Here is a 57,671-nt window from a genome sequence, read left to right as displayed (position 1 = left end):
ATATCACTACCTGACTCTTTAAAAAGAGCAGGGCACCTTGTAGCATACAGGAAAGGGAATGTTGGAAAAAAAATATTTTTAATAGGTCACCTTGATACTGTTTTTGAACCAGACATGCCTGCTAACCCTTATAGAGTTTTAAATGACTCTACCGCTACGGGACAAGGTGTAAATGACATGAAAGGTGGTGATATGGTGATACTTGCAGCACTGAAAGCTTTAAACACTTCAAAGCTTTTAAAGAATACAACTATTACTGCTTATTTTACTGGTGATGAGGAAAAATCAGGATCACCAATATCTGTCAGCCGTGGAGACTTTATCGAAAGAGCGCGGCAGTCAGAAATAGCCCTTGCTTTTGAAGGAGCAGGTGGACTTACATCAGTGGCGGATGCAAGACGCGGTTCAAGCGGCTGGCAACTGAATGTGTATGGGAAACAAGCGCACTCGTCAGGAGTTTTTAAAGTAGGTTATGGTGCCATTTACGAAGCATCGCGAATTGTAAACGAATTTCGTGAACAGTTAAGCAGTGAAAAATACCTAACCTTCAATCCCGGAATTTTTGTAGGAGGCTCTGAGCTTGCTTATGACTCTGCTGCTATAAAAGCTCAGGTTGCAGGAAAAACAAACATTATTTCTCCATCTGCATTTGTACAGGGCGATTTACGCTTTTTGACAGAAGTGCAAAAAAAAGAAGCCAGGGAAAAAATGAAATTAATAGCTGCCAGCAACAATCTTGCAGGCACACGGGCTGAAATTTCATTTGAAGATGGTATACCATCGATGGAGCCAACAACCGGAAACCGCAATCTTGTACAAATACTGGATAAAGTTTCAAGAGACATGCGTGTTGGGCGTGTAAGAGCAGGAGACCCTGGCGGGAGAGGTGCCGGAGATATATCCTACGTTGCCCAGTTTGTAGATGCACTTGATGGTTTAGGAGCAAGCGGTATAGGCTCTCATGCTCCCGGTGAAACCATTAATCTTAAAGAGTTTCCTGTACTTATACAACGCGCTGCTCTTTTTATTTACCGTCTTACAAGGCAGTAGCAGATGCGACAAGGAATAACACCGAGCTGATAAGCCGAGTTGAAGGTTAGACCAGGATTGATTGGTCATTCTTGCCTTCACCCGCTTCAACTCCGGGACTGAATTTGAACTGAGCGTAGCAACGATGATGCTATGAAAATGAAATGCTGGTACCCAAAAAAACAATAACTATGACAGCGCTCGGGGGAGATGGGAAAACAGCGTTTAGTATGATTATTCAATTATTACTTTTTGCGGGTTTACTTTTACGGTCATTTCTATAAAAGCAGCTGGTCCTGTGTTGCAAATGCGATTACAAATAAGCTGTTCTTTTACTGGCATGAAAGAACCGATGGTTCAGCTTTTGATGAACTTAGGAGAAACTTTGTATAACGAAAGAAGAATAAAATGAGAAGAGTAGTAGTAACCGGCATGGGAGCTATAACGCCTTTAGGCAATTCGGTAGATGAATTTTGGAAAAATATTGTAGCCGGAAAAAGCGGGGCAGCACCTATTACGAAGTTTGATACTTCTAAATTTAAGACCCGTTTTGGCTGCGAGGTTAGAAATTTTGACCCCGGGGAATATATTGATAAAAAAGAATTGAAGAAGTATGACCTGTACACGCACTATGCGATTGCAGCAAGTGACCAGGCAATAAAAGATGCGCAACTGGACTTTACTAAAATTGATGAAATAGCGCGATACGATATAGGTGTAATATGGGCGTCGGGAAACGGGGGCATGGCGACTTTTGAAGACCAGGTTCGCGACTTTCATTTAGGCGACGGAATCCCGAGGTTTAGCCCTTATTTTATCCCTAAAATGATCGTTGATATTGCCGCCGGCGCTATCTCCATTCGTCATAAGTTACATGGACCAAATTATTGTACAGTTTCGGCCTGTGCATCGTCTAACACAGCTATTATAAGTGCCTTTGACACTATACGGCTGGGCAAAGCAACCATTATGGTGGCGGGCGGTTCCGAGGCTTGTATTACATCTGCTTCTGTTGGCGGTTTCAATGCAGCCCAGGCTTTATCGAGGAGAAATGATGACCCCGAAAAGGCGTCGCGCCCTTTTGATAAAGACCGGGACGGTTTTGTGATGGGGGAAGGTGCTGGTGCATTAATTTTAGAAGAATGGGAACATGCGGTAAAAAGAGGAGCGCCTATTTACGCAGAAATGGTTGGGGGTGGTATGGCAGCAGATGCATTTCATTTAACAGGTACGCCTCCTGACGGATTAGGAGCCTTCGTAGGTATGAGCAAAGCTTTGGCAGAAGCCCAAATTACTCCTGATAAAGTCAATTATATAAATGCACACGCTACCTCAACAGGACTGGGCGATATAGGCGAATTAAACGGAATTAAAAGGCTCTTTACTAATGTACCTGTTGCTATTAGCGGCACAAAATCTATGACGGGCCACCTGTTGGGTGCGGCAGGAGCAATTGAGACAATTATAAGTGTTCTGTCGGTAAAGCACAACATTATTCCCGCGACCATTAATACCGAGAACCTGGATGAAGCAATCCCTGAGGGATTAGAAATTATACTGGGCAAGTCAGTCCACAGGACCGTTAACTATGTAATTAATAATACATTTGGTTTTGGAGGTCATGCAGCCAGTTCTGTTTTTAAGAAGTATTCATAATATGGGGGGGAAATCTGATGAAAAAATAAAATTGTGAAGCATTACTGGGGGAGTAATTGCAATTATTTTCACCATTGTAGTGGTAGAGATGGGTGATGCAGCGTTCATGCTAAAAGCAAAAAAATCACCCTTCTTACTCCCCCGGTTTCTTCTCTCCTTTTTTTAGGAATGGAAGATTGCTTTTATCTAACATTTCCATTCCTAGTACAGGCATGTTAGAAGTAAAACTTTTACCGGGAACGAGGCAGGGCATGTTATCAGGTTGCATAGCATAAACTTCATCACCTTTTCCGTTATCTCCAATATAAACACCGGTTAAAGGTATTTGGTAAACACCGTTTTTCGTTTGCTGAGGCATAGCATATTTGTAGTTAGGAACAGGATTTATCTTACTTAAAGTATCACCGAGAAGCAGTTTTAGTTTGGCTTCTTCCCAGGGCTTTCTCTTTGACAAATTATCAGACTGTGCATTTACAGCGGATGAAGAAGCGACCGACATGATAAGCAAGGCGAGCAGTTTCATAAACTTATGTTTACATAATAAATATACTAACTAAAGTACAATTTTTAAGGGGAAGCGCTGCTTCTGTAATTGAAAATATAGGAAAACTGGCAGCTACTTATCTTTGACGCACAATTTATAAATATGCAAATAACAGGAAGCCTGAAGGACGCGGATAAGGCTTTATTTTACCTCGTAAATAAAAAATTATCTTTTACAGGGCTTGACGATGTGATGCTGTTATTGCGAAATCAATATACCTGGATCCCTCTGTATTTATTCTTTTTGCTGTTTTTCTATTTTAATTGCAGAAAATACCTGCTGCCTATTGTTGCATTATCACTTGTCACTTTTGCTATCACCGATTTTACAAGTGCCAGTCTTATCAAACCTTTCATCCAAAGGCTTCGCCCCTGCCACGATCCTACTTTAGTATTTAGCATTAACAGCCTTGCAGGTTGTGGTGGCATATTTGGTATGCCTTCTTCACATGCTTCAAATCATTTTGGCCTGGCTACTTTTTGGTTTATGGTAATTAAAAATACGGTTAACCAAAAATGGTTCTGGCTATGGGCCTGGGCCTTTATCATATGCTACGCCCAGGTGTATGTAGGTGTACACTTCCCAGGGGATGTAATTGTCGGAGCTTTATTGGGAATAGCAACAGGCTACCTTACCTCCCACTTGTTTCGCAAGCGAATGGCACAAATAAATTCAATTAAAGCTGATATTTAAATTCGGGTCATTCAAAATGAAATCATTTGAGAAATACTTCCCTTATTTTTTATGCACCGGAATTTTAATCAATGCCAATGGATTACTGATTGATATTTTAGAACCAGACGGAGCGTTGTATGCTACCATTTCAAAACACATTGCTTTAACGGGTGATTGGATTAATCTGTTTGGTGACGGTCACGACTGGCTAGATAAACCGCACTTCCCTTTTTGGATGGGTGCAATCAGTTTTAAAATATTTGGTATTACGGCCTTTGCCTACAAGTTACCCGCGTTTGTTTTTTGGCTTGCCGGAATTTGGTATACCTATAAACTTGCTGCCCTGTTTTATGACAGCTCCATTGCAAAAATCGCCGTCATCATTTATGTCTTTTCACTACATGGCCTTCTAAATAATTTCGATGTTCGGGCCGAGCCATACTTAACTACGCTAATTATTGCCGCGGTTTATTATATGTCTAAAGCACGTCTTTCAGGCAAGTGGAGGTATATTATATTAGCTGCACTTACGGCCGCTTGCGCCATAATGACTAAAGGCATTTTCGTGTTGATTACCGTTGGCGGCGGTTTCGTTATTTATTGGATCATTACAAAGCAATGGAAACAATTCTTTAACTATCAGTGGTGGATCATGGTAGTGTTAATCCTGTTATTTATTACACCCGAGTTATATAGCCTGTACATACAATTTGATCTGCATCCTGAGAAAGTAGTGTTCGGAAGAACAAATGTTTCAGGGCTTCGTTTCTTTTTTTGGGATAGCCAGTTTGGTAGATTTTTTAACACTGGTCCAATTAAGGGGCACGGCGATCCTTCTTTTTTTCTACATACTACTTTGTGGGCCTTTTTGCCCTGGTCAATTATCTTATACATCGCCGTTTACCGCATAATTAAAAAACGAAACGAACACCAAGACTTAACGGCCAGGTGGATTATCTACGGAAGTACTCTTATTACCTTTATTCTTTTTTCCTTCTCAGGTTTTCAGCTTCCCCATTACATAGTTATCCTGTTTCCTCACTTTTCAATTATCACCGCTGCTTACCTCGTTTCAATAAGCAAAGAAGTTACTTTTAAAAGATTAACTGTTTTACAAACTGTGCTGCTGCTAGTTGCAGTTGTAGCTGTAAGCCTTCTTTCATATTACTCCAACATCGGAAACACTACACTGGTACCAGTAATCTCTATTTCGGTCGTACAGTTGGTCGTACTGTTTTTTAGAGAACCGGGACTAAATAAGTTGATGGCAACCTGTAGCGCAATTAGCCTTGTTCTATTCCTGTTCCTTTTTAATTTCTTTTACCCGCGCCTTCTCCAATACCAGGCGGGTATGATGGCGGGTAAGTATTTAACAAGCAACAACATAAACGCAAGAGTTGCAACTCTTAACGCCTCGTCGTATTCCTTCGAGTTTTACGCCCCTGGCTTTGTAGCATATGTAAACAGCATAAAGGATGTAAATAATTTCATAGGTAGCGACAGTGCTGCTGCCTTTTATACCCCTGTAAAAAGTTTACCTGAATTGACCGAAAAAGGCTATCAATATAAATTGTTACACGAGTTCAAATATTTTCATATAAGCATGCTTACCGGGGGGTTTCTAAATCCGAAAACCAGGGAAAGAGAACTGGAAAAAATGGCTTTAATATTAGTTAGGAGGAAAGCGTTGTAATATTTTTGGTACAAGCATTTGTTCTTTGATGACTCATCGTTGCGACGCATTTCGTTCGACTTTTACACACAAGTCCTGCTATAAGAACTAAAAAGACCCTTTACCATTTATACAACTCTTAAAACCAATATGACCAAAGAACACAATTTGCAAAGATTCATTAATGCGCAAAAAACAGACTATCAAACTGCGTTATCAGAAATTAAGAACGGCAGCAAACGAAGCCATTGGATGTGGTACATCTTCCCCCAGATACAAGGATTAGGTTTTAGCGAGACCTCAATGTTTTATGCTTTAAAGAACTTGGCTGAAGCACGGGAATTTTTAACGCATCCGGTTTTAGGGAACAGGCTAATAGAAATTTGTAACGAATTACTAAAACTTGAGTCAAATGATGCACACAGCATATTTGGAAGTCCGGATGATTTGAAGCTAAAATCTTCAATGACATTATTTGCCTCATTAGAAACAAATCACGTCTTCGAACAAGTTTTGGATAAATTCTTCGATGGAACAAAGGACGATAAAACTTTAGACATTATCGTAACACAGAAATAGTCTAACTATTGCTACGGTTAAAAAGCTATAGAAATTAAAACGCAAGCCCGAATCGTTATAGACCGAAGCAACTCTTTAGCCTGTAAAATAAATACACATGAAAAAAGCTACATTAGTAAATCAACAGATGAAAGAAATGCGACGCAACAATGCTGCGAAATGACCGACAGTTGGTACCATAAAAAAGACCGGTATTATAACCGGCCTATAAGAACTGAATATTATTTTTAAAATTTATTTGGCAGGAACACTGCTGTTTTTCTGCACTTTTCCGGGAACCAATCTCCCCCCCTCTTCTGCACCTCTGTCGCCGCTCTCATGGTATTCAGCATCACCATTTACATTCCAAAGGTCGAAAAGCTCCTGTCCTGCTTCGATATTTTTTGCAGCAAGCATCGCTGTCATCATGCTATGATCCTGGTTGTTATATTTATGCATTCCGTTTCTACCAACAAGATATAAACCGGGATAATTCTTTAGCTCGTCTTTTATCACATCTACATTGTCTTTATAAACTGCATCATATACCGGATAAGCTTTAGGCTGACGAACTACATAACCATCCACCACATCAACAGCTTTGCCTAGTCCAATTTGCTCCAATTCTTTTTTTCCGAGATTGATCAGAGTTTCGTTAGAACTTGTCCATAATCCATCCCCTTCAAAGCAAAAGTACTCGAGACCATAACAAGCCATGGAAGGATCAGGAAGCATATATGGGCTCCACGATTTAAAGTTCTGAACTCGACCAACGGTAACGGAAGGATCGTGAATATAAATCCAGTTGTCTGTAAACACATTTTTATCCTTCATAATAAGAACGACGGTTAAGAAGTCCCTGTATTTCAGATCCTGCGAAGCAGCAAGGGTCTTAGGGGCTACTTTAGGATAAATATTAGGAATGAGCTCTCTTATAGGGGCCGAAGAAATAACGTAATCGAAACCCGTTTCAGCAGGCGCATTCTGAAGATTAACATTCCAGCTTCCGTTAGCAAATTCGATGCTCGAAACGCCCGTATTCATTCTTACTTCGCCACCAAAACCTTTAATTTTTTCGGTGCATACTTCCCACATCATTCCCGGACCGTACTTGGGATAACGGAAAGTGTCTATGAGGGTCTTGATAACTTTGTCTTTATTTCCACCGGTATTTTTAGGCTTGAAGATGGCATTCTTTATAGCAGATGAAAGCGACAATCCTTTGATGCGCTGCGCCGCCCAGTCTGCGGAAATTTCTTTACAAGGCGTGCCCCAAACTTTTTCGGTATAGGTTCTAAAGAAGATGTTAAACAGTCTCTTTCCAAATTGATTGGTTACCCAATCTTCAAAGTTCTGGGGATCTTTTATAGGAAATGCTTTGGCCTTAAGGTAGCTGGCTACACATAACGCCGACTCGACAACTCCTAATTTCGTCAGTGCTTCCATTGCAGCTAGGGGGTAAGCAAAGAACTTTTTGTTATAATAAATCCTTGAACTCCTCGGCCTGTCAATTAGGTCATCCCCTAAAATCTCCGTCCAAAAGTCTTCTACTTCTTTCGATTTGGAGAAAAAGCGGTGTCCACCGATGTCGAAATTATAGCCCTTATACGACTCTGTTCGCGATATACCGCCGACGTATTTAGGATCCTTTTCAAATACAACCACTTCCTGGTTTACCTTACTTAAAAGGTAAGCAGCAGTCAACCCAGCTGGGCCAGCACCAATAACTGCTATTCTTTTTGCGTTTGCCATAAAGGCGGCAAATATAGTTGTTTTGGTTAAATTTGCCTGACTTTCATTGGCGTGCTTTTTATAATATGATATATAACAAGCGCGAATGCTTAGATTTGCGGCAACAAAATAAAATGACGGAAGTTTTTATAATTCTTGGATTAATCTTATTGAATGGCGTATTTGCGATGGCTGAAATTGCAGTTGTATCATCGCGCAAAACGAGACTTGAGGTACAGGCAAACAAAGGAGACGACAACGCAAAAAAAGCACTCCGTTTAGCAAATCATCCAGATAATTTTCTCTCTACTGTACAAATAGGTATCACGTTAATGTCAATATTAACGGGTATTTTTTCAGGAGATAATATTAAAAATACGCTTATCGAATTCTTAAAACCGCACACGTGGCTTAATCCCTACCAGGGGTCAATTGCTACCGTGATCGTTGTTTTTTGCATTACCTATTTGTCGCTTATAAGCGAATTAACAGCTAAAAGAATTGGTTTATCCAGGCCGGAAGCCATTGCAAAATGGGTAGCAACGCCAATGCAGTTTATTTCGAAAGTCGCCTATCCTTTTGTCTGGTTTTTAAGCAAAAGCACTGATCTTATTTCCAAGCTGTTCAAAACCACACCGAACGACACTACCGTTACCGAAGAGGAAATAAAAGCGATCATAAATGAAGGAACTGAAACTGGCGCAATTGAAGAAAAGGAGCAGGAAATAATTGAAAGAATCTTTCATCTCGGCGACCGTAACATCACCTCTCTAATGACCCATAGAAGTGATATTGTTTGGATGGATGTGAATTGCAAAGTAGCAGACATTAAACAAAAAATGCGCGAAGTGGTACATACCAGCTACCCGCTCTGCGAAGGCGTAATAGATAATATTAAAGGTATTATTTCTATTAAAGACATTATGTTGGCCGACGACAACATTCTATTGAAAGACCTGATGAAACCAAGTTTATTCGTGCCCGAAAACAACTCGGTATACCAGGTGTTAGAAAGGTTTAAGCAGGTACAGGCAACCTCGTGTTTTATTGTTGATGAATATGGAAGTGTAGAAGGAATGATGACTTTAAATGACATTCTTGAAGCAATTGTAGGCGACATTGGACCTACAGACGCAGATGACTACGAAATAACAGAAAGAGAAGACGGAAGCTTTTTAATAGATGCACAAATTCCTTTTTACGATTTTTTAAGCCGTTTCGAAAAAACGGAATATATGAACGAAGGCGAGCACGACTTCAATACCGTTGCGGGTTTTATTCTTCATCAATTGCGCACTATTCCTGAAACCGGGGAAACGTTGGAATGGAAGGGATTTCGACTCGAGATAATGGATATGGATGGCAATCGTATAGATAAAGTATTGGTTACAATTTCGGAAGAAATGAAAACTGAACTTGAAGAAAACGAATAATAGCCATAATAACGGCTAAACAAACATTACTGCTATTATCCGGTTTTTATAATACCAACACCGGTTTTTCACAGCACCATCGTTGCGTCGCAATCACTTTTACATTTGCCCTGGTATGAACTTCGGTTTCACAGAAATCAGGCATTACTATTCTTTACAATAGTCTTTTGGTAACTTGTCAGTTTGGTGTAAAAAAGCCTCCAACTCCTCCGGCTTTTGTGTTCCTAAAACAATTCTACCTCCTGATTTTAAAGTTAACTGCAACCCTTTATTGCCTGCTATATTATGTACAGTTCCAAACGAGGTTAGCCTTAAACCGTAACCTACAAACCCGTACTTTATCATTTCAACCTTTATTATATTTTCCCATTTATAGTGCGAAGACGCTCTTTGAAACGGAACCCACCTAAACTGCACCCCTTCTTCGGTAATTATTGTGTGTAGCCTGGCCACATAAAATAGCACGAGTAATGCTAGTATAAAGAACGTGATGAACACCAGCACAAGATTGGAAGCAGGCTGGCTACCAAAAGGTTTTTGTAGAATTATTTGTTGAATATCAGCATAAATAAACAACGCAAGAAGGGCCAGTAAAATAAAGTATACGACGTACGCCCCCTTGCCCCGGAAAGATTGATTTTCCTCAAACTTAATATCGGTCCCTAATTCCTGCATTCCCTTTAATATTTACTTTTGAATACGAGATAGCAAATTCTATACTATCTCACCAATCATCACTTCAATTTCCCGGGTTATGGAACGAGTGCAACCAGGTCATCTTACCATTATAGGATGGCAAGCAGCTGATCTATAAAAGCAACCTGTCCCCCGTTAATTTTTATTCTTGCTTCGTCGGCTGAAAACCATCCGGCCCTGTCAACCTCGGGAAATCGCTGCATCTTTCCTGATCGTGGCGGCCACTCCATTTCAAACTCGTTGCTTTTAATAAAAGCAACGTCCAATGCTGCTTCTATTGCCCAGGCAGCAATCACTTTTCCTGATTTTATTTTTACCGGTTGTAACGGTATACATACACCGTTTGGCAATTCATTTCCTGTCTCCTCTGCAAATTCTCTTTTTGCTGCCAGTAATGCATCCTCCCCTTCTGCGTATTCACCCTTTGGTATACTCCATGCACCTGCATTTTTGTTTTTCCAAAAAGGTCCCCCGGGGTGTACCAGCAGAAATGTTAGTTCTCCTTTTGCTGATACGTTATAAGCTAATATTCCTGCACTAAATTTTGACAAGTGAATTTGTTTTAAAATAGCCTGCAATATCCCACTAACTTTTTAAGTTAATGAGTCATTTACAGGCCAGGAGGAATAGCACGTTTCGGCACATTTTGAACTACTTAGTGTATTATTTTTATAAAGCAATAAAAGGAAGCCCTTTAAAGTTCTTTAAGTAATATAAGTGTTTAACTACGCCGTACTTTGTAAGCCTTTTAATTAATATGATTAAAGTTACCTCTTCTTAACATTCGGCAACTACCTGTAATTGCTGGTTAAAACTATTGCTGAACGTATCAAAAATTTTGCTATCTCAACTTATACTGTAATATTGCAACAGTCAAAGCCTATTGCTGCATATATTATAACGAGTAAAAGTGAGTGACACAACGATGCTGAAAAAAGGTTTGCAGCTTGTATCCAACACCTTAAAAAACCAGAATGAGTAAGAATTTATTAATAGTGGAGTCTCCGGCAAAAGCGAAGACAATTGAGAAAATACTGGGGAATGACTTTGAAGTAAAAAGTTGTTACGGTCATATCAGGGATCTTGAAAAAGATGACATGGGTATCGACCTTAACAACAACTACCAGCCTCGATATAAAGTTCCCGAAGAAAAGCAAAAAGTTGTAAAAGAACTAAAGCAACTTGCCAAAAAAGCCAAAGAGGTTTGGCTTGCGTCGGATGAAGACCGCGAGGGAGAAAGCATTAGCTGGCACCTTGCGGAAGAACTTGGCCTTGATCCTAAAATTACGAAGCGAATTGTTTTTCATGAAATTACTGCTCCGGCCATTAGAAAGGCGGTACAGAACCCACGGCTAATAAATATGGACCTTGTAAATGCTCAACAGGCACGCAGGGTTTTGGACAGGTTGGTAGGATTTGAACTTAGCCCTGTATTGTGGCGTAAAATAGGAATGCAACGCAGCCTTAGTGCCGGGCGTGTGCAAAGTGTTGCTGTGAGGCTGGTTGTTGAACGTGAAAGAGAGATCAATAATTTTGCTACAGAGAGCAGCTATAAAATTGAAGCGCTTTTTTCAGCTAATGACATAAATAGCAAACAAGTAACCTTTAAAGCCGAAGGTCCTGTAAGAATTTTACAACAAGAGTCTGCACAACAGTTTTTAGAAAGTTGTAAAGATGCTGAATATAAGGTAACTGACGTAACAGTTAAACCTACTAAACGTTCGCCCGCTGCACCCTTTACCACATCGACCCTGCAACAGGAAGCAAGCCGGAAATTGGGCTATAGCGTAAGTAAAACAATGTTGATTGCACAACGTTTGTATGAAAGTGGTAAGATTACTTACATGCGTACTGACAGCATTAACCTGAGTGAGACTGCGATGAACGCTATTCAGGCGGAAATTAAAAGCAGTTACGGCGACAAATATTACCAGGCAAGGGAATATAAAAATAAAAATGCAAGTGCCCAGGAAGCACACGAGGCTATCCGCCCCACTTACATGGAAAATCATTCTGCCGATGATGAAGAGGGACGCCGTTTATATGAGCTGATCTGGCGACGCACTATTGCTTCACAAATGGCTGATGCAGCTTTTGAAAAGACAATTGCAAAAATTAATATATCAACAAACAGGGACAACCTTACAGCAACCGGTGAGGTGATGAAGTTTGATGGCTTTTTAAAAGTGTATAATGAAGGCAAAGATGATGAGGACGGCGAAGAAGATGGTGAAGGTGTACTTCCACCGCTACGGGCTACACAAGTTCTTGACTTTAGAGAAATGAGGGCAACGCAAAGATTTACACGTCCTGCGCCAAGATATACGGAAGCTTCACTGGTTAAGAAACTGGAAGAGTTAGGTATTGGTCGGCCATCTACATACGCTCCTACCATTACTACTATCATGAAGCGGAACTATGTGGAGAAGCGTGATAAGGAAGGCGTAAAAAGAGAGGTAAATGTATTAAAGCTAAAAAAAGACAACTCGGTACAAAAGGAAGTGATCGTTGAAAATACAGGCGCAGAAAAGTCTAAACTATTTCCGACAGACTTAGGAATGGTTGTTACAGATTTTCTAAAGCAGCACTTTAAAAGCGTAATGGATTACGGCTTTACTGCGCAGATAGAAGAAGAGTTTGATGAAATCGCAGGTGGCAAACTGAAGTGGAGCAATATGATCGACGGCTTTTACAAACCTTTTCACAACAATATAGAAATAACACTTGAAACGGCTGAAAGGGCAAAAGGCGAAAGGATTTTAGGCGCAGAGGCTGAAACAGGCAAAAGAGTTGTTGCAAGGATGGGACGTTTTGGTCCAATGGTACAAATCGGAGAATCAAATATTGAAGAGGAAAAACCTCGCTTTGCGAAACTAAAAGCTGACCAAAGTATCGAAACCATAACAATGGATGAAGCTATGGAGTTATTTAAACTTCCATTGGTGTTGGGTGAATATGAAGGCAAAGAAGTAGCTGTGAACGTTGGAAGGTTTGGACCCTATGTACGCTGGGGTGATGAATTCATATCGTTACCACGAGGTGAAGATCCGTTAACCGTAGATATGGAACGGGCTGTTGAAGTGATTGGAGGCAAGCAGGTTGCAGATGCCCCGATAGCTATGTATGAAGATAAGCCCGTAACAAAAGGCAAAGGCAGGTTTGGGCCTTTTATTAAATGGCAGGACTTATTTATAAATATTCCGAAGGGTTACAACTTTGACGAACTGACCCAAAAAGATTGCGAGCAATTGATAGAGAAAAAATTAGAGAAAGAAGCAAACCGCTATATACAACACTGGCCTGCAGAAAAAATATCAATTGAAAACGGTCGCTGGGGTCCTTTTATCAAGTTTGGTAAAAAGATGCTGAAAATAATTAGCAAAGGAGAAAAAGGAAAATATACAGCAGAAGAACTTTCAACTGTCTCTCTTGAAGACGTTAAGAAAATGATTGAGACACAAGTACCCGGTGCTTTTGCAAAAAAGACAGCGGCGAAAAAAACAGCCGCAAAGAAAACTGCAGCTAAAAAAGTTGCGTCAAAAAAGCCTGTTTCGTAGAAAACTCAAATCATGTAAGTATAAGCTAATCCATAATTAATTGGATTAGCTTATTTTTTTTAAGGAAACACTCCCAGCCCGGTGCCAATACATTAGTGGTTACTCATGGGCAAAAAGGCACAAGTGAGTGACACAACAATGCTTCACAAGGAACGGTTGCTGGCGACATAAAAAGTCTTACAACTGACCAACTTCGGTATTAATGTTTCTGCGGGCAGTCTCTTCCATTGTTCCTATAAAGTCGTCGGTAATGAAAATCTTTTCAGATTCCAACACCTTTTGAAGTGCTTGTTTGCGGCCCGCTTTATAAATATTGTCGGGATACTTTAAATACTCCTGTCTTATTTTTTCACTATAGGCTTTATAAGTCTCAGCCTCTGCACCGAGGATAGCAATATCAAAGTCAAGAAATAGCCCAAGATCATTTTTCAAAGAATAGCCTTGGGGCACTTTGTGATCTCTTGTAGCTATTATAAATGTTTTGATGTTTTCGATTATCCTGCCATTTAGGTTCAATTGCTTTAGGTGACTTTCGGCCAGCGCAGCACTTTGTTCTTCATTATCGGGACGATAGGTATCATAAACAATATCATGATATAAAATAGCAAAACCTGTAACGGCAGGATTTGAGATTCTATCGAGATGCTGATCACATAAGCTATATAAAAACGCTATGTGACTTAAGTTGTGATAGTGCCGGTGTCGCTCCGAATAGCGATAAAGGATTTCTTCCCATAATTGCTCTTTAATCTCTTCTTTGTTTGAAAAAGCAGTTAACTGCTTCCATTTCGTTTTCACGTAATCTAAAATATTCTCCATCTTATACAGTATTTAAAGCAAGCTTGCTTTTACGAATTCCATAACCAAAGTAAACAATCAGGCCAACAGCTAACCAGATCAAAAAACGAAGCCAGTTTGTGTGGCTTTCCTGCGCCATTAAATAAAAACAACTAATTAAGCCAAGAACAGGTATTAACGAAAATGAATTTTTAAATGAAAAGATACTGACCGCAGATGCTACTATCCAGAACAGTAGCATGGGAAATCCTTCTTTTGACAAAATATTTACAAAATGAGCCGGAGCATACAAGGCCACTAATACCACGGCAATTATAAATACTGTAGGAACAATATATTTTCCATTTACAAACGGCACTTTAAATTTTGAAACAGCCTGTGTTTTTCGCTTTTGCAGAACCAATACGCCTGCACAAACCAACACAAACGCAAACAACGTTCCGATACTTGTTAACGCAAGCACTACATCGAGATTTAGGAAAAGTGCGGGTATTGCAACCAGGCAGCCAGTAAGAATAGTAGAAAATGAGGGGGTTTTATAAACGGGATGCAGTCTGGAAAATATTTTGGGTAAGAGGCCATCGCGGCTCATGCTCATCCAAATTCTTGGCTGGCCTAACTGAAAAATGAGCAATACGCTTGCTGTTGCTATAATAGCACTAACGCCAACAATTCCCGAAATCCACTTCAGGCCTCTTGCTTCAAAAATCATAGCTAGCGGATCCCCCACATTTAGTGTGGTGTAATGAACCATCCCTGTTAACACCAGGGCAAGCAGCACATATAAAACGGTGCAGATGATCAGCGAGTAGATCATTCCGCGCGGAAGATCTCTTTGAGGGTTTTTACATTCTTCTGCAGTAGTAGAAATGGCGTCGAAACCAATATAGGCAAAGAAGACTGCTGAAACCCCTTTCAAAACTCCTGATATACCATTGGGTGTAAAAGGTGTCCAATTTTGAGGTTGTACATAATAGGCTCCCAAAACAATGACGAGGAAGATAACTGCAAGCTTAATGATAACCATAATGTTGCTGGCAGACTTAGATTCCTGGATGCCTATGAAAACTATATAAGTAATAAGGGCAACAATCATTAAAGCAGGCAGATCCATTATGACATGCATTCCCAGAAGCTGTGGAGCATGAAACCATGCATTATATCTATTAACAATTCCAGGATCAACACTAGTAAGGGCTTGTCCCGCAGCAAGCATTCCATTCACCTGGTCAAAACCTACATGGGCTGTAGTGTAATCCATGGTAAGCCATGCCGGGATGTGAATACCAGCTTTATCGAGCAAACCGGTGAAATAGTCGCTCCACGAAATGGCGACAGCAATGTTACCAATGGCATATTCCATTAGCAAATCCCAGCCAATGATCCAGGCGAAAATTTCGCCAAAGGCTACATAAGAGTAAGTGTAAGCGCTGCCCGCAACAGGAACGGTTGATGCAAACTCGGCATAGCACAGGGCAGCAAAGCCACAGGCAATGGCAGTAAAAATGTATAGGAAAATAACACCAGGGCCCCCATCGAAACAGGCTTTGCCAATACTGCTGAAAATACCCGCCCCAATTACGGCAGCAATACCCATAAGTGTAAGATCTTTTACACCTAATACTTTATTTAGCGTGCCGTGACCATCATGCAATCCCGCTTCAGCATCTGCCAAAATCTTGTCTATCGATTTTTTCCTAAGCAATGGGTTTGCCATGAATAGAAGTTTTGATTAGGCTTTACAAATTATTAAATCACTAATTGCGTGGCAGGCAATGTTTAAAAATCTCGTTGTATAAGAAAAGAGGTAAGCTCTTTTAAAGGTTTTTTTCGAACAGACACTACGGCGATATCTTCAAGGTGTTGAAAAGCTGCTGTAATGTATTTTTCTTTTAAGCTTCTCGCCCATTCATCCACTCCACAACTTTTATAAATCGATAGTACTTTCTCCACTTTGTCATCCTCATTTTGCTTTAGCAAATTCTGCAGCTCCTCTTTTTGAGTTTCGGTTGCCACGTTCAATGCATGAATTAATAAGAAAGTTTTTTTATTCGCAACGATATCTCCACCCACCTTCTTTCCAAATTTCTCAGGGTCTCCAAATGCATCTAAGTAATCATCTTGTACCTGGAAGGCGATGCCAAGGTTTAAACCAAATTCATACAAATGTTTTGCGTTGCTATCTCCTGCTCCACCTAAAATGGCGCCGAGTTGAAGGCTTGCAGCCATCAGCACCGATGTTTTCAATCCAATCATTTCAATGTAATCATCCAAATCAACTGTCTGTTTTTTTTCAAAATCCATGTCCAGTTGCTGGCCTTCGCAGACCTGCGCCGCAGTCTTATTGAAAAGTGTAAGAATTCTATGAATACAGTTTGACTTCACCTTATTAATGTATTCATAAGCCTGTATCATCATCACGTCTCCACTAAGTAATGCAGTCGGTTCATCATATTTTGTATGCACCGTTTGCATTCCACGCCTTAGCGGCGCCTTATCCATTATATCATCATGTATCAGGGTAAAATTGTGAAAAAGTTCAATAGCATTGGCGACATGATAAGCATCAGGAATAATCTCATCAAACATTTCGTTTCCCATTAGACACATTACAGGTCTTATTCTTTTACCGCCTAACCCCAAAAAATATTCGCAGGGGTCATACAAAGTGGCTGGTGCTATGGGAAAATGCCGAACATTGAAGCAGGTAGTAAATTTTGTAACAAGTTCCCCAAACGAATGCATCATAAGCTTTTCTGTGTGGGCAAATATAGTGGCAAAAAAATAGTCAGGTAATGGCAGCCCCGAAAGTCTTTGTTTTTTCTTATGGCACCAGCAGAAGATCGCTGTGAAGCGTTGGTTGTGTCACACCCTTGTACCGCAACTTTTTATTGCATCTTTTTAAAAGCAATATAACCTAGTTGGTTGCCATATGGTGCGAGGCAACGCTGATAGCGTCCTCCATGAGGGCCAAAAGAGCCGCAAAGCATTTATTAAAGTATATGGAAAAAAGTTCCTCAACGGTTTATAGTACCAGTGTGCGACGCAACGAAAGCTGAGTAATGGTATTCGTCCGACACCCAAAATTTATAACTACTCCGCCTTCCTCTTTTTCTTTTCACCACCTTTGGCTTTGCTTCTGCCGCGTGTCGGTACCGGTTTTACCACAGTTTCCTCGTTTAGTTTTTCGTCCACTTCCGGTTTCAACACCCAGTCAAAATCCAACTGACGCTTTGCTAAATTTGCAGATACCACTTTGATATATACCTTATCACCCATCCTGAATTTCCGTCCGCTTCTACGTCCAACAAGGCTATATTCAGACTCAATCAAACGGAAGTCGTCGTAATCAGAAAGGCCGGTGATCGAAACCAATCCTTCACACTTGTGTTCTACTGTCTCAACCCAAAAACCAAATCCGGATACTCCGCTGATGACACCTAAAAATTCTTCTCCAATATGTTCTTTTAAAAATTCAACCTGTTTGTACTTATTTCCGGCTCGTTCGCAGTCCATTGCGCTACGCTCCATTTCGCTGCAGTGCTTGCACTTCTCTTCCATTTTCTTGTCGAAGACAGGGGCGCCTTCAAGACAGCTTTCCAATACCCTATGCACCATTACATCCGGATAACGACGGATGGGAGAAGTAAAGTGACAGTAATGTTCGAAAGCCAACCCATAGTGACCAATGTTGTCGGCCGAGTAAACAGCCTTAGCCATGGTACGAATACCGAGTGTCTCAAGAACATGCTGCTCAGGCTTGCCTTTCACGTCTTCCAACATCTGGTTAAAACTGGAAGCTATTTTTTCGGGGGTAGAGGTATCGAACTTGTGTCCGTATTTAACAGCAAAAGCGATAAACGGGGTTAACTTCTGCTCGTCGGGCACATCATGAATTCTATATGGAAAAGGCACTTCCTTCTTGTTCACTTTAACCTTCGAAATATACTCGGCTACGGTCTTGTTGGCAAGCAACATAAACTCTTCTATCAACTGGTGTGCTTCCTTACTTTCCTTTACAACAATACCTATTGGCTTACCCTTTTCATCCAATTTAAACCGGACTTCGGTAGATGAAAAATTGATCGCACCGTCCTTAAATCTTGCCGCCCTAAATCCTTGCGCAAGATCGTTGAGCAATAAAACTTCTTCGCTGTAGATACCTTCTTTCTTTTCAATAATCTCCTGCACATCCTCGTAAGAATAACGGTGATCGCTGTGAATAACTGTTCTTCCCAGCCAAAAATCTTTTACGTTGCCTTTTAGATTTATCTGAAAAATCGCAGAAAAGGTCAGCTTATCTTCCTTTGGTCTGAGAGAACACAATTCGTTCGAAATTCTTTCGGGCAACATGGGGTTAACCCGATCTGGCAGATACACTGAAGTAGCTCTTTGATAAGCGTCATCATCGAGGATGGATCCTGGCGTAACGTAGTGGCTTACGTCGGCAATATGTACTCCAATCTCGTACAGGTCGGCCTTTAATTTCTTTATAGAAATGGCATCATCAAAATCGCGGGCATCAACGGGATCAATGGTAAACGTAAGCACATCTCTCATGTCTTTACGTTTTTTAATTTCTGAAGCTGATATTACATCGGGTAATCTCAATGCCTCTTCCATCACGTCGTCTTCAAAAACCAACGGGAAACCGTTTTCTACAAGGATGCCTTTCATGGCAATATCGCTCTCCTGCTCGGCAAGCAATACTTGCACAATCTCCCCTTCAGGCTTTTTATTTATTGTATCCCATTTAGTAATTTTTGCAAGCACTCTATCCTTATCCTTCGCACCATTTAATTTGTCAAGAGGTATATAGAGGTCAGGCATAGGCTTGTCTGAGTCAGGAATAAAAAAGGCAAAATTTGCACTTACCTGTATATGACCCATGAATTCGCTTTGTTTGCGATTCACCACTTCGGTTACACGTCCCTCTCTTTTGCCATTACTTAGATTTTCGCGAACTACTGTCACTCGTACAGTATCGCCATTGAGTGCGGTATTAAAATCATTTGGCCGAACAAAAATATCTCCTCCCTCACTGTCTGTCACTACATAACCTACTCCGCTTCGTGTTATTTCCAGTACTCCTTTGGCAAGCTCCGAATCATGCTTCTTTCCGCGGGAGGACTTATCTTTTTTGCTCATATATATTATTGTCTTGAAACGTTTTTATAAAAGTATTTACAATGTCATCAAATTGTGTGCCCCTGCCAAAAAGAAAACGATGCTGAATAGGCAACACATATATAGGAATTTCCATCAACTCATTTTTAAATTTCATCAACCTTACTGCATCCTTCTCCGTGGTTATAATAATCTTTCGTGCTGCCGTAATTTCTTCAAACTTTTCTTTCACCTCGTTCAGGTCATCAATGGTAAAGATATGATGGTCAGAAAAAGATAGCTGGTAATAAGTTCCTGACTGTTGCACCAGGTAATTTTTCAAAGGCGTCGGATTAGCGATACCGCAAACCAGCAACACTTCATCCTCCAGCGAAAGTCTCTTTATTTCTTTAGTTACAATATGATACAAGTCGGCGTATTGGATCGTCGAAAAAAATACCTGCTGTTTTGGTGTTGGCGCAATTTCTTCTTTAATTTTTTCGGTTTCCTCCAACGAAATACCAGGCGGGCATTTGGTAACAACAATTACGTTAGCTCTCTTGTACGAAGCTTTCTGATCCCTTAAACCGCCAGTCGGCAAAAAAAAATCCCTGGTAAATAGATCGGCACATTCGGTAAGCAGAATATTAAGGCCGGGATTTATCCTCCTGTGCTGAAACGAGTCGTCGAGAATAATTACATTGGTTTCTGGCCGGTCGTGCAGCAATTGTGGTATAGCCACTATTCTTTCTTCACCCACAGCTACAGCTACCCCCGGAAATTTTTGGTGAAACTGCATTGGTTCATCTCCTACTTCAAGAGCCGTTGTTTCAGAATGAGCCAAAGCGTAACCTTTTGTTTTACGCTTATATCCGCGGCTTAACGTGGCTATTTTATATTTATCCTGCAACAACGTAATAAGGTATTCAACCATCGGCGACTTACCTGTTCCTCCTACCGACAAATTGCCAATACCAATAATCGGCAGATTAAATGAAACTGATTTAATAAAGCTTTTATCGAATAAATAGTTTCTGATAACTACCACTAATCCGTAAAGCAACGAGAAGGGAAAAAGTAGAATTCTAACAGATTTGAGCAGGTAGAAATTAAAATTCATAAATTTTAAAAGGAGTGATGCAGTAATTTAAAGGTACATCAAATTGATTTTTGTCCTCTATAGCGTCAACCGGCTCAAAATATGAGAAGCCGACAGAAATAACATCTTCGCGACATTTTTTTAAAAACCTATCATAAAAGCCCTTACCGTAACCTACCCGAAAGCCCTTTTTATCAAATGCAAGTAGCGGCACAAATACCAGGTCAATTTCCTCGGCCGAAATTTCGTCGCCTTCTTCAGGCTCTGGTATACCATATTCGTTTTCTACAAAATCGGTTTCATCATGTACCAGTATTGCCTGCATTTCTTTCGTTTCCAAATTAACTAAGGGAAAGGTAACCTTTAAACCAGGAATTGCAGTTTCAAGGTAGCGGGTATACAAAAGCGTGTTCATTTCGCAATGTTGTACTAAAGGCCAATAACTTAAAAGCACCTCAATACTGTTACCGAAGGCCAGATTTTGCAATTGTATCAACAGCAAGTCGTCCAACTTATTTCTTTCGGTTGCAGTCAATTCAACCCGTTTCTTTTTATAAATCTTTCTTAGTTCCTGTTTCAGCATTTCAACGAATTACGACTGTTTTAATAATTACTCAAACTTTTTGTTATACCAGCTTTAGTGTTCCATAGCTACACCGTTGCGACGCAATCACTTTATCGGCAACTCTTTATTGATCTTTACTTATGTTTTGTTTAGGGCAGAAACCGAACTAATACCCGCTTTAAAAATAGCTGCCCGGAGATGAGAAGATGAACGAAATGCGACGCAACAATGCTACATTAGAAAACAAATGCAGGTATCATAAACATGGCAATAGGTAGTGGCCAGGAGGCTAATAGGTGCCCCCCGGTTAACATTCTAAATGTCGACTGCCTGGTTGGCTGCCTGCTTTTCGCCGGCATTTGTAAAAAACGAAAATATGGTAGACCCGTAATTTCGTTGAAAACTAAAGCCTGCGGACTTTTCATAATCATTTCGCGGAGTATGTTCTAAAACAAAGAACCCCCCCGGTGCAATCAACTTTTTGTCAACAATTATTTTGGGTAATTCATCTATGGTTCCCAACGAATAAGGGGGACCAGCAAAAATAAAGTCGAACTGTTCGTTGCACGTAGACAGATAAGAAAATACATCGAGGCGAAGAACTTTATGGTTTTCAACTTTCAACATCTCAAGGTTCTTCTTTATAAAGTCGTGCATTGCTGCATCTTTCTCAATAATGGTAAGGTCGCCGGCACCTCTCGAAGCCAGTTCGTAACTAATGCTGCCGGTACCGCCAAACAAATCAAGTGTCTTTATACCTTCAAGGTCAATACGGTGCTGCAGAATATTGAACAGGCCTTCTTTCGCTATGTCCGTCGTTGGCCGTGTGTTAGGCATTTTTGCAGGAGGATTAATTTTCCTTCCACGGAATTCACCTGAAATTATTCTCATAGCGCTAGGTTGAAAAAAGGTGTGAAATAATGAACCGGGTGCTCACCCAGGTCTGGTATTGCGTTTGGCCCAACCTCATTTTCTAAAACGATCCTTTTAAAATATGTAATAAGCTCCCTGTACAATTTAAACTCAACATCTATCATTCCTGAAATTTTCAGCGTCAGCCTTTCGCTAAACAACTCAAACTGCCGGGTAATGTTCAATAAGTAATACAATACATCTTCAGGCGTTTCGTACATGAAGGTTTGTATAAGTTGCAGGCCGCCGTTTTTGACGACAACTACGATCATGAAGGTGTTATAAAACTGTATTGTGATCAATTCATCCGTGTGGCCTGAAGTATGACTTGTTGCCCTCCTGATTATATTGGAATAAGCATGACTCAATGTAACCTTTTGAAACCGACGTTGTAAATAACCGTGAACATCCTGCCTGACACGGTACACATTTATAATGCCTGGTTCAACGGGCACATGCTGAAACTGAATTGCTGAAGCAAGATCTTCTCCATATACAACCTCCAGCAGTTCTGCGGCTATGTCCTTATTGAAGTTGAAAATAGGAACGGGGATACAATATTCATTATTTATATAAACCCTGACAGAAGATTGAGTTCGTGAAAGTATTTTAGATTGCCGGGTAATCTCATTAAAAAGGTTGTCGAACTTACTGCCCTCGTCTTGGGTAAAAGTAAAAAATTCGCAAGCTGCGATTACTGTTTTATTCTCTTTTGTGACAATACACGCCAAATGCGATTGCGCAATTTCAAGAATTAGCTGATCACTTTCTTCAACTGCAAACTCTTCGGGGCTATAAATACTAAAACTCTTATTGGGCATTTAAATTAATTGCGAGTGCAATTATACTAAAAAAACATGCCCTTGCCCGCGCTCATCACCTTTTATAAATTATTGCATTTCAGAAAGCAGCTTTTTACCTTCCGCTTTTAAGGCGACATCGTCAGGCGTTCGTGTTGGAAGCTTTACGAGTTGATTGAGTACGGGGATAGCTTTTGCGGGTTGGTTGTCGTATTTATATGCTTTCGCGAGGTCGAGGAAATTTAAAACGTAATAGGGCTCTAAGGTTTTACACTTTTCCATGTATTTATAAGCATTTTCGAGCGACGCATCAGGAATAGCACCAAACAGAACTTTTATGGCTGCTTTTTTTGCCCAGGAAAAAGTTGCCATATCGAAGTTCCATTTGCCTAAAACGTAATTTGCTTTTCCATGGTTTGGAGCAAATGAAAGTGCTTTATCAGCATAGGTTTTTATATCCTTCATATGGCCAACCAGCTTTTTATTTTCAGATTCAACCTCTGCCAGTTTACCTGCAGCAACCGCTCGTACATAATTAGCATCAGCACTGTTAGGATTAATAGCCAGCGCCTTATCAGCATAATCTTTGGCACGCTCGTAAAACTCCTGCTTTGCTTTTTTGTCCACTTGCCTCGAACCAATAGCAGAAGAGATTTCACTACTACGTATAAGGGACTGAAGATTAGCTGGATCAGACGAAAGAACGCTCTTGTATTTATCAAGCGCCTGCTCATCTTTCAATGAACGCTCAAGATTAGAGGCCTCCTTTAGCAGTACAGTCGCGTCCTGTGCAACTACTCTTCCTGAAATAATAATAACGGCAATAACCAGTAACCTCTTCATTCTCTTTGTTTACCTGTTTAATTTAAAAGTAACCCCAACCGATCCCTGAAAATTTTCTATTGGTGGATGCAATTTATAAATGGATATCTCTACCGCTGTCACTATCGAAAATTTTGCAATTATTTCACTAGCCATTTCTGTTGCCAATGTTTCTAAAAGAGGAGTCGGCTTTTGCATTCGTTTTTTTACAAGCCTTAGTAAAGCAGTATAATCAAGCGTATCTTCTATTTTGCTAATTACTATACCTGTTGGGTGGTAAGAAGCCACAAGATTTATCTCAAACTCTCCTCCTATTATATCTTCACCCACGTCTAAACCATGGAAGCCAAATACTTTTACTTTTTGTAATTTGATTTGCATTTCAGCATTCATGGTTATAAAGTTTGGGGAGGCAACCAACTAGTATCTTCTTCTCGCACTAATACTTTGTTCTTTTCCGCCGTAATATCTATCCTCGGTTTAAATTTTTCTAATATTCCAGATGGTTGTTGTATCACCTGGTACTAAAGTAAAAGCAGCAGCAATGGTAAGATTTACAATTAACAGCCCCCATTCAACTTTATCACTTGAATTATAATTCGCCTTTCATCATCAAATACTTTTCGGCGTCTAAAGCCGCCATACATCCGCTACCTGCGGCAGTAACAGCCTGGCGGTAGTGTTTGTCTTGTACATCTCCTGCCGCAAAAACCCCTTCCACATTTGTTTTAGAAGTGCCGGGTATGGTAACCAGGTAGCCGCTGTCATCCATTTCTATCCAACCTTTAAAAATATCACTATTAGGAGTGTGACCAATAGCAACAAAAAACGCACTTACTTGTAAATCGGAAGTTTCATTAGTTTGATGGTTTTTAATTCTTACACCTTGCACCTTAGTTTCACCTAAAATTTCCTCTGTCGAAGAATTCCAGTGTACTTCAATATTTGGGGCCTTCAACACACGTTCCTGCATAATTTTAGAAGCCCTCATTTGGTCTCTTCTTATAAGCATGTGAACTTTACTGCAAAGTTTCGATAAGTATAACGCTTCTTCAGCCGCTGTATCTCCGGCACCCACAATAGCCACTTCTTTTCCCTTGAAGAAAAATCCGTCGCAAACAGCACAAGCACTTACACCATACCCGTTTAGGCGTTGTTCACTTTCAAGACCAAGCCATTTTGCAGAAGCACCTGTACTTATAATTACCGTGTCGGCAAGCATCAGCTTATCCTCGTCAATCCACACTTTATAAGGAGACTCCAAAAAATCTACTTTGGTCGCCAGACCATACCTTACATCTGCTCCCATTCGGGTTGCCTGCTTTTCAAAATTGACCATCATGTCTGGTCCCTGTATACCATCAGGATAACCCGGATAGTTCTCGACCTCGGTGGTAATTGTCAACTGGCCGCCCGGTTGAATTCCCTGGTATAAAACAGGTTTTAAATTCGCACGAGCCGCGTAGATAGCTGCTGTATAACCTGCAGGTCCGGAACCTATTATTAAACATTGAACTTTCTCCATGTTATTTTCCATTCTCTTTCTTTAAAATTTTAATCCTTCTATTGCAGCTAAATAAACAAAAAGCGTTTAAAACGTAACCATCTTATTTAAAAAGGTCACCAAAAATAATTACATAATATAAAACCTTCGCTTTTTGTTACAATTGCACTACTACGTATAACTTTAGTAGCACCGTATTACACAAAAAGTGCCTGATTAAATATGCCTCTCTTTTCTGCCATTAATGGAGCAAATGGAATGGTTGTTTTTTCCTTGTTCTCTGTTAAATAAAAATGTGTTGTTTGCAGAGAAATATTGACACCGATCAGCTGCGGCCCTGATAAAACTGATTTTTCAACAGCCTGTATTTCAATTTATATTGTTGATTATCACCATGTAACGAATAATGTTGGCATGGTAATTTCTCTTTTTTAAAAAATTAAATCTTATGCTAAAAAATCTAGCTTCTTCATTTACCCTACTTTCAGTTTTCGTATTGCTTGTTACTTCATGTGTGCCAAAAAGACAACTTCTGTCGGCTGAAGAAACAATAGATAAGCTTCGTTCGGATAGCACCACGTTTGCTAACCGGGTTAGTTCTCTTCAAAGCAATCTAAGCGATTTGGAGGCGAGAAGAACAACGCTGCAACAACAGTTGGAAGCAACCCGTAAAGAAGCAACAAGCAGGTTGCAGGACGCTTCTTCAAGGCTTAATATGAGCCAGGAACAAATAGCTGATCAACAACGACGGTTAGAACAACTTCAATCCCTGATTGACCAGCAACGAAAAAATACAGAAATGCTTCGTTCGAAAATAAATGATGCACTTGTAGGATTTAATTCAAATGAACTTACCGTATCAACTAAAAATGGTAAGGTGTATGTGAGTCTGCAGGAAAACTTACTATTTCCCTCGGGAAGTGCAGTAGTTAATCCAAAAGGTAAACAGGCATTAGGCAAACTCGCTGATGTACTTAACACGAATACAAACATCAACGTAAATATTGAGGGGCATACAGATTCTATACCAATGAGAGGTAAATTCGAAGACAACTGGGCACTTAGTGTAGGGCGTTCAAGTGCTATAGTAAGAATTCTTACCGACACTTATAAAGTCGATCCTACCCGTATTACGGCTAGTGGTCGCAGTAAGTATGTACCTGTTGATACTAATTCTACCGCAGAAGGAAGAGGGAAAAACCGACGCACTGAAATTATTTTAGAACCTAAGTTGGATGAATTAATGCAGTTAATTCAAAGCGGTAACACTACCGGCCAATAGAGATAATATTTATATAACTACGGCAGCCTTTTTTAAGGCTGCTTTTTTTATGCTCCTTACTTGCAAAGATTAAAACAGCTTCTTTCCTTCCTTCAATTTTTTGCCCCTTAAGAGGGCCTCTATGTAATAATAATCGGCATAACTCAAGGGCACGTCTACTTCACTATTTTGTGCTTTTGAACCCGTGCTATGTAACAAAAGAAAGCCATAGCTTTCGCCTGACTTAGCCCGGTAACTGTTAGTTAGGTTTTCAACAATTTTGTTAGCCGCGTCTTTATACTTTTTACCATTTTTACTATAAGTGCTTAGTTCGTATAAAGCTGAAGCCGTAATAGATGCTGCCGATGCGTCTCTTGGTTCATTCGGAATACCGGGAGCATCAAAATCATAATACGGAACAAGGTCTTTTGGCAGGTTTGGATGGTTTAAAAAATACTCAGCTACTTTTTCCGCCTGCGCTAAATAACTTTTGTCTTTCGTCTCGCGGTAGCACATGGTATAACCGTAAAGGCCCCAGCTTTGTCCGCGCGTCCACGCCGACGCATCGCTATACCCCTGGTGAGTGGTTTTCTGCAAAACTTTTCCGGTAGAGGTATCATAGTCAACAACATGGTACGAACTAAAATCTGCACGATAATGGTTTTTCATTGTCGTGTTTGCATGTACGATGGCAATCTTACGAAATGATTGGTCGCCTGTAAGCTTCGTTGCTTCAAATAACAACTCCAGGTTCATCATATTGTCTATGATCACCGGGTACTTCCATTTTGTCCGGTTGTCCCACGATTTTATTACACCTGCAGTCGCATTGAAACGGGTAGACAAGGTTTTGGCCGCCTGTATTATCACATCTTTATAGTGCTCGTTTTGCGTAAGCCTTAAACCGTTTCCAAAACTGCAATAAATTTTAAAACCCATGTCATGGGTTCCGGCATTTGTTTTCTCCTTTTCAATAGTAGCTGTGTATCTCTCTGCCTCAGCTTTCCATTTATTGTTGCCGGTATATTCATACAGGTACCAAAGCTGCCCGGGAAAAAATGCGCTGGTCCAGTCTTTTGATGGTACTAGTTTCAACTTGCCGTTCTCGAGCGTTCTAGGCGACACAAGGTCGTGGCTTACGCCTTTCGCTTTTGGTATTTCTGTAAGCATTACTTCCGTTTGCTTTTCGGCCTCTGCCATCACTTTTGGTAAATTTATTTTCTGTGCCTCTGAAACCGATAACGAGGTTATTAATAAGATACCTGCTACAATTTTTTTTATCATTTCAACATTTTTATCGAATACATTTTTTTGTAGATGTTCTAATCTCAGTTAATCCAGATCAACGGGTTCCTGATGGGCAGGTTGCGTATGACCTCATCCACTTTCGGGTCATGATCCAGCTTTTTCCATGTTTGCAACCACTGGGTGTTGTTATAAGCATTGGCACCAAAAACAAGAAAAGGTTGCGCTACAGGCCAGTGTGACCAATACATAACGTCTGGCTTTAGCGGCCATTTGCTTTTTTTTGCAACGAATGGATACAAGTAGTCTATCCCCTTTCGGATAGACTTTCCATCTACCGTTGTAAAAGTATACAAGTTGTCTTCCGGAGTTGAAAGTACCTGGCAAATCGTTGTCATGGCGTCGAGATTGAATATGGAGTAACCGTAAGGCTTCGTCCTTTTCAACTCCCTCCCGAAACTGCCGTCCTTATCCATTTGGTTTGGCAATAAAACATTCTTAAAGCGGTTGCTGCAAAACTGCATAATTGGTTTGTTACCTGTAAACTTAGCAAAGCTCGCCACTTGCATCACCCAGCAAGTACCGTGATTATTCTCAGCCTTCATTTCGTCCTTGCCGTACTTGTGCGTGGTAAGCCAGGTAATGTATTCTGCAAACCAGTTTCTCACAACAGCTAACGCGCTTTTGTCCATTGCCGCCGAAGTTTCCATTGCCAATAATCCTTGCACCACCTCCATTAATTGTATGGTATCAATTATCCCTATTCCTCTGCCTGTAAATCTACCTTTGATGGCCTGGGCATATAAAAGGTTAGGGTTCATCAGCGTTTCCTCATCTACAAACCAGGCTTTGCAATGCTTTATTGCATGGAGTACATACCTGTTGTCGCCGGTAATTTTATAAGCTGAAGCAAGTGCACCTACAATGCGGCTTAAGCGAATCATGGCAAGGCGATGAGCGACGAAATTGCCAGGATTAGTGATTCCGTCTTTCTGAATATAAGGACTATCAACACTAACGGGATTTGGCCACCAGTAGTCTCCTTCGCTAAAAAAATCGTGTTTACCACCCGCGCTTCGTGGTGATGCGTGCGCTGTTACTGTTTCCGGCTCCTGCTGCATAGCCCATGCAGCTTCTTCCAGCACGTGTTTACGTAAAACTTCAGTCACTTCCTTAGCCGTAGGAGATGCAGTAGTTTCTGAACTACTTTTAACCGACGAGCAAGCGGCAACAAATACCAAAAAAACGGATAAAAGTAATTTTGCTTGTATACTTTTCATTAACCTGGTTTTTATATCACTCTTCATATTCCTTACAGCTTTTATCTTTTTTAGTTCTTTTTTTATTGAACCAACTTTCGGTTCAATCTCAACTTTTGTTGTGTCACTCACTTGTACTGTAGCTTCTTTTTTCCACGGTATCAACTAGTTTACCTCCAGGCTCCCATGCTCGCTTTTGTTCTGTCTATTTTTTTATTCGCGGCTCCTCGTTTTTACTATGCCTGTTTTAGGTTGGTAAAAAAGGCAGCAAAAAGATCAAACGTACAAGCGTGCGACGCAACAGGAGTGTTAATAGTATTACCAAGGCATTGGCTACAAAAAACACGGCGAATTACGGTCGCCTCGCCGCAAATTCTAACACAGCGCTTTGTCCGGCATATCCTTCAGTTGGCAGATCTATCACAATCGTGCTCACCTTGCTTTGACTGTTCCATGTAGACCGCCAGTTCTTGCCCGAGTTTTCTATGGGTGTGGTTACTTTTAGTTGTAATGTAGCCAGCTTCGCTGTGGGATCTGATACAGCTATTCGCTCTATTGAGTTAGTGCCCATTTTAACCAATACAATACAAGGGCTTTCGGCAGTTAGTGAAAGATTACTATTTATTTTGATAGTTCCTGGTTTGTAGAAAACCGCTTCTGTTGTATTTAAAACTCTGTTCTGCACAGCTTGCAAGTTGGGGTTATTCGAAAGAATTACAACACCCGATTTAGCGAGATAACCATTGGCAGTAGTGGCGTTAATTCCCGGAACGACCATGTAGGCATAACGGGCGGCCATTGGTTTTCTGCCATGATTAAACCACAAACTAAACAAGTCTTTTTTAACCGGTTCTACAGGTGCCGATGCCTGGTGATTAATGTCGCGCCAGCTTCCCATAGCAGTTGTGTTGCCAATATTTACATTGGCTGCTACAGGAAACAAATAGGCAACACTATCGTGAACCACCCACGAAACATTCTTTAGCTGATGTTGCCCTTTCTCCAATGTTTTTGTACCGGCGCCGGACTTAACAACTACTCCCCCATTTAATAAGCACTGATTAAGGGTAGTTGCTACGTCATACTCTGCTTCTGCATTTATACCGGCTCCCAAACCAACGTATTCCCCGTCAAAGAAGAACCAGGACTTGCGGGCTGAAAGCGGATCATGAACACTTTTAAAATCGAAAGCAGCAGCGCCAAACTGCCCATCACTAACAGCACCAACAAAATCTGTCTTTCCCTTTTTAGCTATTTCTTTAAAAGGAGGAAGAGAGGGCTTTTGTACTACAGTAGTTCCGGGTATCTTTTGCCAGTCCCATACCGGAAATAGGTCAACGTATTCTTTACCGGTCCGTGAAAGAAAATTTCCGCCGTCAGCAACATGATGCATCTTCAAACCTTCTTCGTTGTGCGGTACTTCCATATTGAACTGACGTGTAGAATACATACGAACAGAAGTGTAATAATTCTTGCGCTGGTGTGCGAAATAAGAAGAATGCCAGAAGTATTTGTTCCAGGTTAAGTCGGGTGTAGTTAAACGCTTTCTTACCTTGATCAGATATTCAAGATCGTTTTTGCGATAGTCGGTTGACAACAACAAGTTTTCCGGAATTTCAGTTCCGGCAGCATGTCCGCCTTCCCCTCTCCTGCTTAAATCACGGTTCCTGGCAGCGGGGTCGGGGTAAATGCCGTAGGCCATACTCTTACTTATTCCATCCACATAATAATCTACCAGCAACGTTAAGGCTTTAGCGGGCAAGGCATATTTAGTTCCTGCCGTTTTTACCATCCAATAGCTAAATGAACTAACATAGTTTGTTCCGTAAGTGTGTATAGAGGTAACGTTATCGGTGCGATGATGAAACCCCATATCCGGATTAATACCACGCGATGGTGTAAGTACAATTTGGTCCGCCATCACCTTTAAAGCATTCGAAAGAATGGCTTCATCTTTTTGAAACAAACCCTGTTTACAAACCATTCCTGCAATAGGCACAAAGTCGCCACCCGCCCTGGCTCCCACACCTGTCAGGCTTGCGCGACCCGCAATTTTTGCTCCCTCGATTTTTTGCTTTTTGGTGAGATCTGGATCCATTACCAACAATGTATTGATCATCCAGTTAGGCGTTCCCATTTCATTCCACCACCAGTTCTCACAAATAAAATCATGAACAATCCAAAAATCGAGGGCCGATGAAAGTGTGTTTTTTACATCCGCATTGTTTTTAAATTCAGATCCTGTTTTTCGATAAGCCCTTGCGAGGTCAAGCATATTCTCCAGGTGGATCCTATGTTCAAATCCGGTTTTGGTTGTATCCTTATAATTTATACCCGGCCAGCTTCCATCTGGCTTAATAGTGCTAATCAGCTGTTCTACTTTGGCAACAGGTACCGCAGGTTGTAGCAAATCCTCGATAATTCGAGCCCTAATGATTTCAAGGTCTTCATCTGCTTTTGTATTGGGAGTTTTTTGGTCAGTTTTAATTGGGGTAAGGTCTTTTCCTTCTGCGGTGCCTTTATTAGCATAAAAAAAGAAAGAAAGAAAAACTACTGTCAATAAACAAAAACTACTTCGGCGCCAATCCTTTTTCATATGGTTTGTTTTGTAATAAAATAACTGTTGACTAAATTGTTTACGTAGCAGCTATTGTGTAATTCATTTTGTGGTTCATCGTAGAAGCGGTCATATTGAAGTTGATGCGATAGATGTTGTTACAGGATTTTTACTTCAGGCGTTTGAAACAGAAGGAATCGTAAAAAAATCGTTCTGTGGATTGTAAAACAGCAACCATAAGGAGCAACGGAAGCATTTCATTCTGTCAAAAACCTTTTTTGCCCATTCCTGTTTATTAGTTTTTTCCCGGGTTGCCTGTTTATCCTGCGCTTCGACTGAAATGTGAGGATGAAGGGTTTGCGATTGGCTGCCATTCGGATAGCCAAAAAAAATTAGCAACGGAAGTATTGCTGCAAATAAGTTGAAAACAACGTTGTTGAGTTTAATGAACATAGCGTGTTTAGTTAGGGTTTAACTTATCTCATCAGCTTTAAAGGTTTTTCGAACTTTTTTTTCATATCATAAGGCAGTTCCCAAACTTCGCCTGCCTTGTTGCAGAAGTATAATTTAGACTGAGATAATTTGTCCGCATCTCCGTCCGCCCAAAAAGCATAGAAATCAGGATGAGCATTTAAAGGTCTGCGGGCATAAGCATGATTTCTTTGGCTGCTTTGTGTCAACTGCTTTTTGTTATTCCAACTTTCTCCCTCGTTAGAGCTTTCCCATAAAACCATTTCTCCACCAGTTCCATATTTTTGTGGTCCTGTTTTGGTCGGCCCAATAATTTGCCACAGATTGTTATTAATATATAAGGAGCCCATGTCGTAGTTGTGCGTCGATTCGCACACTTTGTTGAAATTCCATTTACTATTCTTCCAGTGAACGATTATCCATTCGTGCGGATCGCTTTTAGGGCCGGGTTTGAAGTCTTTGCTTACTACCGCTAATATTACCGGATTGCCACTTTTATCGAAATTTACATCGTTCAGGTAAACCAACTTGCCTTCACTTTCAAAGTCCTTGACCAACGCTTCATTTCGTATGTCCGTTAATGGAGTTTGTACAATTTTTCCATTAATAGTAGTCCAGGTCTTGCCTCTGTCAGTTGTTTGTACTAAATACAGATTAGTCCGTTTGTCAACATTTCCGGCAGGATGATAATTGAAGACACTAACCGCCTTTCCGTTGTTTATGTTTGACAGCTGGTAATGGCCTCCCATTCCTGCCAGCTTTTGTTCGGGCTCCCAGGCTTGACCATCAGAACTGGTAGTCCAATACAACTCGCGACCTTTAGTATATTTTGTAAATAGGTAGAAAAAGCCCTCTTTCGTCCACCAGGGCTGAGGGTAAGTCATTTCGCCCTCTTTCATCTTTTCAAAATTGTTTATTGCGAAAGGTTTTTTGCTTTTTAGGATAATACCAGGGCGAGTAGTATTTCTACCGCTGACAAAAACCCATATGTGACCTTTATCATCGATAGAAATAGAGGCATTGTCATGCGGATCGTCTACACCGGCCTTATCGTATACAACAACTGGCTTGGGCACGACCTTTTTTTTATGGTCGTAGTACGATATCATTATAAGTAGGTGTCTTTCATCTCTTGCCGTTGTACCTCCGTAAACAAAGTATGTTTTGTTTACCTGCTTTGAATAAATGGCAATGGGAATATGGCTTGAAGTATAAGTACCCAACCCCCCGGAATATTTATCTCCATACTGAGAAAGTTGGCCTAGTGTAAACCAAATGCCTTTGTAACCATTGGTAGTTTTTGGTTGAGCAAAAAGAAAAAAAGGTGTAGCTATTATAAGAAAGACAATTTTAAGTCTGAGGTTTTGCAAAACTTGCCGTGTAAATAACTTCATTTAATTTCCGCTTTTTTTGTTTGCTGCTGTTTTTGATGCCCGGTACCCATTGTCAGAATTGCTATAATGTTTTAAGTATCCTCCTATTTTTGCTATCGGGGAAGCAGATTGCAGAAAGAAGCTGAGTAAAAATTTACAGTACAAGAGAGTGACACAACGATGTTGACAGATGTTGTTTGCCTGGTACACTTAAAAAATCCATCCTGTATCTCAGCGTTTCATTGTTACCGGTAACATCTACTTATTCCAATTTTGCAACGGCTGCATTTTTTGTGTTGCTTTTTTCTCTGCACCTTCCGGAACAAGCGCGACTGTAACCGCTGTTTTTGAACTGGCAGGTAGCTTTATCTCGAAGCCAACAAGGGTAGTACCGGGGTTTGGCGCATCGTAATCTTTAGGTGGATCGGTTGACCAGGTTTTCATTGTAATAGTGGCAGGCTCCTGCACTTGTAACGTAAGTTTCTTACCGTTTTTTGTGAGTTCGGCTGTATTTGGGCCAGTAATTTTTACGGAAGCCGGTGTCAACATTGTCCAACGTAACGTGGTTTCATTAGGCAGCGTTTCAATTTCGTCGCGCACGACCGCGTATTGCTGGTCGACGAGGGCAATGCCCCTGACAGATTTTGAAACAGAGCCTTTGTAAATTTCGCTTAAATCAGTAACGGCACTCATAAAATCGGGTTTATTTGAGGAGCTAATTATTGGTGCCATACCGGTTACGCGTTGGTGCTGGTTATTAAAAGTGAGTGTATTGTGTACAAGGTTAGTTAAACGAAAAACTGTCCACCGCTGTGCATCCTGTGTTCTGCCAAACAATTGTATTCCCTTAGACTCCAATGATTCATATTCCTGCATCCCGAAGTCCATTGCCCACCTAACACCATTCGCGTCCATTACAAAGGAGCCGATGTCCATATGTGCATGATTTACTGAGACTGAACCGCCTTTCATTGCCACATATACCGCGTTCGTATCCGTCCATGAAGTACGCATAAAGGCAACGGGTACTTTACCACCTGCTGTCCACATATTAAACTTTGGTGGAGTTATTTTTTCTATACTCATTCCCCCTCCCCAAAGCATTACGGCGGGAAGCAAACGATCGCGGACATGCCTTTTGGGATCGCTGTTCATTAAGAAGTCACGTTCTACCCAAAGTGCTGATGGATCTTTTGTCTTGTTTGCAAACCAAAACATGGCAGGGTGAAGTCCTGAATTACTGCCAGCGTCGGAATAGTTGTAAGGAAGCTTTGTTGGACCAGTCATGTTCTGCATGAAGGTGGCAGTTTTTAAAAAACCGGGTTGTTGATTTAAGCCAAAATCGTTTCCGAAAGCTTTTTCCAGCGCACTGACGAGCATTACATTGAAGCTCGTTCCATAACCCCAGTAACCGTATCCCTCGGGGTAAGCGCCATCGGGACCATAATCTTTCATTGCGTGCACAACCGTTTCTATTGCCCGGTTCATCATTTGCTTCGAAAACTCCGGGTGGTCCTCGTAAATAGCCATGGCACCGTACATCATGCCTGCGTTGCATACCTGGTTCCAGTTATGCTCGGCCTTCAGCCAGCTATTATGCTTTGGATTGAGCGAAGGTTCAAGACCTTTTTTTAGTATGGCCTCTCTTATTACCGATCTTGAATTTTCTGATAACTGATTAAATAACCAATCGTAGCCAATAGCAACAGCCATGGTCATTTCTCCTACATCCAAAAAATGGGACGGGTTCCAATCAGTAAATTCGGCGATTGCTAGCATCTCTTTTTCCGCACGCTGCGCATATTTCTGCTGCCCCGTCATTCGGTAAGCATAAGACAACATGAACAAGCGGCGTAGGGCTTCGCGCGATTTATCGAGTAACCTCCTTCCTATCTGAATTCTTTTAATTGGGTCTGATGCGATTATGTTATCGCTTTCTGTGATGATGGCCTGGTGAATTTTAGCCCAGGTTTTGTCGCCGGCAATATTCTTTTTAATTGCAGCCTCTTCACCTTTTAGCATTAAAATTCTTGGATGGCCAGGAAGCTTTGCGCTACCAATACGATCATTTTGAGCGAGTACCGTAGCGGCGGTTAATAGCGAGACTAGGAATGTGACAAATATTGCATTTGCTTTCATGATGGCTGAATGTTACACTATAAATTTATTAAAAGAGACAGAAATACTGAAGCGCTGTCTTCTTCTGTTGCAGCAATAATTAGAGAAAACCAAGTTAAAGCAATTTTTTAATTGTGGAATTATTAAAAAGCGGGTTTAAAAAGGCAGAAATCTAGAAACTGGATAATTGTTTGGAGTTAGGCACCCACGTTCCCATATTGCCTACCCAAACCCATTTTCTCGCACTTTTAGCAACGTTTTGTTTTGGTGCGTGTTTACGATATGCTTTCCACATGGCTGTTACAAAAGGATCGGTTGTGGTTGTCTCAGCCGGGGGCCGGACAAATTTTCCACGAGCCTCTTTATATGGATCGTCTTGCCGCATCCAGCGGTCAATGTAGTCAAAATGCGCATTGTGATTCCAAAGCTTTATTGCTTTTAAGTGTCGTGCGGCTAAAGCTGTGCCCGCCCACGCAACTGCATTACAACAAATGCGGTAGCTCTCTGAAGTTTTATCCCATTTCTCCCATTGTTCGGGAGACTTTTCCTCGTAGGGATCGCGCTTTCCATGATGCGTAATCATTTGCCACAACACGTCCTGTCCGAACCATCCCTTGCCATAATAAGTTTGCGTGTCTTCCTGGAAAAAAGCAGTTGGAGGCAAATCGGTAATGGTTGGTTTATTAAGCATTATACCAGCAAAAAGTATTGGCCATTTACGACCGCTTGAATGACCACCACCTTCATTCCAATAGCCACCTACCTTTGCAATTCCGGACAAATCTATTCCCCGTTGTATCAGTTCTATTGTTAGCTTTTCTTTCCTGGCTTTTGGCACGTTTAGCAAAACCATCAAGCTGGCGATCGACACCAGGCGGGCGTGCTCCCGACCATAATTTGGTCCATTTTTATTTGGGACCAACTCCTGTTGTTCCCAACTCATCAAATGGTCAATCCAGGGACGTTGAAAATACTGTTCAATTTCTTCCCAGGAAGGAACCTCGCCAACAGCCTTTAGTTTTGGAAGAACTTCCCATTTAATATCTCTTGCCAAAAACAAAGATTTTTCACTTCCTGCGTACGAAGGGCGAAAAGCATCGTTAGGAGGAACTTCTTTTAAGCAAGTGAGAACTGCCGCGGCTTTCATTACATTTTGCGACTTTTTCTCATTTTCCCACATAATGTTCTTGCAGAAATTATCAACAGGAAGTGTGGTATTACTTTCAGATGAAATAAGCGAAACGTTTGGCGCTAATGTTACCGGTATTGAAATTGAGTTGCCTTTACGGAATGATCGGCTTCTTGAATCATAACCATGTGTGCCACTGGCTTTCAGCACAATCATTGAACCGCTGCGCATTGTAGTGTCAATCTTTAAACTGGTATCATTCCACCTGTTAATTTTAATATCTATTTTTTCCTCAGTAACCGGTCCGGGGGCTGGAGTAATTTTTACTATGGTTACAGGACCCACTACCCACCAGTCCCCCGTAATAAACTGCCCTGTTTTTGCCGCCTTATCAAATGTCCATGTAATTCCATATTGACTTACCTGGGACCGTTCTTCAATTTTTACACTTTGAGCAAACACTCCTTTGATTGCAACTGCAAGAATAAGATGGGTTACAAAAACAATTCTTTTAGTCATAAGGGCAATTGCATTAGAGAAAGTTGGAATAACCGAATGTAAAAGAAGATCCGAAATTTTGGTTATCTTTTTTATTTCTTCTTTACAGACCCCCAAGACTCACCTAAATGCGCATGCTGGGCTTTCTAATTCAAATGCGAATATTAATCACTGAATTCGAAAATAGTTAGTTAATTGCACAAGAAAGTGCTGACAAAATTTTTTATACAGACCTTATTTTTAGAAAAGATTTCACTGACAGTGAGATATCAAGCAACATTATGAATGTCTCTAATGTCTGCTTATTTGTGCATTGTGTACAGGAGTTATAACGATTGATTTTTAAACCTGGCTTAGCTATATGAACTCAGCCTCCAAATTTTCTTACATTCATTTTCATGTTGAAAGCATCTTCAGTTAATACTGTTAAAACATATACAGTAAAGTTTAGTTATACCCACTTCTATGCAGTTATTGAGATAGCTCGCACTCATCTGCGCATGCCCATTAGAAAAGCCTGCAACATTTTCGACCTTAAGGTTATTGCATAGCCTTAAGGATTAATATTGACACCAATAGTATAACAGAAAAGTAAGTAATAATAGTTCGCAAAACCTCAAACAACAATAGTATGAAATTCACTACGCTAGCTGGGCAAAAGTGTGCTGACTATGACAGTGTTAAAACGCTGCTAGTTCCAAGCCTTCTTCCCCCTCCGGCACCATTTAGGCGAAAGTTAGTCAGGCGAATAAGACTCACGCTTCTATTGCTGATTACTGCCTTTATTCAAATGAGCTTTGCTGCGCCTATTACAGGTAGAGTTACAGATGAAGCGGGAACTCCGATTTCAGGAGTAAGTGTTACGCTCAAAGGCACAACAACAGGAGCTTCCACTAACTCTGAAGGAAGGTTTACGATTAATGTGCCGGACCTGAAAGGGTCCCTGGTATTTACATTTGTCGGTTATACAGCACAGGAAGTTAGCATTGACGGGCGAACGTCTATTGACATTAAAATGGCTGCCGGTGTAAATACCCTGAATGAGGTGGTAGTGGTAGGGTATGGCACTCAAAAGAAAGTAAATATGACCGGATCTGTTTCCACTGTTAATGTGGATGAAAAACTCACCAACCGTGCATTACCAAATGTATCATCAGGTTTATCTGGTCTGGTGCCCGGCCTGGCTGCAGTGCAGTCTTCCGGTATGGCTGGAAACAACGAAGCAAGCTTGATTATTCGCGGTTTGGGTACAGTTAATAATGCCAGTCCGTTGATTGTCGTAGATGGCATGCCCGATGTAGACATCAACCGTATTAACATCAACGACGTTGAAACTATTTCTGTTTTAAAAGACGCAACCTCAGCTTCAGTGTACGGTTCTCGTGCTGCAAATGGTGTAATTTTAATTACCACCAGGACGGGAAAAGGACAAAAGAGGACAACGATGAATTTCCAGAGCAACAGTTCGTTTACCACCCCAACTAAGGCAATGGAATTTATGGCTGATTATCCCCGTGCGCTAACGCTTCACCAGTCTAGAACTTCAACCTCTCAGCTTCTTGCAAACCAGAAGTTCAGGAATGGAACTATTGACCAATGGATGGCATTAGGGATGGTAGATCCAATTGCATACCCTAATACTGATTGGTGGGATGTAATTATGCGAACAGGAACATTTCAGAACTACAACCTGTCAGCCAGCGGGGGCAATGAGTCTTCCAACTTCTTTGCTTCGGTCGGCATGAAAAATGAGAAAGGTTTACAGATCAACAACGATTACAAACAATACAACGCCCGTTTTAATTTCGACTATAAGGTTAAAAGGAACATGAACCTCGGCGTTCGCTTCAATGGTAACTGGTCAAACTTTACTTATGCCCTGTCTGAAGGGTTTACTGATCCTGACGGAACTAATACTGCTGGTAACGATATGCAGTATGCCATTGCGGGCATGCTACCTTACGATCCTAAAACAGGTTATTTTGGCGGGGTAATGGCTTATAACGAGGATCCACAAGCATACAATCCTTATACGCTTTACATTAACCAGTTAAACCATACTTCCCGCCAGGAAGCTAATACGAGCATGTATTATGACTGGACATTAATTCCAGGCTTAACAGCCAGGGCCGACTACGCTTTGAATTACTATAACGATTTTCGCTGGAATGCACCTATGCCCAACCAGGCCTACAATTTCCAGACAAATTCCTTAGGAAGCCGGGTCTATGTCGGACCTAACGCAGGAATTTCTAACCAAACAAGAACTGGTTACAAAACTTTGTTTAACGGCAGGCTAACCTATAACAGGAAATTCGGCACTAATCACGAAATCACTGCTCTTGCGGTTTATAGTGAAGAATACTGGAATGACCGTTTCCAGGCAAGTTCGAGGAATGACCGTTTGTATCCTACTCTAACTGAGATTGATGCTGCACTGACCGACATACAGGGCACGGGGGGAAACTCTAGTGCAGAAGGCCTTCGCTCCTACATTGGTCGTATTAACTATACCGGCTTTAATAAGTATCTTTTTGAAGCAAACATTCGCGCTGATGGTTCATCCAAGTTTTTGGAAGGAAGCCGTTTTGGGTACTTTCCTTCAGTTGCTGTTGGATGGCGCTTTACTGAAGAAGATTTTATAAGCTCTTTTACAGATAAATTTCTCACAACTGGTAAGTTTAGGTTGTCATACGGTAGTTTAGGTAATAATAGCGGTGTAGGTAGATATGAGCAAATGGAAACTCTCAGAACTTTAAATTATGTGATTGGTACAAACGTTCAAAGGGGGTTTGCAAACAGCAAAATGATCAACAGGTTCCTGTCTTGGGAAACTACTACCGTTCTAAATGCTGGTCTTGACCTTACCTTCCTAAACAATCGCTTAACTACCACTATTGATTACTATGACCGTCTTACAAGCGGAATGAATCGCCCCTCTCAAATGTCAATTCTGCTTACCGGTGCTTACACTGCTCCGAGAACAAACATTGGTAATCTGAGAAATCGTGGTATTGAGACTGATATTTCGTGGAGAGATAGAATTGGAAAACTTCGTTACGGAGTAAGTGTAAATGCTTCTTACAATAGGTCGAACCTGGAAAAATGGAGCGATTTTCTTGGACGCGGCAGTACCTTCCTTAATGCCCCATACCGTTTTGTTTATACTTATGTTGACCGCGGTATAGCTCAAACCTGGCAGGATGTATACAATGCTACTCCACAGGGAGCTGCTCCTGGCGATATTCTTCGTGAAGACCTGAATGGCGATGGCAGAATTACTGATGTAGATAGAAAAGCCCTAACGGGTTATAATGAAGACAGGCCAACGACATTCTTTGCTTTAAATGCCAACGCCTCCTGGAAAGGTTTTGACCTTGCCATATTAATGCAAGGCGCTGCAGGAAGAAAAGACTTCTGGTTGAATAACTACAACAATGTAAACTTTGGTACCGAGCGTTACGCTGCTACATGGCAACATTGGAATAACCCATGGTCAGTAGAAAACAGGAACGGCCTTTGGCCTCGTTTAGGAGGTTCGGGTAGCAACCGCGAGGTGACTACTTTCTGGATGGATAATATGAGCTACCTAAGGTTCAAGAACATACAGCTAGGGTATAACATACCGGCTAAAATGTTAACGAGGATAGGAGTAAGTAATCTGCGCATTGTTGGTTCTGCAGAAAACCTGGGAACACTCACTTCTTATCGTGGACTGGACCCTGAAAAACAGGCAGACGATCAGAACTTGTATCCTATCAATAAGTCTTATTCGATTGCCATAAATCTGAGCTTCTAAATCGATTACAACATGAAAAAGATTACATTAAATTTTAAGCTTCTTTCAATAATACTGATCTCCGGGTTGATTGTTTCTCAAACATCCTGCAGAAAAGAATTGTTGGATCAACCACCCACGACCGAATTAGGGGCAGAACAATTTTGGAAAACAGAGGCTGATGCTACCATTGCATTGATGAGTGCTTATGCCGCTACCAGGGCAGTTTTTGATCGCGACTATTACTTCGACGGCCATGGCGAATACACCAGGGTGAGAGGCACAAGTGCAACTGATGGAAATATTCTTCGGGGCGACCCTTACCACAATGGAGATTATGCCCCTACTGGTTATGGAGACAATTTCGATAAGTATTACCGTTACTTGTATGGGGCTGTAAACCGCACCAACTATGTTATTGAAAACATAAATACCAGGATGATCCCTACAGCAAAAGGTGCCTCTCTTGAAGGTCTTGAAACTGTAGTTGCTGAAGCTCGTCTCCTTCGCGGAATGACTTATTTCAGACTTATTTCACTGTGGGGACATGTTCCTTATATTGGTAAAGTAATTTTCGACAACTCAGAAGTATCAAGCATGGCGCGTACACCAATTGAGCAGGTGAGAGACTCTATTATGGCTGATTTCACTTATGCGGTTGAAAAGTTACCAAACAAAGGTTCAGCTCTGGGTCGTGCCGGTAAAGCAGCTGCATTCGCTTTCCGGGGTAAATTAAACCTTTTCTGGGGCAGCTGGAAGAAGAATGGCTGGCCAGAGTTAGAAGGTTTTAAACAAGACCCGGCCCAAGCAACTGCAGCCTTCACCGCCGCCGCAGAAGACTTTAATAAAGTGATCAATGAGTTTGGTTTAACGCTTTATAAAAATGGCGATCCGGGGCAAATTGACGCTTTAGGCAAAGCAGATGTTTTACCTAACTACTATGAATTATTTACGCCAAAGGCTAATGGCAACCCCGAGATGGTTATGTCGTTTACGCACATGGGTACCCCTGCCAATCCTTCACAAGGGGAAGAACTAATGCGTGATTTTTCGGGCCGAACTATTGAAGGGTCCCAGATGTGGGTTGCTCCCAGGTACGAGCTCGCCGACAGGTACCAGCTAACGACTACAGGTGACTTTGCGCCAAAGTTAATACCGATGAACCCGAGTACAGCGAATGCGAGAACAGCAGCTAACTCAGCCGTTAATCCTAACTCATATGCAAACAGAGATTATCGCATGAAGGCAACTCTTCTTTGGGATTATGAAATGATAATCGGTCTCAATTCACTTAAATCAACTGGTTATGCTCCTTATATCTATTCAAGCTGGAATGTGCCGGTAACATTGAATGGAGTTAATTATTTAAGTTACAATACTGATGGTACAAACTCTGGCTACATATTCAGAAAATTTGTGAGAAACTATGAAGGCCTGGGTCGTAGCGAAGGAGATTATGCCTTCCCGGTTATGCGTTTAGCGGATGTTTATTTAATGTATGCAGAGGCAACGAATGAAGTGAAAGGACCGCAGCAAGATGCTATTAGCTGGGTGAATAAAATTCGGCGCCGTGGTAATCTACCTGATTTAAAAGCCGACAAAACTGCCGGTAAACAAGCTTTCTTTGATGCAATCGAACAAGAACGTATAATTGAATTGGTTGCCGAAGGACATAGGGGATTTGATCTTCGTCGTTGGAGAGCACTTGAAAGAGTTTGGGGACAACCGGGAGGCCCAGGTGTATGGCGCATTGATACATGGGGAGCTAACCGCGATCGCTACTACCAAAATTCTCCGGATAGAACTTACCAACAAAATTACATTTTCAGGATACCTCCCGGAGAGCGTGATCGTAATCCTAACCTAACGCAAAATCCTGCCTGGCTGTAACCAACAATTATTGACCTAAAAGTTAAAAACGTTCAATTAATAAAGTGATGACCAATTATTTTAAACTATTTCTTACCTTTTTAGTAGCTAGTGTTGTACTCTTAGCTTGCACAAAAGGTGATCTTCCGGTAGATGAGGACGGACTACTTATTACACAGAGGGCGGAATGTGCCGTAACCAATTTTGAGTTACTCGGTTCTGATCTTCAAACAGTGCGATCAAAAGCTCCCACTATTGATACAACTGCTCAAACTGTAAATGTTGAGGTTTTTTTTGGCACCGATCTTAAAAACGTTTACCCCCAGTTTTCTTTGTCTTCCGACTGCAAATTAGAGCCGAAGGTTCCAGGAAAAATGGACCTTTCTGATTTGGCTAATCCGAAAGTGTTTACAGTCGTCTCGGGCAACCGCGCTGTTAGAAAACCGTACACGCTCATTATCAAGTATCAACCTTAATTCTACTTAAAAAACTTCAGATGAGACTTAAACTTCAAGTTCATAAATTTTCCCTGCTACTGCTATCGGTCGTTACACTGATGATCGCTTGCCAGGAAAAGGAATATATGATTCCCAACCCTGTTTCTCAACTTTCCAATGATGCTATTAAAAGAAGCCTGGGGCCAAATATAGTAGGTTTTCTGCCTATGGAGTTTGCTTACGCAATGGCTTTACCAAGAACGCAGGGAAAATTAGTTTCTGCCCAGGTAGAAGCTTCAATCGCCGGTGCCACTGGAACTTTTCTTGAGCACAGGTCATTTTATACAAACGGTGCTGGGTTTGATGTACCTGTTGTTGTTGGATCTCCCTCGGTAAACAAAGGAAATCTTACTTCAGTTACATTCAATGTAGACACTAACGCAGCCACCCTTCGTTACTATTATGTAGTTCCTGAAGAAGCGCGTGGAAAAGCAGTTTCATTTACCTTTTCCGGAACAAGCAGCGATGGAAAAACGGTAAGTTATAAAATGGGTCCATATAATATTTCTAAAATGGATATCAAGCGAACGCTTGCAGTTACCAATAACACGAATGCTTATATCTCTATAGAGGACATGGCTGTCTACAATGCAACGAACGCGGCCACTAACGCCAGTAAAATAGACCTTGTTTATCTTTATCGCGCTGCCCCGGCTGCATTTACCCACGCACTTGTTTCGCCCGCGGCTGGTGCACAATATCTTCCCGGGGTAACGCTTCCTGCCGACATAAACAGAAGTACTAAATTGAGGAAGGTCTTTGGTGTTCCGGATTTTAATCTTGTTCGGTCGTTTGGATCTTACACTTCATCAACCGCTAGCGGCAATTACATCGATGACCTGGACTTCCAGGAAATTGATTTAAGTAGCTCCCCAAACTTCGCGGTTGGCATGCGTGCAGAGTCAGGTGTTTGGGCAGAAACAGCAGATGGAAAGTACAGGGCTTTTATATTTGTTAATACAGTAAATAACAATGGCAGTGCGGTAATCAGCATGCTTCGATATGTGCTGAAATAATCGGGGTATTAAGTGAAGAAAGGGTATTTACTTTAATCAAGTAGATACCCTTTTTTTGTATAGCTCATTGTTAAAAACTCATTCCTATAATTTTAAAACACGGAAGATCAATACCTGAGGCAACCAAAAAAAGTCTCGAGAAGATTTTTGTAAAAAAACAAGAATTGGTTGATTCTTATTTAAAGAAGCATGAGGTTGACTTCAAAAATAAAAAGCACGTTACTAACTTATTTCCCTATTTAACCGGGACTCTTGGGCATGTGCCTTGTAATTATATTTTCAGCAAAAAAACTTATTTCACAATCATTGCTTCATAGGCTTTCCTCGCGTAATCATAACCTGCCTTTGCTGCCGCCTGTTCTTCTTTACGAATTGCAGGGCTTTTTGTGGACCAGCATTTATCAACTGCATCACGACACCAAATGGCGCTTTTTTGATCAACAATGGGTTTGCCATTAACAATAACAAAAATGGGGTTGGTATGTGAACTCGAATTAACTCTAACTGCTACCCACGATGATTGCTGAATTTTATAATTGAATTTTAAATCCTGCCATTTTCCATCTGCCGCAATCTGTTGTTTTTCGACTGACAGGCCATTTACAATCAATTCTACGTTGACATTCCTGGACGTTCCAATTCGCGCCCGCTCTATGTTCCAATAAGGAGATTGTTCAGGAGTACGGGAAGCGATATATCTTCCTGTTTCATCTTGTGTTTCATGTAGCATGGCAGCGGCTTTAACGGTAATGTTTAGCGTTGAACTTGCAGCAACAGATAATTCGCTGTTCTTTTCTCCCGCTTCCAAATTATTCACCTTAAAATCTATAAGGTGAGAAAAACCGTCAGAGACATAATTACTTCCCCGTTTAAGACAATCCATAAAACCTGCAAAAGTGATCCCATCTTTTAGTTTAGCATAGCTGCGGGTTAGCCCTACCCTTTCATCTGATATGCATGGAAAATCTGTTTCACCACCAATTCTCGTTCTAAAACCACAGTTAAGGGTATGGTACCACATATTCAATTCCCACGGAACGGGGGTATCGCCGAGCGAATAATAATCTACCGCACCATGCGTTACGGTTACTACATATTCGTTGGCCCCAATTCCATCTAGCTTCGGCATCGCGTAATTGGGAATTGCAGAGGTTGGTGTAGCCGGTTCAAGTCCCCAACCAGAATGGGCGTATGCAGTTATCCCCCCCTGCTTTTTTGCCCACTGTAATACTGGTAGAGTCCATGTTGGCCAGTCTTCAATCACTCTCGTGTTCGGATAATCATCTTCCTTTAAATTCAATAGGCAGATATGACCGGCATGTGAGGATGGGAAACCTGACACTTCAATATCATACCTCAGAACGTTTTTCTTGTCTGATAATGGATTGTCTTTCCCTGTAAAAAATTGTTTCTGGTAATACCAGCTAGGCCCCCAGGTTAAATTGCTCCCCAGGTTCAGATCTTCACCTTTAATCTGCCGGAACATATCAAGCGGCTTCACTCCTTCCTCGGGGCTTTCGTAGTGCGAACAACCTGCTGCATGAATATGATGATCAGCGCTGTACCAGCCAAGTTTCGCCAACTGAATCCACCGCTTCAATTTAAAAGTCACTTTGACAGAGTCTCTATTCAGGGGTATAACTACCTTCTGGTATTGAGGCAGATATTCTGGTCCTCTTGTGTACACTACATCGTATGTTCCCGGGGACAGATAAACATATTCGCCTGAGGAGCGATACACCTGCGGTTGAAAATTGAAGTCAGGATATTGATCTGTCATCGCTAACCGGCGGGCGGGCAATGGATAAATTCCACTTAGTTTATTAATTGGTGCCACTGTATCTAATGGTTTGTCCATTTTAACTGGTTCCCAATCGCGCCATGGAAGACGCCATGGAGTGGCTGTTCTTTCTTTTGTGCGACCAAATCGTTCGATATTGTCGGTAATAATGAATGAAGCCATTGTGGGAGAATTGTCTTCATCCCTCACATCGAAAATCATCTTTACGGCCGGCTTGATATCAAAAAGAAAATTGGCTGTATTTCTAAAGCCTATGTCTTGCGTTCCTTGCCCAACATCAAAACCGATCTGAGCTTCTCGTTTTCCCTTGCTCCGTGTATACAATTGCAACACTACATACTCAAGTTCAAGCCCTGACAAGTTTTGTTGCAGTGGACGATCACGATAAATAGCCATTTGCAGGAAACTATTATCTAACTGTCCAGGTGTCAATTTATTTTTGGGCAACATTCTGTGAGAAAACGTTGACGTGTAAAACAAAGGGCTTGCATTTGGGCTTTCGGCAGCGAGCCTTGTAACGATATGTGCCTCGTTATGAACTTTTACCAAATAACTTTTCCAGCCTTCCTGTATTAGTTCTGGTTTCGCTGCGCCGGCGCTCACCTTTACTCTTGCTTCAGCATTTATTTCTACCTCTGCCAGGCAGAAAGGATCTAGAATTTCCTGTACGGCTTTTACGGTTTGGGAGTTGTATGGTAAACTTCTTAGTTCCTGTAAACGTTTGGCCGCTTGTGCAGGTAAAGAACTGCCTATGAAATTAAGTGCCTCGCCGATTCTTAGAGCCTGTGAAAGCAAAGGTTGAGGTTCTACTTTCTCAACCAATTTCAGTTTGTGCCCCTGTTCGGTTTGTTGATGTTCGTGCTGCGCATAGATAATTGCTGAGGCGAATAGAAAAGGAAGAACCAATGCAACTTTATAAGATAGTGAGAACGATGGGAGTTTCATAAGCGTATGATGCATTAATAAGTACGGCTAAAAATAAAGCAATTTACCGGTAGAGGTAAATTGCTTTATTAGAAGGTGCAGGAAACTTATTTCTTCTGTTTATGTTCCAAATTAGAATTGGTTTGGTCTTGCTTTTGGTTTCCGCTCAATGAAAACTAAGAGTACAAGTGAGTGACACAACGATGTACAATTAGTGAATTAACGCTGGAAACGAACACACAGTAAAATCTTTAATCCTGCTTCCTGCTTTTTTAATAACCAGGGTTTTGATCAGAAGATGCAATCTTGTCATTGTTATCAATCTCGGGCTGTGGGATTGGAAACAATAAAAACTTGTCGGGGACATCGATTCCTTTTGCGGCCTTTATAACCTCTTTGTATGTGTTGGTTCGCACAAGACCGAACCAACGTTTGTGCTCGGCAAGAAATTCGTACGCCCTTTCCCTGATAACAAGATCTTTAAAAGCCTGTTTTGCAGGTGCGGTTGCAATGGTAAAATCAACCGGAGAAGGTGCGGTAGGTGTGTAACCGTACGCTCTTCTGCGTATCATATTAAGCCTTTCGAGTTCGCGGCTTTGGTAAAGCCAATGTACCTCTACAGAAGTAAAAGCATCTTTAATAATCTTAGCCGTTATAATTAACTATAGATAAAGAAAGTACTTTTAATATAATTAAGAATAAGGGCAATTAATCTGGTGGGTACTTTTAAACTTATATCATGAGAGAGGTTATGTTAATAATGCTGCTTTTTATAACGTCAATATCTGTAAAAGCTCAAAATTTTTCGGTAGAACAGAAAAAAGTGAATGAAACGATCACAGCATTGTTTGATGGAATTGCTGAACTTGACTTTCTTAAAATCAAGAAAAATGCTACCAGAGACTTAATAGTATTGGAAAACGGCGCCATCTGGAACACTGATACGCTTACCTCCCGTCTCGAACCGTTGAAAAAAATGAGTTTCAAACGGACAAATACGCTTAATTTCATCAATACCGAAGTAAAGGGAAACGCTGCCTGGGTATATTATAATAATACGGCAGAAATGACCATTAACGGAAAACAAAGAACAGCCCATTGGCTGGAAAGTGCAGTACTTGTAAAAGAAGACAAAGATTGGAAAGTGAAACTACTTCATTCCACTGCAGTTCAACCAAAAACGAAATAAACAATAATAGGTATCAACATCAGCTTAAGCATCATCAGCGAAAATCTTTAATAACAGAACCTAACAAAAATGGAAATTAACATTAGTACAAATGCGGAAGAATTAGGCAAGGCCGCTGGTACGGCGGCGGCAGACTTAATTCGGGCCGCAATAGCAGAAAAGAGAATCGCAAACATTATATTAGCAACAGGCACCAGCCAGTTCCATACACTCAACCAATTGATCTCTGATCCCGGCATTGATTGGAGCAAAGTGGTTATGTTTCACCTCGACGAATATATTGGCCTTTCCATAACCCATCCTGCAAGCTTTAGAAAATATCTTCAGGACAGATTTATATTGAAAGTGGACCCTCTAAAGGATACCTATCTAATAAATGGCGAAACTGACCCCAGGGGAGAATGCGAACGATTAGGCACCTTAATTACGCAACATCCAATTGATGTTGCCCTTGTTGGTATCGGCGAAAATTGTCACCTCGCTTTCAACGATCCTCCCGCAGATTTCGAAACAGAAGAACCGTATCTGGTGGTGGATTTAGATGAGTCTTGCCGCCAACAACAATTAGGCGAAGGGTGGTTCCAATCGCTAGAGGATGTTCCGCGAAAAGCAATTAGTATGTCGGTAAAGCAAATTATGAAATCAAAGTATATTATTTGCTCTGTGCCTGATGAGCGAAAGGCGGCGGCAGTAAAAAATACGGTCGAACAAAGGGTCAGTAACCTTTACCCTGCAAGCATTCTTCAAACACATCCTGATTGCACATTATATCTTGACAAGGCATCTGCTGCTAGTCTTCACTCTATAAATAAATAAAACCAGATAGCCGTGTAATCACACCTGTCGATTACACGGCTATTCAAGAATATGTCGTTGTTCGCGGAAGATTATTTAAGACGCTCGTAAATTAAATCAATAACATCTCGAACTGCCTGTTTAGAAGTTTTTGTTACTGACTGATCTCGCTGATTAAACTTTCGTTGCGACGCTCCATTCAACCATCCCTCGTTATTGAACTGTAGCATTTATTTATGATGACCTGGTTACTTTATATCCGCCTCAATTTAAAAATAGAATTTTTACGTGCCGTATGAAAAATAAAATAACCGGATTAATGCTGTTGCTTAACTTGTTCGTTGTCCTTAGTGCAAAGGCAGGCGCGAAAGAAGATTTTGATAAACATTTTCGCCTTATGCCACAGCCACAAAAAATTGAAGTTCAAAGTGGTAAAGGACTTTCTTATCATACCCTCAAGGCTATTCTACTAAAAGGCACTACATTAAAGCCTGTTTTATACGGCGACCTAAAATCGCTTCCTTACGCAACCGCTGCCGGACCCGGAGTAGTGGTACTTAACATAGCTACTAACAAAACTCCCGGAAGTTCCACTGAATCATACACCATAGAAATTAAGAACAGCCAGGTTTTTGTTACTGCTTCAGATCAAGCGGGCCTGTTTTATGCCTGCCAAACTTTATTGCAGTTACTAGAAGATGCCAAAGCTCAACAAATAGAAATACCGGCTTGCTCCATTTCTGATTTCCCTGAAATCGCCTACCGCGCTGTCCATCTCGACCTGAAGCATCACCTCGATGCTATAAGTTACTACTATGACCTGGTGGATCGTTTGGCCCACATAAAAGTAAATGCGATTATCGTTGAATTTGAAGATAAGCTGCGTTATCGAAAATCTTCCGAAGTAGGTGCTTTAAATGCGATTTCGGTAGAAGAGTTTGCGTCAATTAGCAGGTACGCAAAAGAAAGAAACATCGAAATTAGTCCGCTGGTGCAGGGACTGGGGCACGCTTCATTTATTTTAAAACATGATAAATTTAAGAACCTGCGCGATACTGTAACTTCTGACTGGTCATTCGATCCTATGAATCCTAAAACTTATGAACTACAGTTTTCTTTGTATGAAGATGCTATAGCTGCTACTCCCCATGGAAAATATCTGCATGTGGGCGGAGACGAAGTAGGCCATTTAGGAATGTCTGAACTATCAAAAAAATCAGGCTTAACGCCAATGCAATTACAAATGCAATGGCTTAAAAAAGTTTGTGACTTTGCGGCCAGCCATAACCGGATACCTATTTTCTGGGACGACATGTTATTTAAGTTGGCCAATCTTTATCGTACAACCTACGATCCCAGCATTTCTGCAGAGGAGGTAAATAAAGCATGGCAAACCAATGACCATCTGTTAGACGAAAACCTTGCCCTCTTTCCGAAAGAGTGCGTGTATATGCGGTGGAATTATGATACCCCTGATATACTTGGAAACAATAAAGCAATCGATTGGTATAAAGCACATAATCTAAAAGCAATGGCTGCCACAGCAGCGCAAACAACGTGGCCAATACTACCAAGAGAAAGCTCGAACTTTCAGTCTATTAAAGATTTTTGCAGAATTACTTCCCAAAAAAAAATGGATGGAATACTATGCACAGCATGGGACGATTGCTCACCTCACTTTGAAACCTACTGGAGAGGCTTATATAACTTTGCCTTTTTTAGCTGGAATTTCGTCGACACAAAAGCAGATGATGTTCATGCAAGATTTCGCCACCGGTTTTATGCCCCTGCCTTAGCCTCCAACTCTTTTGAATTTCAGGACTCCCTCGAAAAAGCACTCGACTTCTGGGAAACCGCTTTGATTAGTAAAGGTCATCGAAATAATTATCCAAAAACCACTGAGCTAATTGAATTACCCGAACAAAACAACAGGGCCTGGAGTGAGAAATACAAGGCAAAAATAAGCAAGGCAAAAGAAGAGATTATAAGATATGAGACCATAAAAAACAGGATTACACAAAGCGCTCAACTTGCCCGACAAAATCAATTCTCGCTACAACTAATGAACCAGATAAATGAGTTACAAATTTATTCCGCAAAGTTGCTCTTACTACTGGAGAGATACAACAACGCTTCCAACCCAGCTAAAGGAGATGTAAAAAAGGAGATAAACACCTATGTTACCGGCTTCAATACGGTTAGAACTAATTACGAACAGGTGTTTTCTAAAACGAGAATAATGGCCAATCCTGAAGGCTATATCCTCGATCAAAACCAACATCATCACTTGGCCAACGGAACTAATAATTCCGATTGGATGTATGTGTATGAACTAGCCATGAATGCAAAGATCAACGGTTGGTTAAAGCTTAAATAAAATCCTCATCATATAAGTCAATTATTATAAATGTTAGCTACTATTTTAGAAACCTACGGACTAAATCCACAGGAGTGCACGATACAACCTTTCGGTACAGGGTTAATAAACCATACGTGGGTCTTAAGAAAAGGTGATGAAGAATACATTCTCCAACAAATCAACAACAATGTATTTAAAGAGCCTTTTGCCATTTCAGAAAACATTCGTGCAATTGGCAGTTACCTGAAACAGCACCATCCCAATTACCTTTTTGTTACTCCTATACATTCTCCGGATAATAAAAATTTAATACATACCGAAGAAGGCTATTTCAGAATTTTCCCATTTGTAAAAGACTCAGTCACTTACACAACACTCGAAAGTCCCGAACTGGCCTTTGAAGCAGCAAAACAATTTGGAAGGTTTACCCACAACCTGGCTGGTTTTGATGAAAGCGTTTTGCAGCAAACAATCCCTAACTTTCACGACCTAACCCTTCGCGATGAACAATTCAAAGCGTCTTTAATACATGGAAATAAAGAACGAATTGCCGAAGCTCACGAGGTTCTTACCCAATTAGAAAAATGCCGTTATATAGTGGACGAATTTGAGCAAATCAAAATAAATCCGCAATTCAAAATACGGGTAATGCATCACGATACCAAAATCAGCAACGTACTTTTTGACAAGCAAAACAGAGGATTGTGTGTTATTGATCTCGACACCGTAATGCCCGGCTTTTTTATTAGCGACATAGGCGATATGATGCGGACTTACCTGGCTGCAGCAAGTGAAGAGGAAACAGATTTTTCAACAGTACAGGTAAGAGAAGAATATTTTGTTGCTATTGTTGAGGGCTATCTATCCGAGATGAAGAACGAACTCACCAACGAAGAAAAAAACAGTTTCATATATGCCGGCAAGTTTATGATTTATATGCAGGCCATCCGCTTTCTTGCTGACCATTTTATGAACGATGTTTACTACGGCGCTACCTATAAGGGGCAAAATTTTAACCGAGCAGTCAACCAATTATATCTGCTTAAAAGCCTGGAAGAAAAAGAAGAAAATCTTCTAAAAAAGATAAAAAGCACTCCCGTTCATTGCGAAGTTTAAAGTAGAAGCAAAGAAGAATTAAACGTGTTATTAAAAACAAAGAGTCGTTTTAAAAGAGCCGTTTTATTGCGGGCAACTGAGCTTCTTTCAACATCGCTGTGTCACTCACTGCAGCTTTTTGTTTTTTTATTGAGCGCAGATAATCGCAACCGGGTTAGTTACAGATTACCCATAACTAACCCGGTTGCGATTATAAGACGCCCCCTACAGTTTCACTAATGTGTTACCACCAGTGCCGAGAGAAATATCCACCGGCTTGTTTTGTTTCCACAATCCCCCTGTAAAATCGGGGACATCAACTGAGTTTGACCTGTTTGCAACAGACTTTTCGCTCAAAGGTGCAATTGCACTCCAAAGGGCGGCATCGTACACATCCTGGTCAAGTGGTAAGCCATTTCTAAGGCAGTCAATCAATCTCCAATCCATTAAGAAGTCCATACCGCCATGTCCGCCAACTTGCTTAGCCAGCTCGCCAACTTTCTTCACTATCGCAGGTCGATATTTTTCTTCAATGTTTTTATATTCTGCTTCCGAAACCCATTTATCGTGGCTGGATGCAATTCGTGGAGTAGGATATTTTAAAGCCGATCCCTTTGAGCCACTTATCTTATGAATCCTTGAATAAACGTTTGGGGACGTCACGTCATGTTGCACCATAATTGTTTTGCCTTTATTGGTTTTAATCACCGTGGTATTCATATTACCCCGGTAAGGCTTGTTGACAAAGGGTTTATAAAACGCATCTTTTGCTGCGTGTTCTTTTGCTGCATCTCCCATCATATTGTCCATGCCTGACATCGAAACCAGGTAGTCCATCTTATCTCCCCTGTTGATGTTCATCACTTGGCAAATGGGTCCAAGACCATGAGTGGGATACAGATTTCCATTCCGTCCAATATTCTCTTTTAAACGCCACATATCGTAATATCCGTCTTTCTGAAAATTCAGGTCTAAAAGATAGTGGATGTAAGCACCTTCGGTGTGTATGATATCGCCGAAGAAATCTTGTCGTGCCATGTTTAAAGTCATAAGCTCAAAAAAGTCGTAGCAACAATTTTCCAGCATCATGCAGTGTTTCTTTGTCTTTTCAGAAGCTCTTACCAGTTGCCAGCATTCCTCTACCGTTCTTGCTGCAGGCACTTCTATTGCCACATGCTTACCTCGCTCCATAGCATATACAGCTTGTGACACATGCAAAGCCCAGGGGGTAGCAATATATATCAGGTCTATATCCTTACGGTCGCACAGCTTCTTCCAGGCATCCTTGTCACCAAAGTAATGGGCTGGCTTTTGTCCTGATTTGTCAATCAGCTTTTGTGCTTTCAGAACTTGCTCCTCCCTTATATCGCACAATCCTACAATTGACACTCCACCCAGCTTCATCATATTAGTTAGGTGAGTTGGGCCACGCATACCAAGGCCAATAAAACCAACCCGCACATTTTCAATTTTCGGTGCTGCATACCCCGACATATTAAAACGGTCAGCAAAAAATTCGTTAGTAGAATTTAAAGTAGGATGCTCACCTGCTGTTTCTTTGGCAAAATTACTTATTACACCCCCTGCAAGGCCTAAGCCGGTTAGGCCGGTTAGTTTCAAAAAATTACGGCGGTTATCTTTCATTTCTATGATGTTTAATTATTTAAATTTATTGTTTTTACCCGATTATTTCCCTGTTGCAAAAACCTCGTTACTTTTTCTTGTCAATTCCGCGAAACCATTTCCGCCGTTGCTTATAGTTCAACCAGCGATAACACTACATGTGCATTCCACTAAATTTTAATAAAAATCTTCTTCTTATACATCCAATACAAAATCAACCATAAAAAAAACAAAACGAGTGCGCCATTTACCAAAGTAGAATACGCATCACCAAAAATATGGTCATACGTTTTACCTAAATGAATATGAAGTGATTGAGAGACAACTTGCCTCATTCCCCCGTCGGCAAGCACGTACGCTGCAATTGAATTGGCACCAATCACCGTCAGAAAGAAAGACCACTTCTTTTTGTTTTTCACATCAATCAGCCAATAAAAAAAAGCCAGTAACAAAAAGCAGATACCACCACTGAAGACCGTCCATGCCGGCGTCCAAATTCGCTTTACGATTGGATTAATTCCTGTAACATGTAACAACACTCCTGCAATAATTATTGCAACACCTGTTGTAACGAAAAACTTTAATTTGTATTCGGAGGAACTTTGCGATTTTATTGCATCTCCTGCAAACAGGCCGATAGTCATCGTTCCTAAAGTGGGTATAAAACTAAGTGTAGCATATCCACCGCCGTTTCTTAAAAAAGGCTTTTCCCGCGGGAAAAGGTTCAGAAACCAGCGATCGAAAGACCAGGCCAAATTCGTATTCTTATTCCAATGCGCTGCAAACCCTTGCAAGTTATGTTCCCATCCCGGAGTTACTCCTGCCGCTGCATAATCAAACGTTGCATCAGGCAATGGGTAAAGTGCAAATGCAAGCCAGTATCCAACGAGCAGAACCGTTAATGCGATCAACCATACCTTTTTTGAATAAAAAGAAAGCAGCACTAAAAAAGTATAACCAAGGCCGATTTGTGTAAGGGTATCTTCAAAAGTAAAATTGGTTTGCTGTGCGTGCATGGAACGAAGGAATATGCCAAGTGCAATAAGAATAAGAGAACGCTTAAAAGCATGTGCTAAAACACTTCCTTTAGTAGCTCCTTTGTTTTGCCTGCCTGCAACAGAAAAAGGCAAAACGACCCCAACTAAAAAAGTAAATGAAGGTTGTATCATGTCGTGAAGCGACAGCCAGCTCCATTCTACATGGCTTTGGTTAAACGCGAGAAATTGCCAAAAACGGTTTCCCGGTAACTTTTCAGATACTGTCTCCAACGATAGTACTTCTGCCATCATCAGTAACATTACGAACCCGCGGTATACATCAACCGATGTTACCCGTTTCGCAGGCATTGCTGGATTTACAGCAGCGCCGGTAGCTACAGAGGTTTCAGTGTTGGGAGGAGATATTGCTTCGGCAATGTTGGCCATAGTTTGTTTTTTGATACTTAATTTATTGATGATGGGCTTTATTGTGCACCGTCTCAATTACCCTTTTTTGAATACGCCTGTTATTTTATTGCAAACCTCTTCTGCAAGTTTCGATGAGTAGAAGATTGAAAGTACAAGTGAGTGACACAACCATGCTGAATAAGGAATGAAAAGCCGGTCAACCAAATTGTCCATTTACGCCTGATTTTTTAATGGCTTAAAATCTTTCGCGCGTTTTGGCCGTACACTTTTTGCAGCGTTTCATCATTAAGGTTTAAACCGTATAAGGGCCAATGGTAACTAAACAACCGATGATCGTAGAAGTGCTCATCTGCTGATTCTAATATGCGAAAAGTAGTGTAATACATTTCGTTATTAGGTCCCATATCCGTCCCGTAAACCAGCCTGTCATTATACTTTTCAAAGAAAGCTTTTGCATAACGGGGTATTGGAGAAAACTCTCCAAATCTAGCAGAAATATCTGCATACAAGTTTGAATAGAGATCAAATAACCTTCCCAGCACGCTCATATCAGAATTAGTATTTGCCAAGTGGCAGGCAACAAAAGTGGTGTTCGGATTATTTCTTACTGCGTTTTCAAGAGTCTTTATCAGCGCGTCATGTCCAAGTATTCCTTTTTTTGTTTGATCAACTCTCCATGTTGAAGCATTCATCAACCCATCATTTGTTGAGTCGATCTTTTCATACATCCATTGATCTTCGGCTACATGAATACTGACAGGCATTTTAAGTTCAGCACATTTCTCCAACAATGGCTTCATAGCAGGATCATCAATATGTAAACCATTGCCGGGGGTAGGTTTAGAATACAATTCACCCAAACCCTTATCGCCCAATTCGCCCACGCCTCTTGCACCTTTCTTATAACATCTTTCAAGTTCTGCAACAGCGTGTTTTTCCCATCCCGGTTTTTCATGGCCGGTATAATCAAACCCGCACCACACCTCGAATCGATCTTTATACCGCGAATATTTTTCAATCAAAGAATCTAACGTCGCCCCGGTAGAGTAAGAAAGAATGAGGGTTTTTGAGATATTTAATTGATCCATTCGCTTAACCCATGCGTCCAGCTCAGCATCTGATTTTGGATAGTCGTGTGAATGGAAATCAATAACCGGAAACTTTGCTCTTTCAATTTTTGTCTGTTGAACTTTGTAAATGGAAACAGGTCTGTAGTTCTTAAGTTTTAAATCGTTCATATCCTGCGATAGAGCGGGCAGGCAAACAACAAGCACAATTAACAACAAGAGAGGGTTGAGTAAAGAAGTAAATTTCAATGTAAATGGTTTTATGACAGCAATTAAAATGAATTTATGTCTTTTCTGAGTCCCTTCAAAAATTTAAATAAAAACGCCAGTGACTTTGGCTTACCTATTTAAGCTGTTTTATTTCTTGCAGCCGAAACATTAATTTAAATCAGAATAACTTTTCTTTGCCGGCGCTCGTCTTTAGTTACTGATTAAAGTATATACAATCAACAAATGAAAATTAAAAAGGCTGTTATTACTGCTGCTGCGCGTGGTGAAAGGTTGTACCCGGTGGCAGACACTATTCAAAAGGCCATGCTTCCGGTAATTGATATTGACGGTTTGCATAAACCGGTTATTCAAATTATAGCAGAAGAAGCTTTCTCCAGTGGCATCGAAGAAATTTGTATCATCTGCGCTCCCGGCGATGGAGATCGTTATATCAATGCGTTCAATTCTTTAAAAAATAACCTCAATAATTCTTTTAAGCGAGTTGATTGGGCAAGAGCTGAAGCAGAGAAAATCGATTTCCTGTTAGGGCGTATTCAGTTTGGCGAACAGGAGGAAGCATTAGGTTATGGTCACGCAGTGTATAGCGCAAAGCAGTTTGTCGGCAACGAGCCATTCCTTTTATTGCTTGGCGATTACCTGTACGTATCTAACCTTATGCAAAAGCGTTGCGCGCAACAGTTAATGGATCTTGCTTCACAAGAGCAGTGTTCCGTATCTGCCGTCAACCCAACAATCGAGCACCAGATAACAAGGTATGGAACGCTGACAGGAAAGCAATTACCAAATCAGCAAGGTGTTTACCAAATTGAAAAAATCATAGAAAAACCTTCGCTTAGTGTTGCCGAGCTTGAGCTGCAAACACCGGGTTTGCGCGTAGGTTATTATCTATGTTTCTTCGGTATGCACGTTTTTACTTCTGCTGTTTTTGAGTTACTTGAAAAGCAAATGCAGCA

General features: G+C 41.0%; 44 protein-coding genes (1 of these 44 running past the window's edge). 17 read left to right on the top strand and 27 right to left on the bottom strand.

Going from position 1 to position 57,671, the window contains the following annotated elements; translation table 11 throughout:
* Together JWR87_RS08085 and fabF are read left to right on the top strand one after the other, a co-directional pair.
* Positions 1 to 1,050: the 3' portion of a M20/M25/M40 family metallo-hydrolase gene (locus tag JWR87_RS08085; protein WP_297818078.1), read on the top strand. It extends 234 nt beyond the left edge of the window; the window shows 1,050 of its 1,284 coding nt (coding positions 235-1,284); the start codon falls outside the window, past its left edge; its stop codon occupies positions 1,048 to 1,050.
* Between the two features lie 387 nt (positions 1,051 to 1,437).
* On the top strand, positions 1,438 to 2,685 hold the full coding sequence (gene fabF, locus JWR87_RS08080; protein WP_297818074.1) for a beta-ketoacyl-ACP synthase II: 1,248 nt from the start codon (positions 1,438 to 1,440) through the stop codon (positions 2,683 to 2,685).
* Between the two features lie 133 nt (positions 2,686 to 2,818).
* On the opposite strand, the gene JWR87_RS08075 is transcribed toward fabF, so the two are convergent.
* Positions 2,819 to 3,208: a hypothetical protein gene (locus tag JWR87_RS08075; protein WP_297818071.1), complete on the bottom strand. Its 390-nt coding sequence runs from the start codon at positions 3,206 to 3,208 to the stop codon at positions 2,819 to 2,821.
* 123 nt (positions 3,209 to 3,331) lie between these two features.
* Here JWR87_RS08075 and JWR87_RS08070 point away from each other — a divergent pair, with 123 nt between their 5' ends.
* From JWR87_RS08070 to JWR87_RS08060, 3 genes are all read left to right on the top strand, one after another.
* A complete protein-coding gene (locus tag JWR87_RS08070) occupies positions 3,332 to 3,922 on the top strand; it encodes a phosphatase PAP2 family protein (RefSeq protein ID WP_297818069.1) in 591 nt (196 codons plus the stop codon).
* 16 nt (positions 3,923 to 3,938) lie between these two features.
* On the top strand, positions 3,939 to 5,597 hold the full coding sequence (locus tag JWR87_RS08065; protein ID WP_297818067.1) for a glycosyltransferase family 39 protein: 1,659 nt from the start codon (positions 3,939 to 3,941) through the stop codon (positions 5,595 to 5,597).
* A 129-nt stretch (positions 5,598 to 5,726) separates the two neighbouring features.
* A complete protein-coding gene (locus JWR87_RS08060; RefSeq protein WP_297818065.1) occupies positions 5,727 to 6,155 on the top strand; it encodes a DUF1810 domain-containing protein in 429 nt (142 codons plus the stop codon).
* Positions 6,156 to 6,389: 234 nt separating this feature from the next.
* Here the strand turns inward: JWR87_RS08060 and JWR87_RS08055 are convergent, their stop codons facing one another.
* Entirely contained in the window at positions 6,390 to 7,886 is a 1,497-nt protein-coding gene (locus JWR87_RS08055; protein ID WP_297818062.1) for an NAD(P)/FAD-dependent oxidoreductase, read from the bottom strand.
* 113 nt (positions 7,887 to 7,999) lie between these two features.
* On the opposite strand from JWR87_RS08055, the gene JWR87_RS08050 reads away from it, so the two are divergent.
* The gene (locus tag JWR87_RS08050; RefSeq protein ID WP_297818060.1) at positions 8,000 to 9,298 is read left to right on the top strand and encodes a hemolysin family protein; all 1,299 of its coding nucleotides are present in this window, start codon (positions 8,000 to 8,002) and stop codon (positions 9,296 to 9,298) included.
* Positions 9,299 to 9,445: 147 nt separating this feature from the next.
* Here JWR87_RS08050 and JWR87_RS08045 read toward each other — a convergent pair whose 3' ends face one another.
* Together JWR87_RS08045 and JWR87_RS08040 are read right to left on the bottom strand one after the other, a co-directional pair.
* The gene (locus JWR87_RS08045) at positions 9,446 to 9,973 is read right to left on the bottom strand and encodes a hypothetical protein (RefSeq protein WP_297818058.1); all 528 of its coding nucleotides are present in this window, start codon (positions 9,971 to 9,973) and stop codon (positions 9,446 to 9,448) included.
* Positions 9,974 to 10,083: 110 nt separating this feature from the next.
* On the bottom strand, positions 10,084 to 10,545 hold the full coding sequence (locus JWR87_RS08040; RefSeq protein WP_297818056.1) for an NUDIX domain-containing protein: 462 nt from the start codon (positions 10,543 to 10,545) through the stop codon (positions 10,084 to 10,086).
* A 423-nt stretch (positions 10,546 to 10,968) separates the two neighbouring features.
* Here JWR87_RS08040 and topA point away from each other — a divergent pair, with 423 nt between their 5' ends.
* Entirely contained in the window at positions 10,969 to 13,551 is a 2,583-nt protein-coding gene (gene topA / locus JWR87_RS08035) for a type I DNA topoisomerase (RefSeq protein ID WP_297818053.1), read from the top strand.
* Between the two features lie 177 nt (positions 13,552 to 13,728).
* Here topA and JWR87_RS08030 read toward each other — a convergent pair whose 3' ends face one another.
* The 11 genes from JWR87_RS08030 to trxB form a co-directional block, all read right to left on the bottom strand.
* Positions 13,729 to 14,370 carry a hypothetical protein gene (locus JWR87_RS08030; RefSeq protein ID WP_297818051.1) on the bottom strand — a complete coding sequence of 214 codons (642 nt, stop codon included), beginning with the start codon at positions 14,368 to 14,370 and terminating at the stop codon, positions 13,729 to 13,731.
* A gap of 1 nt (position 14,371) precedes the next feature.
* Positions 14,372 to 16,066, bottom strand: coding sequence for an amino acid permease (locus JWR87_RS08025; RefSeq protein ID WP_297818048.1), 1,695 nt, complete (start codon positions 16,064 to 16,066; stop codon positions 14,372 to 14,374).
* Positions 16,067 to 16,128: 62 nt separating this feature from the next.
* Positions 16,129 to 17,097 carry a polyprenyl synthetase family protein gene (locus JWR87_RS08020; protein ID WP_297818045.1) on the bottom strand — a complete coding sequence of 323 codons (969 nt, stop codon included), beginning with the start codon at positions 17,095 to 17,097 and terminating at the stop codon, positions 16,129 to 16,131.
* A 345-nt stretch (positions 17,098 to 17,442) separates the two neighbouring features.
* The gene (gene rnr, locus JWR87_RS08015) at positions 17,443 to 19,497 is read right to left on the bottom strand and encodes a ribonuclease R (RefSeq protein WP_297818043.1); all 2,055 of its coding nucleotides are present in this window, start codon (positions 19,495 to 19,497) and stop codon (positions 17,443 to 17,445) included.
* Complete coding sequence (gene lpxK, locus JWR87_RS08010) at positions 19,481 to 20,575, bottom strand: tetraacyldisaccharide 4'-kinase (RefSeq protein WP_297818040.1); 1,095 nt, start codon at positions 20,573 to 20,575, stop codon at positions 19,481 to 19,483. The genes rnr and lpxK overlap by 17 nt, the downstream gene beginning before the upstream one ends.
* The gene (locus JWR87_RS08005) at positions 20,565 to 21,137 is read right to left on the bottom strand and encodes a 5-formyltetrahydrofolate cyclo-ligase (protein WP_297818038.1); all 573 of its coding nucleotides are present in this window, start codon (positions 21,135 to 21,137) and stop codon (positions 20,565 to 20,567) included. Before JWR87_RS08005 ends, lpxK begins: the two co-directional genes overlap by 11 nt.
* 297 nt (positions 21,138 to 21,434) lie before the next feature.
* Positions 21,435 to 22,010 carry an RsmD family RNA methyltransferase gene (locus JWR87_RS08000; protein ID WP_297818035.1) on the bottom strand — a complete coding sequence of 192 codons (576 nt, stop codon included), beginning with the start codon at positions 22,008 to 22,010 and terminating at the stop codon, positions 21,435 to 21,437.
* Positions 22,007 to 22,852 (bottom strand): DUF3822 family protein, encoded by an 846-nt coding sequence (locus JWR87_RS07995; protein ID WP_297818032.1) that lies wholly within the window; start codon positions 22,850 to 22,852, stop codon positions 22,007 to 22,009. The genes JWR87_RS08000 and JWR87_RS07995 overlap by 4 nt, the downstream gene beginning before the upstream one ends.
* Before the next feature lie 69 nt (positions 22,853 to 22,921).
* A complete protein-coding gene (locus tag JWR87_RS07990; RefSeq protein ID WP_297818029.1) occupies positions 22,922 to 23,674 on the bottom strand; it encodes a hypothetical protein in 753 nt (250 codons plus the stop codon).
* A gap of 9 nt (positions 23,675 to 23,683) precedes the next feature.
* Positions 23,684 to 24,034 (bottom strand): dihydroneopterin aldolase, encoded by a 351-nt coding sequence (locus JWR87_RS07985; RefSeq protein WP_297818026.1) that lies wholly within the window; start codon positions 24,032 to 24,034, stop codon positions 23,684 to 23,686.
* Between the two features lie 211 nt (positions 24,035 to 24,245).
* A complete protein-coding gene (trxB, locus tag JWR87_RS07980; RefSeq protein WP_297818023.1) occupies positions 24,246 to 25,190 on the bottom strand; it encodes a thioredoxin-disulfide reductase in 945 nt (314 codons plus the stop codon).
* Positions 25,191 to 25,605: 415 nt separating this feature from the next.
* Between trxB and JWR87_RS07975 the strand changes: the two genes are divergently transcribed.
* On the top strand, positions 25,606 to 26,439 hold the full coding sequence (locus JWR87_RS07975; protein WP_297818021.1) for an OmpA family protein: 834 nt from the start codon (positions 25,606 to 25,608) through the stop codon (positions 26,437 to 26,439).
* A 69-nt stretch (positions 26,440 to 26,508) separates the two neighbouring features.
* Here the strand turns inward: JWR87_RS07975 and JWR87_RS07970 are convergent, their stop codons facing one another.
* The 7 genes from JWR87_RS07970 to JWR87_RS07940 form a co-directional block, all read right to left on the bottom strand.
* Positions 26,509 to 27,702: a glycoside hydrolase family 88 protein gene (locus tag JWR87_RS07970; protein WP_297818018.1), complete on the bottom strand. Its 1,194-nt coding sequence runs from the start codon at positions 27,700 to 27,702 to the stop codon at positions 26,509 to 26,511.
* 44 nt (positions 27,703 to 27,746) lie between these two features.
* A complete protein-coding gene (locus JWR87_RS07965; protein ID WP_297818015.1) occupies positions 27,747 to 29,054 on the bottom strand; it encodes an alginate lyase family protein in 1,308 nt (435 codons plus the stop codon).
* A 220-nt stretch (positions 29,055 to 29,274) separates the two neighbouring features.
* The gene (locus JWR87_RS07960) at positions 29,275 to 31,518 is read right to left on the bottom strand and encodes a polysaccharide lyase family 8 super-sandwich domain-containing protein (protein WP_297818012.1); all 2,244 of its coding nucleotides are present in this window, start codon (positions 31,516 to 31,518) and stop codon (positions 29,275 to 29,277) included.
* Positions 31,519 to 31,653: 135 nt separating this feature from the next.
* The gene (locus JWR87_RS07955; RefSeq protein WP_297818010.1) at positions 31,654 to 31,932 is read right to left on the bottom strand and encodes a hypothetical protein; all 279 of its coding nucleotides are present in this window, start codon (positions 31,930 to 31,932) and stop codon (positions 31,654 to 31,656) included.
* A 23-nt stretch (positions 31,933 to 31,955) separates the two neighbouring features.
* Positions 31,956 to 33,344 carry a BNR-4 repeat-containing protein gene (locus tag JWR87_RS07950; protein ID WP_297818007.1) on the bottom strand — a complete coding sequence of 463 codons (1,389 nt, stop codon included), beginning with the start codon at positions 33,342 to 33,344 and terminating at the stop codon, positions 31,956 to 31,958.
* A gap of 237 nt (positions 33,345 to 33,581) precedes the next feature.
* Positions 33,582 to 35,462 (bottom strand): heparinase II/III family protein, encoded by a 1,881-nt coding sequence (locus JWR87_RS07945; protein WP_297818004.1) that lies wholly within the window; start codon positions 35,460 to 35,462, stop codon positions 33,582 to 33,584.
* A 151-nt stretch (positions 35,463 to 35,613) separates the two neighbouring features.
* Positions 35,614 to 37,089 (bottom strand): hypothetical protein, encoded by a 1,476-nt coding sequence (locus JWR87_RS07940; RefSeq protein ID WP_297818001.1) that lies wholly within the window; start codon positions 37,087 to 37,089, stop codon positions 35,614 to 35,616.
* Positions 37,090 to 37,699: 610 nt separating this feature from the next.
* Between JWR87_RS07940 and JWR87_RS07935 the strand changes: the two genes are divergently transcribed.
* Genes JWR87_RS07935 through JWR87_RS07920 form a run of 4 tightly spaced genes read left to right on the top strand, consistent with a single transcriptional unit; the run spans position 37,700 to position 44,228 of the window.
* Complete coding sequence (locus JWR87_RS07935; RefSeq protein ID WP_297817998.1) at positions 37,700 to 40,867, top strand: TonB-dependent receptor; 3,168 nt, start codon at positions 37,700 to 37,702, stop codon at positions 40,865 to 40,867.
* A 12-nt stretch (positions 40,868 to 40,879) separates the two neighbouring features.
* Positions 40,880 to 42,736 (top strand): RagB/SusD family nutrient uptake outer membrane protein, encoded by a 1,857-nt coding sequence (locus tag JWR87_RS07930; RefSeq protein WP_297817995.1) that lies wholly within the window; start codon positions 40,880 to 40,882, stop codon positions 42,734 to 42,736.
* Positions 42,737 to 42,783: 47 nt separating this feature from the next.
* Positions 42,784 to 43,191 carry a hypothetical protein gene (locus tag JWR87_RS07925; RefSeq protein WP_297818303.1) on the top strand — a complete coding sequence of 136 codons (408 nt, stop codon included), beginning with the start codon at positions 42,784 to 42,786 and terminating at the stop codon, positions 43,189 to 43,191.
* A 20-nt stretch (positions 43,192 to 43,211) separates the two neighbouring features.
* Positions 43,212 to 44,228 carry a DUF4466 family protein gene (locus tag JWR87_RS07920; RefSeq protein ID WP_297817992.1) on the top strand — a complete coding sequence of 339 codons (1,017 nt, stop codon included), beginning with the start codon at positions 43,212 to 43,214 and terminating at the stop codon, positions 44,226 to 44,228.
* 292 nt (positions 44,229 to 44,520) lie between these two features.
* On the opposite strand, the gene JWR87_RS07915 is transcribed toward JWR87_RS07920, so the two are convergent.
* Entirely contained in the window at positions 44,521 to 46,974 is a 2,454-nt protein-coding gene (locus JWR87_RS07915; RefSeq protein WP_297817988.1) for a CehA/McbA family metallohydrolase, read from the bottom strand.
* Positions 46,975 to 47,225: 251 nt separating this feature from the next.
* Positions 47,226 to 47,525: a RagB/SusD family nutrient uptake outer membrane protein gene (locus JWR87_RS07910; RefSeq protein ID WP_297817985.1), complete on the bottom strand. Its 300-nt coding sequence runs from the start codon at positions 47,523 to 47,525 to the stop codon at positions 47,226 to 47,228.
* 167 nt (positions 47,526 to 47,692) lie between these two features.
* On the opposite strand from JWR87_RS07910, the gene JWR87_RS07905 reads away from it, so the two are divergent.
* The 4 genes from JWR87_RS07905 (at position 47,693) to JWR87_RS07890 (ending at position 52,412) form a co-directional block, all read left to right on the top strand.
* Complete coding sequence (locus JWR87_RS07905; RefSeq protein ID WP_297817982.1) at positions 47,693 to 48,142, top strand: nuclear transport factor 2 family protein; 450 nt, start codon at positions 47,693 to 47,695, stop codon at positions 48,140 to 48,142.
* A gap of 69 nt (positions 48,143 to 48,211) precedes the next feature.
* Positions 48,212 to 48,958: a glucosamine-6-phosphate deaminase gene (locus JWR87_RS07900; RefSeq protein WP_297817979.1), complete on the top strand. Its 747-nt coding sequence runs from the start codon at positions 48,212 to 48,214 to the stop codon at positions 48,956 to 48,958.
* A gap of 274 nt (positions 48,959 to 49,232) precedes the next feature.
* A complete protein-coding gene (locus JWR87_RS07895; protein WP_297817977.1) occupies positions 49,233 to 51,314 on the top strand; it encodes a glycoside hydrolase family 20 zincin-like fold domain-containing protein in 2,082 nt (693 codons plus the stop codon).
* A 30-nt stretch (positions 51,315 to 51,344) separates the two neighbouring features.
* Positions 51,345 to 52,412, top strand: coding sequence for an aminoglycoside phosphotransferase family protein (locus tag JWR87_RS07890; RefSeq protein WP_297817974.1), 1,068 nt, complete (start codon positions 51,345 to 51,347; stop codon positions 52,410 to 52,412).
* Positions 52,413 to 52,616: 204 nt separating this feature from the next.
* On the opposite strand, the gene JWR87_RS07885 is transcribed toward JWR87_RS07890, so the two are convergent.
* The 3 genes from JWR87_RS07885 to JWR87_RS07875 form a co-directional block, all read right to left on the bottom strand.
* A complete protein-coding gene (locus tag JWR87_RS07885; RefSeq protein WP_297817971.1) occupies positions 52,617 to 54,035 on the bottom strand; it encodes a Gfo/Idh/MocA family oxidoreductase in 1,419 nt (472 codons plus the stop codon).
* Positions 54,036 to 54,184: 149 nt separating this feature from the next.
* Positions 54,185 to 55,438, bottom strand: a complete 1,254-nt coding sequence (locus JWR87_RS07880; protein ID WP_297817968.1) for a DUF5009 domain-containing protein — start codon at positions 55,436 to 55,438, stop codon at positions 54,185 to 54,187.
* Between the two features lie 209 nt (positions 55,439 to 55,647).
* Positions 55,648 to 56,736: an amidohydrolase family protein gene (locus tag JWR87_RS07875; protein WP_297817966.1), complete on the bottom strand. Its 1,089-nt coding sequence runs from the start codon at positions 56,734 to 56,736 to the stop codon at positions 55,648 to 55,650.
* A gap of 204 nt (positions 56,737 to 56,940) precedes the next feature.
* Between JWR87_RS07875 and JWR87_RS07870 the strand changes: the two genes are divergently transcribed.
* Positions 56,941 to 57,671, top strand: a 731-nt coding sequence (locus JWR87_RS07870; protein ID WP_297817963.1) for a sugar phosphate nucleotidyltransferase, incomplete at its 3' end; no start/stop codon positions are given.

This window comes from Segetibacter sp., from assembly GCF_025963695.1.
Lineage (GTDB): Bacteria > Bacteroidota > Bacteroidia > Chitinophagales > Chitinophagaceae > Segetibacter.
Note: the sequence above shows the minus strand (reverse complement) of the source record. Positions and strands in the feature narration are given on the sequence as shown.

Excerpts from the sequence above, each read along its gene's own strand:
- JWR87_RS08020 (WP_297818045.1), bottom strand. The coding sequence starts at position 17,097 with ATGATGCATTCGTTTGGGGAACTTGTTACAAAATTTACTACCTGCTTC.
- JWR87_RS07975 (WP_297818021.1), top strand. The coding sequence starts at position 25,606 with ATGCTAAAAAATCTAGCTTCTTCATTTACCCTACTTTCAGTTTTCGTA.
- topA (WP_297818053.1), top strand. The coding sequence starts at position 10,969 with ATGAGTAAGAATTTATTAATAGTGGAGTCTCCGGCAAAAGCGAAGACA.
- JWR87_RS08000 (WP_297818035.1), bottom strand. The coding sequence starts at position 22,010 with ATGAGAATAATTTCAGGTGAATTCCGTGGAAGGAAAATTAATCCTCCT.
- JWR87_RS08055 (WP_297818062.1), bottom strand. The coding sequence starts at position 7,886 with ATGGCAAACGCAAAAAGAATAGCAGTTATTGGTGCTGGCCCAGCTGGG.
- JWR87_RS07885 (WP_297817971.1), bottom strand. The coding sequence starts at position 54,035 with ATGAAAGATAACCGCCGTAATTTTTTGAAACTAACCGGCCTAACCGGC.
- JWR87_RS07910 (WP_297817985.1), bottom strand. The coding sequence starts at position 47,525 with ATGATACGCAGAAGAGCGTACGGTTACACACCTACCGCACCTTCTCCG.
- JWR87_RS08065 (WP_297818067.1), top strand. The coding sequence starts at position 3,939 with ATGAAATCATTTGAGAAATACTTCCCTTATTTTTTATGCACCGGAATT.
- JWR87_RS07940 (WP_297818001.1), bottom strand. The coding sequence starts at position 37,089 with ATGACTAAAAGAATTGTTTTTGTAACCCATCTTATTCTTGCAGTTGCA.
- JWR87_RS08005 (WP_297818038.1), bottom strand. The coding sequence starts at position 21,137 with ATGCTGAAACAGGAACTAAGAAAGATTTATAAAAAGAAACGGGTTGAA.
- JWR87_RS07990 (WP_297818029.1), bottom strand. The coding sequence starts at position 23,674 with ATGAAGAGGTTACTGGTTATTGCCGTTATTATTATTTCAGGAAGAGTA.
- rnr (WP_297818043.1), bottom strand. The coding sequence starts at position 19,497 with ATGAGCAAAAAAGATAAGTCCTCCCGCGGAAAGAAGCATGATTCGGAG.
- JWR87_RS08070 (WP_297818069.1), top strand. The coding sequence starts at position 3,332 with ATGCAAATAACAGGAAGCCTGAAGGACGCGGATAAGGCTTTATTTTAC.
- JWR87_RS08030 (WP_297818051.1), bottom strand. The coding sequence starts at position 14,370 with ATGGAGAATATTTTAGATTACGTGAAAACGAAATGGAAGCAGTTAACT.
- JWR87_RS08045 (WP_297818058.1), bottom strand. The coding sequence starts at position 9,973 with ATGCAGGAATTAGGGACCGATATTAAGTTTGAGGAAAATCAATCTTTC.
- JWR87_RS08075 (WP_297818071.1), bottom strand. The coding sequence starts at position 3,208 with ATGAAACTGCTCGCCTTGCTTATCATGTCGGTCGCTTCTTCATCCGCT.
- JWR87_RS07985 (WP_297818026.1), bottom strand. The coding sequence starts at position 24,034 with ATGCAAATCAAATTACAAAAAGTAAAAGTATTTGGCTTCCATGGTTTA.
- JWR87_RS07935 (WP_297817998.1), top strand. The coding sequence starts at position 37,700 with ATGAAATTCACTACGCTAGCTGGGCAAAAGTGTGCTGACTATGACAGT.
- JWR87_RS07890 (WP_297817974.1), top strand. The coding sequence starts at position 51,345 with ATGTTAGCTACTATTTTAGAAACCTACGGACTAAATCCACAGGAGTGC.
- JWR87_RS07955 (WP_297818010.1), bottom strand. The coding sequence starts at position 31,932 with ATGTTCATTAAACTCAACAACGTTGTTTTCAACTTATTTGCAGCAATA.
- JWR87_RS07960 (WP_297818012.1), bottom strand. The coding sequence starts at position 31,518 with ATGAAAAAGGATTGGCGCCGAAGTAGTTTTTGTTTATTGACAGTAGTT.
- lpxK (WP_297818040.1), bottom strand. The coding sequence starts at position 20,575 with ATGAATTTTAATTTCTACCTGCTCAAATCTGTTAGAATTCTACTTTTT.
- JWR87_RS07880 (WP_297817968.1), bottom strand. The coding sequence starts at position 55,438 with ATGGCCAACATTGCCGAAGCAATATCTCCTCCCAACACTGAAACCTCT.
- JWR87_RS07995 (WP_297818032.1), bottom strand. The coding sequence starts at position 22,852 with ATGCCCAATAAGAGTTTTAGTATTTATAGCCCCGAAGAGTTTGCAGTT.
- JWR87_RS07925 (WP_297818303.1), top strand. The coding sequence starts at position 42,784 with ATGACCAATTATTTTAAACTATTTCTTACCTTTTTAGTAGCTAGTGTT.
- JWR87_RS07905 (WP_297817982.1), top strand. The coding sequence starts at position 47,693 with ATGAGAGAGGTTATGTTAATAATGCTGCTTTTTATAACGTCAATATCT.
- JWR87_RS07970 (WP_297818018.1), bottom strand. The coding sequence starts at position 27,702 with ATGATAAAAAAAATTGTAGCAGGTATCTTATTAATAACCTCGTTATCG.
- JWR87_RS07895 (WP_297817977.1), top strand. The coding sequence starts at position 49,233 with ATGAAAAATAAAATAACCGGATTAATGCTGTTGCTTAACTTGTTCGTT.
- JWR87_RS07900 (WP_297817979.1), top strand. The coding sequence starts at position 48,212 with ATGGAAATTAACATTAGTACAAATGCGGAAGAATTAGGCAAGGCCGCT.
- fabF (WP_297818074.1), top strand. The coding sequence starts at position 1,438 with ATGAGAAGAGTAGTAGTAACCGGCATGGGAGCTATAACGCCTTTAGGC.
- JWR87_RS07930 (WP_297817995.1), top strand. The coding sequence starts at position 40,880 with ATGAAAAAGATTACATTAAATTTTAAGCTTCTTTCAATAATACTGATC.
- JWR87_RS08025 (WP_297818048.1), bottom strand. The coding sequence starts at position 16,066 with ATGGCAAACCCATTGCTTAGGAAAAAATCGATAGACAAGATTTTGGCA.
- JWR87_RS08060 (WP_297818065.1), top strand. The coding sequence starts at position 5,727 with ATGACCAAAGAACACAATTTGCAAAGATTCATTAATGCGCAAAAAACA.
- trxB (WP_297818023.1), bottom strand. The coding sequence starts at position 25,190 with ATGGAAAATAACATGGAGAAAGTTCAATGTTTAATAATAGGTTCCGGA.
- JWR87_RS07950 (WP_297818007.1), bottom strand. The coding sequence starts at position 33,344 with ATGAAGTTATTTACACGGCAAGTTTTGCAAAACCTCAGACTTAAAATT.
- JWR87_RS07915 (WP_297817988.1), bottom strand. The coding sequence starts at position 46,974 with ATGAAACTCCCATCGTTCTCACTATCTTATAAAGTTGCATTGGTTCTT.
- JWR87_RS07920 (WP_297817992.1), top strand. The coding sequence starts at position 43,212 with ATGAGACTTAAACTTCAAGTTCATAAATTTTCCCTGCTACTGCTATCG.
- JWR87_RS07945 (WP_297818004.1), bottom strand. The coding sequence starts at position 35,462 with ATGAAAGCAAATGCAATATTTGTCACATTCCTAGTCTCGCTATTAACC.
- JWR87_RS08050 (WP_297818060.1), top strand. The coding sequence starts at position 8,000 with ATGACGGAAGTTTTTATAATTCTTGGATTAATCTTATTGAATGGCGTA.